A 56157-nucleotide genomic window follows, 5' to 3' on the forward strand; every position below is an offset into this window, starting at 1 on the left:
TAAAATTGATACCCCTATAATTTTATTAACAGCTAAAGGAGAAGCTGAAAATAGAGTTGAAGGTTTAGAGATAGGCGCTGATGACTATTTACCAAAACCTTTTGAGCCAAAAGAACTTATTTTAAGAATAAAAAATATTTTAAATAAAACAAAAAGAAATGATGAAAAAAGAATTATAACCTTTGATAATATTAAAATTGATCTTAACAAACTTTTAATCATAAAAAATGATATTGAATATAAAATAAATAGTACTGAAAAAATTATATTAGAAAAAATGATTAACAATCCTGGCAAAACCTTTTCAAGAGAGGATATTGGCAAACTAACTGATCTTGATAAAGAAAGGTCAATAGATGTGATAATTACAAGACTTAGAAAAAAAATTGAAATGGACCCAAAAAATCCAAAATACTTACAAACTTTAAGAGGTGCTGGCTATGTTTTATGGATTGAATAATTTTGTAAAAAATTTACTACCAAAAAGATTATTTTATAGAGCTTTATTAATCGTAGCAGTTCCAATAATTGTTCTTCAAGTAGTCATATCGATTGTTTTTTTTGATAGTCTTTGGATTAAAACAAATAAAGGTATGACAAGAGCATTAATCGGTGAGATGAAAACATTCATAACAGCTTACGATAATGGAAAATATAATAATAACGACCTTTCAGGCTTATTCTCAATTTATTTAGATCTTAATGTTCAGTTTAAAAAAGATGATTTATTTGAAAAAGCTCAAAAAGAAAGATGGTTTAGTCCAATAGATAGAACACTTAGAAGAGAACTGAAATCTAATATGGGCACTCAAAATTTCTGGTTCGATACAACAAGTTATAAAGAGCTTATTCATATAAATATTAAACATAACGAGGGTTACTTTGAATTTTTTATTCCAAAAGACAGGGTTGCAAGCTCATCTGCTAGAATATTTGCGTTATGGATCACTATACCAGCTCTACTAATGATAACCATAGCTATACTATTTCTAAAAAATCAAACTAGACCAATTATAAACCTGGCTAAAGCTGCAGAAAGATTTGGTAAAGGAGAAAACATTGATGAGTACAGGCCATCAGGTGCCTTAGAGATCAGACAAGCAGGTTTGGAATTTGATAAAATGAGAAAAAGAATAATAAGACACCTCAATCAAAGATCTGAAATGTTATCTGGCATAAGCCATGATTTAAGAACACCCTTAACAAGACTAAAACTTCAGCTATCTTTTATGAAAGATAAAGATTTATCAAAAAAAATGTCTTTAGATATAGATGAAATGGAAAAAATGCTTAATGAATATCTGCAGTTTACAAGTTCATCATATTTAGAAAAAGATGAAACCTTTGATATTTCAGAATTAATCGAAACTACAATAAAAAATTATAATAATGATAAAATAACCAAAAAAATAATTCCAAGAGTTTACATGAATGGAAGAAAGAATTTAATACAAAGATCTTTAAATAATTTAATTGATAATTCAATTAAATATGCTGAAAATATAAATTTTCATCTATCAAAAAAAGACAGCAACATAATAATTACTATTGATGATGATGGAGTCGGTATTCCTAAAGAAGAGTTCGAGAATGTTTTCAAACCATTTTATAAAGTAGATAAAAGTAGAGGGGATTCTAAATCTAGTGTTGGTCTTGGATTGTCAATTACATCTGACATAATCAAATCCCATGGAGGAAATATTTTATTAGATAAATCTCCTTTAAACGGCCTTAGAGTTAAGATTTTTTTACCTTTGTAGATTTTTTATTTGGACTTTTTTTTTCAAATTTGTTGATTTTTTTTTCTAAATTTTCAACTCTTTTAATTAATATATCCATTTCTTCTTTGCTAGTTAATTTCATTTTAAAAATGATCTCTTCTCTTTTAGATCTTAAAACATTTATTATTTCAGAACTTAAATCTTTATAAGAAATTAGCCCTTGTTCAAATAGCTTTGTTAATTTATCAATTACAAATTTTGATTTTGTCATATATTCGCTTATAAAATTAATATACTTTATACGTAGTTTTTTAAAAATGTTTATTAATAATTTTGACCCAGTTGCGTTTCAAATATTTTCATTAGAAATCAGATGGTATTCTTTGGCTTATATTGTGGGTATTGCACTTGGTTGGCTGTATTGTAAAAAAAAATTAATAAAAGATTCTCATATTCTTCAGCTATTTGATGACTTTATAACCTATCTCATTATAGGTATGATTTTGGGAGGTCGGCTTGGTTATACTTTATTTTATAATCTAAAATATTATTTAGATAACCCTATAGAAATATTGATGGTTTGGAATGGAGGAATGTCATTTCATGGTGCTTTAATTGGAATTATAATTGCATCAATATTGTTTTCAAAAAAACACAATACAAATTCGTTTATATTTTTAGACTTGGTTGCCCTATCTGCTCCAATTGGAATCTTTTTTGGTAGAATTGCCAATTTTATAAACTCAGAGCTTTATGGAAGAGCTACAGACCTTCCTTGGTCAGTTCAATTTGTTCTAATAGATAATATCAAAAGGCACCCTTCACAATTATATGAGGCTTTTTTTGAGGGAATAATTCTTTTCTTTGTACTTGGGTATTTTTTTAAAAAAGATTATTTAAAAGTACCTGGAAAAATCTCTGCTTTATTCCTGATCTTTTATTCTCTATTTAGATTTTTTATAGAGTTTTTCAGATCTCCAGATCCACAAATCGGTTACTTAGTTTTAAATCTAACATTAGGTCAATTGATAAGTGTTCTTTTTTTTCTGACTGGGGTTTACCTTTTATCTTTAAAAAATGAAAATTAAGAATAATCAGTCGTTTACCCTAGATAAGTTTATAGAGGAGTCTCTTTATAATGAAACATCAGGCTACTACATGAAAAAAAATCCCTTTGGCAAAAAGGGTGATTTCATAACTTCACCCAACATATCTGTATTATTTTCAGAAATGATTGCAATTTGGGTAGTGTCGTTTTGGCAAAATCTAGGTTGCCCTAAAAAATTTAATTTAATCGAATTAGGGGCCGGTAATGGTGAAATGATGAAAGTTTTAGTCAATACCTTTGAAAAATTTCAAATATTTAAAAATTCTTGTCACATTAAGATTTTAGAAAGAAGCAAATTGCTTCGAAAAAAACAAAAAATTAATATCAATAAAAAAAATATTCAATGGTTAAATGATTTAAGCGAATTAGATAATTCGCCATGTATTTTTTTGGCAAATGAATTTTTTGACGCTTTACCTATTAAGCAATTCATAAAGAAAGAAAGAAAATGGTTTGAAAGACATGTCAGATTTTTTAACAATAAATTTGAGTATTTTGATGTTCCTTTTGATATAGAAAAATTTGAAAATAAAATTAAATTTAAAATTACAAATCAGCAGAACTTTATCGAGTATTCACCACAATCAACCGAATACCTAAAAATTATCTTCAATAAGATTAAACGTAATAATGGTGGAATTTTAATAATAGACTATGCGTATACTGATAAAAAAATGAAAAATACCCTGCAAGCTGTATCCAAACATAAATATTGTGATGTACTAAAAGGGTTTGGTAATTCTGATATTACCTACAATTTAAGTTTTAGTTTATTAAATAGAATAGTTAAAGAATTAAGCTCACTTACCTCAATGAATACTACTCAAGGTGAATTTTTAACAAAACTTGGTATTCTTGAAAGAGCAGAAATATTGTCCAAGAAAATGTTATTTAGTGAAAAAGCTGATATTTATTTTAGAATAAAAAGACTTATAGATAAAAATCAAATGGGTGAATTGTTTAAAGTAATGCTAATAACAACAAATAAAAATAAATTTAAATTGGGGTTTTAAACTGATTAAGTCAAAGAAACTCAGTAAATTTAAAAACTTACAGCATGCTTTCTTTAATAGAAAGGGTGGAAAATCTCTAGGTATTTTTAAGAGCTTAAATTGTGGCCCTGGGTCCTCAGACAATAAAAAAAATGTTTTAAAAAATCTTCAAATCGTTCAAAGGAAAATTAAAACTAAGCTTAAAAAAATTATTTTACTAAAGCAAATTCACAGCAATAAATTTCATTTTATAGATAAAAATCTAAAACTTAAAAATTATAATTTTGAAGGAGATGCGCTAGTCACAAATAAAAAGGAATTTCCTATAGCTATATTAACTGCAGATTGTGCTCCAATACTTGTTTATGATGAGAAAGAAAAGATGATTGCTGCAATCCATGCTGGCTGGAAGGGTGCTTTCAAAGGGATAATTAAAAGAACCTTAAATTTTATGATCAAAAAAGGATGTGATCCTAAAAATGTTACTGCAGTTATTGGTCCATGTATTTCAGTAAAAAATTATGAGGTAAAAAAAGATTTTATTAAAAAACTCATTAAAAAGGATGGAAAAAATAAAAAATTTTTTAAAAAAATTCAAAATAAAGATTTCTTTGATTTAAAGAAATACGTCCTTTCTCAATTAAAAGCCTTAAATATAAAGAAAATTGATATAATTAATAAGAATACATTTAATCCTAAAAATAATTTTTTTAGTGCACGAAGATCTATTAGCCGCAATGAGAATGATTATGGTAGAAATATTTCTGTAATTATGATTAATTCATAATATCTCATGAAATTATTAACTGGAAACAGCAATAAACCTCTTAGTAAAAATATTGCAAAATATTTAAAAACTAAGCTTGTAAACTCAAGTATAAAAAAGTTTTCTGATGGAGAAATTTATATAGAAATTAATGAAAATATTAGAGGTAATAGTATCTTTATAATTCAGTCTATTTCATCACCTGCAAACGACAACCTAATGGAATTACTACTTTGCATTGATGCTTTAAAAAGATCTTCAGCAAAAAATATTACTGCCGTCATTCCTTATTTTGGATATGCACGACAAGACAGAAAAGTAGTGCCTAGAACTTCTATTTCTGCAAAACTGGTTTCTAATTTAATTACTAAAGCAGGTGCTGACAGAGTTGTTACTGTAGACCTTCATGCAGGACAAATTCAGGGCTTTTTTGACATTCCTGTAGATAATTTATTTGCTACACCAATTTTTGCAAGACATGCTAAAAAAAATATTAAAAGTAAAAATATTATTTGTGTTGCACCAGACGTTGGTGGAACTGAAAGAGCGAGAGCACTTGGTAAAATTTTAAATGTGGAACTTGCTATTGTGGATAAAAGAAGACCTAAACCAGGACAATCCAAAGTTATGAATGTTATAGGAAATGTTAAAGGGAAAACCTGTATTATAGTTGATGATATAATTGATTCAGGTGGAACTATAGTAAACGCTGCGAAAGCTTTAAAGGATAGAGGTGCTAAAGAGGTTTATGTTTATATTACTCACGGAGTTTTAAGTGGAGAAGCAGTAGATAAAATTAAAAAATCAGTTATTAGAAAATTAGTAATAACGGATACAATTGATAATCACGATAAAATTAAAAATGTTAAAAATATAGAAGTTTTGCCTATTTCAGCACTTATGGGTGAGGCAATTAAAAGGATCTCTAACTCAACATCTGTATCCGATTTATTTAAATAATTATCTTGAGTTATTAAGAAACTTGGGCTAAAAGCCATCTTTTTATGAATTCACTTGATGCAAATACTAGAAATACTAAGTCAAAAGGAGATGTCCGTTCTCTTAGATCAGCTGGAAATATCCCTGGCATAATCTATGGGGGACCAGATCAAAATCAAAAAGTTACTGTATTAAAAAAAACATTAAAATCTTTAATAGATAAAGGAAGTTTCTTATCAAACATAATAACTCTTAATTTAGATGGCAAACCTCAAAATGTTTTACCAAGAGAAATTACTTATAACGTAATATCTGACGAGCCAACTCATATTGATTTTCTAAGAGTTGTGCCAGGTGTAAAAATTAGAATAGAAGTGCCTGTGGTATTTATTAATCATGAAACTTCACCAGGCCTAAAAAGAGGTGGAGTACTAAACATTGTGAGAAGAAAAATAGAATTAAAATGTCCAAGTGAAAAAATTCCATCTGCAATAACTATTGATTTAGATGGGGTGGATATTGGGGAAAGTTTCAAAATATCTTCAGTAAAATTAGAAGAAGGTGTTACACCAACTATTATTGGAAGAGATTTTGTAATTGCAACTTTAGCAGCACCTACAGTGATGAAAGAGCCAGAAAAACCAGCTGAAGCTGAAGCAGAAGCAGCAGAAGATGGTAAAGAAGCAGCACCAGCAGCTGAGGGTGATAAAAAAGATGACGGCGAAAAAAAAGCCACTGAAGAAAAAAAATAATCAACTTATCATAGTGAAGACTCCTAGATACGATTTAAAAAAAATATGCTTTTATTTGTAGGCTTAGGAAATCCAACACCCGATAGCGAAAACAACAGACACAATATTGGTTTCAAATTAATTGATGCTCTTAATCAAAAGTTTGGTTTGTCTAAACAAAAACCAAAATTTAAAGGATTATTAACTACAGGTAATATTGAAGATAAAAAGGTTTATGCAATAAAACCATTAACCTTTATGAATAATTCTGGAATTTGTATAAGGGAATTAATTGAATACTTCAAAATTGATGCTGAAGATGTGATTGTCTTCCATGATGACCTTGACCTTGAATTTGGAAAAGTGAAAGCAAAATTTGCAGGATCAAGTGCAGGACATAATGGAATTGAATCTATAGATAAATTTATTGGTAAAGATTATTCAAGAGTTAGAATAGGAATTGGAAGACCCAAAACTAAGGCTGATGTTGCAGATCATGTATTAAAAGATTTTGATGAAGATGAAATGATACAACTAGAAAAAATTACTAAAAATATTATTGATTCAATGGCTATATTAATTGATAAAAAATTAGATTTATTCTCAAGCACTGTAAATAATAAATAATGAGTTTTAAGTGTGGAATTGTTGGCTTACCTAATGTTGGTAAATCTACACTATTTAATGCACTTACAAATTCTAGTAAGGCACAAGCAGCAAACTTCCCTTTTTGTACGATAGAGCCAAATGTTGGTGTGGTTCCTGTGCCAGATGAAAGACTAGACAAATTGGTAGAAATATCAAAATCAAAAAAAAAAATTAATACTACTATTGAGTTTGTGGATATAGCCGGACTAGTAGCGGGCGCCTCTAAAGGTGAAGGCTTAGGAAATAAATTCTTATCTCATATAAGAGAAGTCGATGCAGTCATTCATATGATCAGATGTTTTGACTCTGATGATATTCAAAATGTGAACCCAACTGTTGATCCAATTAGAGATTTGGAAATTATTGAAACAGAAATGATGTTGGCTGACCTTGAGTCAATACAAAAAAGATTAGAAAAAAATAATAAGAAAAATGTAGATGAGGAGCAATTAAAAATATTAGAAATTGCTTCTGACTGCATAAATAATTCCAAAGATATTCAAATACTTTATGAACAATTTGATAAAAAATTAATAAGCCAAAGTGGTTTATTATCTTTAAAGCCTAAAATTTTTGTATGTAATGTTGATGAGGCAAGTGTTCAAAATGGAAATAAATACACTCAAGCATTTATTGATAAATATGGTGAAAAAAATACCTTAATAGTTTCAGCTGATATTGAGAACCAAATAAATCAATTAGAAAATGAAGAAAAAGAGAATTATATGGAGATGATTGGATTAAAAAGAACTGGTTTAAATATGTTAATTCAAAAAGGTTACAATATTTTAGAGCTAGACACTTATTTTACATCTGGGCCTGAAGAAACTAGAGCTTGGACTATCCAAAAAAATTGTACTGCACCAAAAGCAGCTGGTGAAATACACACTGATTTTGAAAAAGGTTTTATAAGAGCTGAAACAATTGCTTATGAAGACTTCATAGCTAATGATGGTTGGGTCAATTCAAAGACAAATGGAAAAATGAGACTTGAAGGAAAAGATTATATTGTCAAAGATGGTGATATATTAAACTTCAGATTCAATACGTGACCAAATTTTCTTCATACTAAAGTAAACTAGAATAGTTAAAATAATTAAATACAAGATAGCCTTAAAGCCCATCTTGTGTCTGCTTTCTAAATGAGGTTCAGCTGCCCACATTAAAAATGTTGTAACATCTTTTGCCATTTGCTCTTTAGATGCTGTAGTTCCATCACTATATTCTACCAAACCATCTGATAATGGTTCTGCCATCTTAATATTATTTCCATACATAAACTTGTTATAGTAAACACCATCATCAAGCGTTACACCACTCGGTGGATCTTCGTAACCAAGTAGCAATGAGTAAATATAATCAACCCCACCAGTTCTAGCTTTTGCTAGCACAGACATATCAGGAGGATAAGCTCCTCCATTTGCTGCTTGAGCTGCTTTAACATTTTCATAAGGCATGACAAATTTATCAGATAACTTAGCAGGTCTTACAAACATTTCTCCATCATTATTGGGTCCATCTGTAATTTCAAAACTTGCAGCTATTGCTTTAGCCTGCTCTTCAGTAAACTCTGGTCCACCTGGCTCAAATAAGTTTCTATAACTTACATATTTCATTGAATGGCACGACGCACAAACCTCAGTATAAACTTGATATCCTCTTTGAAGTGAACCTCTGTCAAATTTTCCAAATAATCCCTTAAAACTCCAATCTGTTTTTAAAAGATCTACTTTTTCTGCAGCATTAACTGTAAGAGTTCCTACTAATAAAAAAATAATTGAATAACTAATTTTTAAAATATTTTTCACTTAATTAATCTAAACTTTCTTTTTTTTTAACAGCTGATGCCATTGGCATCCCTCCAAGTACTGGCTCTGTAATACTTAAGGGTAAAGGTATGGTTTTTTCTTTAAATCCTAATACCGGTAAGATTATTAAAAAGTGAATAAAGTAGTAAGCTGTGGCAACCCTGGCAATCAATAAGTAAAGCCCCTCAGCTGGCATCGCACCTACGTAACCTAGAACTAATACATCCACTACTAGTATCCAATAAAATTGTTTGTAAAGAGGTCTAAATACTGCTGATCTAATTTTTGAAGTATCTAACCAAGGCAGTGCAGCTAAAATTAAAATTGCTGATAACATTGCAACTACTCCCATTAATTTATCAGGAACTGATCTTAGGATTGCATAAAATGGTAATAGATACCACTCAGGAACGATATGGGCTGGTGTTACCATTGGGTTTGCTTCTATATAATTATCTGCATGCCCTAAAATATTTGGTGAATAAAAAACAAAAAATGCAAATACAATCATAAACATTAATAATGCAAAGCCATCCTTGATCACAATATATGGATGGAATGGTACTGTATCCTTAGAAGGTTTTTTAACATCAATCCCCACTGGGTTATTGTTTCCAGGAACATGCAACGCCCAAATATGAAGAACGACTAAGCCCAAGATTAAAAATGGTATTAAGTAATGTAATGTGAAAAACCTTGTTAAAGTTGGGTTATCTACAGAATAACCTCCCCACAACCAATTAACTATTCCCTCACCCACTAAAGGTATGGCGCTAAAAAGATTTGTAATAACTGTTGCTCCCCAAAAACTCATCTGACCCCATGGTAAAACATAACCCATAAATGCTGCTGCCATCATTAAAAGGTAAATTATTATTCCAATAATCCAAATAATTTCTCTTGGAGATTTATATGATCCATAAAACAAAGATCTAAATATGTGAATATAAACTGCTAAGAAAAACATTGAAGCACCGTTTGCATGAATATATCTTATTAACCAACCATAGTTAACGTCCCGCATGATATGTTCAACACTTTCAAAAGCCATGTCAGCATGAGCAATGTAGTGCATAGCCAAAGTTAAACCAGTAACGATTTGTGTAATTAAACAAAAAGTTAAAATTCCACCAAATGTCCACCAATAATTTAAATTCTTAGGTGTTGGATAATCAGTTAAATGACTAGCGAGTGATAAAAGTGGAAGCCTGTCATTAAACCATTTTCCAAATTTTGAACTAGGAACGTACTCGTGATCACTCATAATTATTTATTATCCAATTTTAATAGTGTTGCTGTTAACAAATTCATATTTTGGAACTTCCATGTTTGTTGGAGCAGGACCTTTTCTAATTCTTCCAGAGATATCATAATGTGAACCATGACAAGGACAAAACCAACCATTGTAGTCTCCTTTATCATTTAAAGGGACGCATCCTAAATGCGTACAGACACCTAACATAACTAACCATTCTGGATCTTTTGCTCTGTCCTCATCTTTTTGAGGGTCTTTTAAATCTTCCATTTTAACAGCTCTTGCTTCAGCTACTTCCTCGGGTGTTCTTCTTTTAATAAAAACTGGTTTTCCTCTCCAGAGTACAGTGATTGTTTTTCCAGGCTGCACTGAACTTACATCAACTTCTGTGCTAGCTAATGCTTTAACAGATGCATCTGGGTTCATTTGATCAACAAGTGGCCAAACAACAGCTCCTACCCCAACAGCACCTACCGCATATGAGGCTGTAAATAAAAATTCTCTTCTTTCAGGTTTTTTTTCAGACATCTTTAATTTTTTGTATATTGTTATCTAATATATGATTTCATATAAGAAAAAAGTTTTTTTTCCACTGAAACAATGACACATAAAACATGAATTTGAGACCTAAAATAGCCTTATATGAACCTGATATTCCTCAAAATACAGCTGCTATTATCAGAACATGTGCGTGTCTAGGGGCTGATTTAGAAATAATAGAACCATGTGGTTTTTTATTCAGCGATAAAAGATTTAAAAGAGTTGTGATGGATTATATGGATGAAAAAATGATAAGATTTTATCAAAGTTCAGATGAATTTTTTAAATCAAAAAAGAATGAGAGAGTAATATTATTAACAACTAAATCAGCAGATTCTTATACTGACTTCAAATTTGAGAGTAATGATACACTTTTATTTGGAAGAGAAAGTGCTGGCGTACCAGACCATGTTCATAATTTAATTAAGTATAGGTTAAAAATACCCATGATGGACAATAAAAGATCTTTAAATATAGCCTCTTCAGTTGCTATAATTCTTTCAGAAAATTTAAGGCAAACTAACTTTAATAAATAATGGACAAAGAAATTAAAAAAAAACTTGCTTCTAATTGGTTTAAGTTGCTGCAAAACACAATTTGTAATGACATTGAAAAACTAGAAGGTAAGAAATTAAAGTTTAAATCTAAAACTTGGAATAGAAGTGAAATTAAGGATGAAGGTGGTGGAGAGTTTAGAATTTTAAAAAATGGTAAGATTTTTGAAAAAGTTGGTGTAAATTTTTCAGAAGTGCATGGAAAGTTTTCAAAAGAAATGAGTAAAAAAATCCCAGGTGCTTCTAAAGATCGAAATTTTTGGGCATCAGGAATTTCTATTGTAATGCATATGAAAAATCCTCATGTTCCAGCAATTCATTTTAACACTAGATTTATCTACACAACACATGCATGGTTTGGTGGTGGTATGGACGTAACCCCTTGTATCCAAGACCTTAAAGAAAAAAGCTTTCTTCATACTGAATTAAAAAAAATGTGTGATCGACATGATAAAAAATTTTATAAAAAATATAAAAAGTGGTGTGATGAATATTTTTATTTACCTCATAGAAAAGAAACAAGGGGAATTGGTGGTATTTTTTTTGATTACAAAAAAAAAGATTGGGAGAAAGACTTTAAATTTGTAACAGATCTTGGAGTTACCTTTCAAATGTTATTTAACTCGATAATACAATTGAAACACAAAAAGAAATGGACTGTAAAACAAAAGGAGATACAATATATTAAAAGAGGTAGATATGCTGAGTTTAACTTACTATATGATAGAGGAACAAAATTTGGCTTACAAACAGGTGGTAATGTCGAGGCAATATTAATGTCTTTACCTCCAATAGCAAAATGGAATTAAAATGGATAAAGAACCAATAACAGCAGATGGTCTTGAAAGTTTAAAGGAAGAGTTAATTTTTTTAAAAGAAAAAAAAAGACCTCAAATAGTTGCTGCGATATCTGAAGCAAGATCTCATGGAGATCTGAAAGAGAATGCTGAATATCATGCTGCAAAAGAAGAACAATCTCATAACGAAGGAAGGATTACAGAAATAAATGATATTATTGCAAGAGCAAATGTTATTGATGTAACCAAAATGAGTAATGATGGCAAAGTCATCTTTGGCTCAACTGTAGATTTAGAAAATTTGGATACTGGAGAAAAAATTACCTATAAAATAGTTGGAAAAGATGAGGCTGACCTTCAAAAAAAACTGATATTTTTTCAATCACCTATAGGTAGAGGTTTAATTGGAAAAAACAAAAATGATTTAGTTGAAATTAAAACTCCTGCAGGTGTAAAAAACTTTGAAATTAAAGATGTAAAGTACGTTTAATTACTTACTATTTTTTGAAGTTCTTTATCTGAAATTTTAAAATTATTACTAGTCCAGACTTCTTCTATTGCTTTTAACTTCTGTCCCAGCTCCCTTCCCTCAGGAATTTGATATTTTTCCATCAAAGTACTAGCTTTAAATGGCATAACAGGCATTTCTTTTTTTTTAAAAATTTCAATCATTTTAATTAACTTATTGTCTACTTTTTTGGATTTAAAAATTTTAAAATAAAGAACATCTAATAATGCCTCCCTACCATTAAAATAAAAAATTTTATTTAGATTTTTTTCTGAAAAGGTTTGGTTCGTATTTTTTTCTAAATTAAACTTATTTAAAAATATAAGTCTTTTTTGATCTTTTTTGGATAAATTAAATTTATAAATAAAGTAATCTACATTATCAGTTCCATCAATAATCATTAAAGATAATAAGAAAATAAAGTCCATTTCAAGAAAGTTTTTTTTTGCAAAACTATTCATTTTATTGAATAGAGAAATATTTTTTATTTGTGGAAAAATAAGATTTATAATTTCTAAACAATCCTTATCCTTAGTTAACTTTAGAAAACCATTTGATTTTAATAATTTTTGAAATTCATCTATTAATCTTTCTGAGGAAATACTTGAAACACCACTTAGGTTTTTTTTAATTGCTTTAATAACTTGTGGGTCATGACTATGCTTAGAATAACCAAGAAAAAATCTGACATATCTTAATATCCTTAAATAATCTTCTTTAATTCTGGTTTCTACATCTCCAATAAAATTAATTTTTCCACTTTCTAAATCTTTTTTTCCATCAAATGGGTCAAATAAACTTCCTTCAATATCCGCGTAAATAGAATTGATAGTAAAATCTCTTCTAGAAGCATCTTCTTTCCAGCTATCAGAGAACTCTACTTTTGCATGTCGTCCATCTGTATCAATGTCTTTTCTCAATGATGTAATCTCAAACTTTATATCATTAATTAACGCTGTAATTGTTCCATGTTCTATTCCACTCTCGTAATATTTTATGTCCTTTTTAATAAGAGCCTCACATACCTTTTTTGGATTTAAATTAACTGCTAAATCTATGTCGTCATATGCTTCTTTATTAATAATCTTTCTTACACATCCACCTACATACCGGATTTCACTATTGCTAGAGTATGAATGAATTGCTTCAAATATTTTTGAAACTTCTGTTTCCTTTTTAATATTTTTGAAGCCTAAATTTATGTGATTAAGGTTTTGAGATCTAAAAAAAATTTTATCTAATAAATTATTCATATATGGCTGGCCCACAAGGATTCGAACCTCGGATCTCTGTACCAAAAACAGATGTGATACCACTTCACCATGGGCCAATATTAGTTGCATATATCACAAAAAAAAAAATTATATAGTTTTTGATTCAATACACCAGTGGTTATTAAATTTTCGTTTATATTGGCTGCATGCTTTTTTGCAGGCCTTTTTGGAATGAAAATAAGCCACTATTGAGGATCCTGATCCGGACATTCTAACAAATAGGGTGTTAGGTAAACCATTGAGGTAGGATTTAATTCTTTTAAGTTCTGGATATTTATTTAAGGCAACCTTTTCAAGATCATTGTCTAAATTTTTTAAATATTTTGCTTCAAATAGTTTCTGTTTAGGAGGGTTAAATTGAGGTTTAGAGAATGAATTAACTTTAGAATAAATATATTTTGTAGAACATCCAAAGTTAGGTTTCGTAACTAATATATGAAATTTAATTTTATTTTTGAATTTTTTAATATCTCCATTAGATAAAAGAATAGCAAGTGATGGCTTTATACCTAAAATCACATCTGATCCTATTTCATTACTTATTTTTTTTGAGTCATTTTTTTTTATTTTAATTAATTTTTTTTCAATAAAAAAATTTAATAGACTGGCAGCATTCATAGACCCACCTCCCATTCCAGCCTTTTGAGGTATATTTTTTATAACTTTAATTTCAAATTTTTTATTATTCAAAAGTTTTTTGTTATCTAAAATTTTTAACAATTTTGAAATAGTATTAATTTTACTGATGTTTTTAGAAAATCTTCCAATAAAATTGATTTTATGCTGTTTTGTATTGCTTTCTGTTATTGTAATTGAATCATGTAAATCGATAAAAGAAATTAAACTTTCGATATTATGAAGCTTTGATTTCTTTCCTGTAACGTTTAGAGCTAAATTTATCTTTGCATAAGACTTTATCTTAAAACTATTCATAATTTAGGAATTTTTTAATCCCTCTGATAATTTATTTTTAATAATTTTTTTCATGGCATCTTCAGTCTCATCTAAATTTAAAACAGCTTGCCAAAAATATCTTGCTTGAATTTTTCTATCAAGCTGCCAAAGAATATCACCGTAATGATCATTAACTACTGGATCCTGAGGCATTAATTCAACTGCTCTTTTAAGAAAATTTTCTGCCTTTTCATATTCGTCAACTAAGTAATATGCCCAACCGATTGAATCAATAATGTATGGATCGTTACTTCTGGCTTCATAAGCTTTTTCAAGCATTTTAAGAGCAGTATCAATTTTATGCTCTCTTTCCAGCCATGAGTAAGCTAAATAATTTAAAACATAAGCATCATCTGGGTTGGCTTCTAGAGACTTTAATAAATCTTTATCTGCTTTTACATAATCTCCAGATCTCTCGTAACTTCCTCCACGCCGATATAATATTTCAGCGTATAAGTCAGAATTAGCGTTCATTTTTAAAAGTATTTGGTCATAAAAATTTATTGCTTCAATATATTTTTTTGCATTTTTATGCATATTTGCAATATCAAATATAATTTTTTTATTTGGGTTTTTAATTTCTTTAAATTTTTCATTGATAAATTTTAGAGATGCTTCTTTATTATTTTTTTTTAAAATAATTTGAGACTCTTTTTTTAACTTAAACCAATAATAAAATTCATGCTTTTTATCAAATGCTTCAAGAGTTTTTAATGTATTGGAATAATCATCACTCAAATAATAATTTTCAGCTAATAAAGACAAATTGAAAATAAATTTAGGATTTAAATAGTTAGCTATATTTAAATAAAAATTTGATTTCTCATAATCATTCTGAGAGGAATAGAGATTTGCTATTAGAAAAAATAGTTCACTAACAATGTCATTCGAATTTGTACATGAAAAAATTTCTTGAAAATTATCTAAGTTTTTATCTTCTATCCATTTTTTACCTTGAGAAATTAATACTGATGAATTTAAATAATCAAAATTATTAGTAACTTTTTTTGCCTTATCGTAATTATCTTTCTTGATTAAATAACTGATCAAAAAAAATACATACCTTGAATAATCAGCATCGTTTTGTGAATTAATTAATGTATTAAAATATCTCTCTGTATCTTTATCATTTAAATAACATCTTTGAAAAACTTCGTTAATAAATGAAAAATTTCCAAACGTATTAGTTTGTTTCACTAATTTTTTTTCTTCAAAAACTGATAAATATTGCTTGAAGGTTTCTGCAATGATTAATGAAAGTCTATCATTGTTAATAAATTCATATGATCTATCAATATAAACTTTACTTTTTTTAAAGTTTTTTTTCTTTAAACTATCAACTGCCAGCAACAGATTAGCCTGAAAAAAGTCAGAGTTGTTTTTTGTTGAGTTCTGTTTAACTTGATTAATTGCTTTCTTAACTTTGCCATCAAGTACTAAGGAAAATACATACCTCTCAAGATAGGCATCATGCTGTTTTATTAATATTTTTGATGAATTAAAAAATTTTAAAGCTTCTGTATTATCTAGATTTTCATAAGCTGCAATTCCTGAAAAATAATTAGACAAATACCTTGCATTAAAATCATTTAAACTGGTATTTTTTGAGTATAATGGACTCTGATAAAGTATTAATATTAAAAAGAATTTAAAAAACTTTACCAACATTTGGCCATTCTATGTCTAAAAAAGTAATAAATCAAAAAACGAATTTTGACTCTGAGTTCTTAAACTCTACTGGATCTGACTTTATTTTTGATGAAAAACCAATCAATAGACTAAAAAATACTAGTAATGATTTAAAAAAAGATCTGAGTATTCAAAAAATAGATAAAGTTAAAGAGCTTGAGAATCTTAAAGAACAAATAAACTCAATTAGTGATTGTAACTTAAAGAATAATTCAAAAAAAATAATTTTAGGAGATGGGAATATTAATAGCTCAATAATGATAATTGGTGAAGCCCCAGGCATTGAAGAAGATAACGCCGGATTAACTTTTATGGGTGAAGTAGGAGATCTTTTAAAAAAAATGCTGATTGCAATAAACATTAAAAAACAAAATATTTACGCAACTTATGCTGTAAACTTTAGACCTCCTGAGGATCGAAAACCAAATTCTACAGAAATTAAGAGATATTCCCAATTTTTACAAAAACATATTTCAATAATAAATCCTAAAATAATAATTCTTATGGGTAGTACTGCTATGGAGTCTTTAACAGGTTTAAATAGTAAAATTTCTATTGAGCGAGGAAAATGGAAGGAAGTAATTATCAAAAATACAAGTTACAATGTTATCATAACTTTTAATCCCTCTTATCTTTTAAGAGCTCCTGAAAATAAAAAACATTCATGGGATGACTTAAAAAAGATTAAACAAAAAATCTTAGATCTAAAACTATCCATTTAATGAAAATTTTAGCAGGTGTTGATGAAGTTGGCAGAGGAAGTTTAATCGGGCCTGTTTATGCAGCAGCTATCATATTAAATAATTCTATTGATAAGAAATTATTGAAAGATTCAAAAACTCTAACAAAGGATAAAAGAGAAGAGCTTGAAAAATATATTAAAAAAAATTCTATATGGGCTATAGGCCAGGCATCGACTAAAGAAATTGAAAAAATTAATATATTGCAGGCAAGTTTACTTGCAATGAAGAGAGCTATTCTTAAATTGAAAACAAAACCTTCACTTGTTTTAATTGATGGCAACAAACTGCCTGATCTTAAAAACTATAAATTAAAATATGTAATTAAAGGAGATCAAAAAATTCCAAGCATTTCTGCTGCATCAATTATTGCAAAGGTTAGTAGAGATAAATTTATTACAAAACTTTCAAAAGAGTTTAATAATTATGGATGGGATACAAACTCTGGTTATGGAACCAAAGAACATTTAAACGCAATTAAGCAATTTGGTATTACCAAATATCACCGTAAAACATTTTCACCTATTAGTGATCTTCTATAAATCCTAGTGATAACAACACAAGATCTGGTTGTTTAAGAAATAATAAACACAAATTGAATCTATTTAATTCAATCACAGGTTGACCGTAGAATCTGTTTGGAGTCTAATTGTTTTATACAAAATGGAAAACAATTTTAAAAATAAGATTATTAATGGTGACAGTCTTGAGGAATTAAAAAAAATTCCAAGTGAAACTTTTGATCTTGTTTTCGCTGATCCGCCATACAATTTACAATTAAAAAATTCACTTACTAGACCAGACAGAAGTAAAGTCAGTGCTGTTAATGACAAATGGGATCAGTTTGAAAGCTTTAAAAAATATGATGACTTTACGGTTGCTTGGCTTTCTGAATGTAGAAGAATATTAAAAAAAGATGGGGCCATCTGGGTCATAGGAAGTTATCATAATATTTTTAGAGTAGGCACTGCAATACAAAATTTAGGTTTTTGGATTTTAAATGATGTTATCTGGAATAAGAATAACCCAATGCCTAATTTCAGAGGAACAAGGTTTACAAACGCTCATGAAACTTTAATTTGGGCTTCTAAAAGTGAGAAGTCAAAATATACTTTTAACTATCAATCTTTGAAATGTTTAAATGACGATCTTCAAATGAGATCTAATTGGAATTTACCTATTTGTAATGGTGCAGAAAGACTTAAAAAAAATGGTAAAAAAGTTCACTCTACTCAAAAACCAGAATCTTTATTACATAGAGTTTTATTGGCATCATCAAACAAGGACGATTTAATTCTAGACCCATTCTTAGGATCTGGAACAACTGCAACGGTTGCAAAAAAATTAGGTAGAAAATATTATGGTATAGAGAAAGAGAAGACTTATTTTAAAGCAGCAGAAGAAAGGTTAAAAAATACAAAACCTTTAGAGGATAATTTCTTAGACACTTTAAAAAATAATCGATCTAAGCCTAGAATACCTTTTGGATCACTAGTAGAGCTTGGAATAATAAAGCCTGGAACAAGTATTTTTGATCAAAAGAAAAAAATAGTTGCTAAGATTATGGCAGATGGAAGTATCAAGCATAATCAAGCTGAAGGATCAATTCATAAAGTTGCAGCAACAATACTTGGTTCTGAAAGCTGTAATGGATGGACTTACTGGCATTGTACAGTGAATGGCGTTTCTGTGCCAATTGATAATTTAAGACAAAGATTAATTTCTAAAAATTAGTCTTTATAAATTTTACCAAGATAACTGTTAATAAATTTTTCATTTTTAACTAATTTTTTTATTACTAAGTTTCTAATCCAAATTATTAATGGATTAGATAAATGAAAAGCAAAATAATTAAGTTTTGATTTCATATCAATCATCCTTACTCTTTTAACTCTTTCAGAGTTAAATTGAGTGTTTTCATTTTCTAAATTTTTATAAAGTTCATTGGCAACCTCTATTGATTGAGAGGCGCCTTGAGCAAAGGTTGGGGGTAAAGCAAAAAAGGCATCTCCAATGATAAAAGTATCTTTATTTTTTGGTTCATTGACATCAGAACTCACAAATATTGGAAAACATTTAATACTTTTTAGATTGTTCATTGTTTCGGTGGGTACTTGCTTTGATATTTCAGATATAATAGATGCAACAAAATCTTTGTTCTCAAATAAAGAATAATCAGATAACTCTTTAGTGCTAAGTTTTTTTCTAAAAATGGTAATAAAATTAAACTGTCCTTTGCTATTAACTGGATAAAGAACTGAGTGTAAATTAGACCCTAAAAACAAAGATATATTCTCTGGGTTAATGCCCTTAAGGGCATCCTGGTCAATTGTTGCTCTTAAGGCAATAGAGTTAAAATACTTTGGCTTAGTTTCTTTATTGGCAATTAATGATTTTGTTTTTGAAAAAGTTCCATCGGAGATAATTAAGTAATCACATTTAACAGATAAACCATCCTCAAAAGAAACTTCTTTACTTTCTGCTTCTTCATTAATTTTTATAACTTTTTTATTATAATGAATAATATTTTCATGAAGTCCATCTTTTAAGAATTTAATTAAAGTAGAGCGCTGTAAGGTAGTATATTTTGTATCAGTGCTGTTAAACATGGATATATCTAAATCACATATTTTTTTATTATTTTTTAAAGAATAAAAATCTAGTTTATTGGGGTGAAATTTATCTTCTATCCTGATTTTTTGAAAATTTATTTGATTTAACAGTTTGATGCTATTAACTGAAAGTTGAATTCCATATCCTTTTTCCAAATTAACAGAAGCATTTTTCTCATAAATTGTCACTTGATAATTAGAGTTTTGACTTAAAAGATTTGCAATATACAGGCCTGAAATACCGGCTCCTATTATTGCTATATTTTTCATTAAATCTTTTTTAAATAATTAAAAATTTTTTTAGTAAATGTGGGCAAAGTATAATCTTCAAGCTTAGAGCTATCAATCCAAGAAGAGTTAGAAATTTCACCTTTTAACTTGGAAAACTTGATTATTACATTCATATTCATATTGGATATCTTGAAGTTTAAAGCTTTTGCTAAATTATCAGGTTTGGATATTTGCTTCATGGGAAATATTTGCAAATTCTTTAAAAAATTAAATTTAGTATTTTTGATTAACAAAAATTTATTATTTTTTTTATAAACTTCTAATAAATAAAATTTATCAATCTTCTTTTTTCTTTCTTTTATTATTTCAAAATCTTTTTTTTTAAAAGACTTACAATTTTTAATTAAAGGGCATTGGTGACATAAGGGATTTTTAGGTCGACAAATCAATGCGCCTAGCTCCATTAGTGCTTGAGCATAATCGCTTGCTCTAGTTGAATTACCTAATATCTTTTTATTCTTAACAAGATTATCTTTTGTAATTTCTTTGGGTAATTTTAAATTTAATAATCTTTTAATTACTCTTTCAATATTTCCATCTAAGGGAATAAATGGCTTGTTAAAGGCAATTGCCATTATTGCATTAGAGGTATAGTCACCTATTCCAGGTAATAATTTTAATTCATCAATCGTGTTTGGTAACCTTCTATTAAAATTTTTTTCTAATATTTGTGCAGTCTTTTTTAAGTTTTTTACTCTTGAATAATAACCAAGGCCCTCCCAATATTTTAAAAGCTTATGTTCCTTAATTTTTGATAGAGATTTAATATCTGGAATATCTTTTATAAAATTATTAAAGTATGGAATCACAGTTGCAACCTGCGTTTGCTGTAACATAAATTCACTTACTAACGTGTAATATTCTCGCTTAACTTGTGATAACTCTTTTCTCCATGGGAGTGATCTTTTATTATTATCGTACCAATAAAGAATTTTTTTTGTTAGTATGGATTTGGTCATATGCAATTTAAAAATAATACTAAGCAGAGGTTTAAAACTATTCAAGGCTTAAGGTCTTTTAAAGACACTTTGCCAAAAAACATTAAAAAAATAATCAAAAAAAAGGGTCATATATTTTCTGAAACACTTAATAACTGGAAGTACATAGTTGGAGATGATCTTTTTCAAATATGCTATCCCAAATCCTTTAAAAATTCGAATAAATTTGGAGTAAGCACTCTTCAAATAATGGTAAAGAGAGGACATGAGATTGATTTAGAGTATTCTAAAAAAGTAATAATGGATAAAATGAATAGTTTTTTTGGCTATGCCGTTGTTGAGAAATTGAAATTGATAAGCTTTGATGACGCCCAAACAAAGTTCAAAAAATTAGACACTAATGAAAATCATGTGACAAATATTAAATATGCAGATAGGATAAATAGTATTAAGAATGATAAAATTAAAAAATCATTACTTGAATTAACAAAACTATTTAAACAACGATGAAAAAATTCACCTCAACATTATTTATAATATTTTTAATCTTCTCCGCTAAAGCGCTTGCTGCAGATAATGATATGGTCAAAAGAATTTCTGAAGGAGAAGAAAGTGCTAAAATAACAATAATTGCATACGAGTCATTGACTTGTGGCCACTGTGCAAATTTTCATAAAGATGTATTACCTGAACTTAAAAAAGACTTCATTGATAAAGGATTAGTAAAAATAGAATTTAGACATTTTCCATTAGATTTAGCAGCTTTTAATGCATCAAAAATTGCTCAGTGTAATAACGATGGTAATTCAAATATTTTGCATATTTTATACTCTGGGCAAAAAAAATGGGCTAGAGGAAAAACTCCAGAAGAAGCAACGGGTTATTTAAAAAAATTCTTAGAAAGTGAAAGTGTAAACTTAGATTTTGAAAAATGCTTAAGTGATAAAGCTATAGAAGATTTTGTTTTAAATGATCGAATCGATGGGGTAAAAAAATTTGAAGTTAATGCTACTCCTACGATAATAATTAATGATAAAAAGTTTGATAAAGCCCTAAATTATAAGAATTTAAAAAAATATCTGGAAAAACTGATATAAGTTAGTCCATGGAGTTTAAAAAAATCCAATTAAACGGATTTAAATCATTTGCTGAAAAAACAAATTTTCTTATAGAGCACGGCTTAACCGGCATCGTTGGTCCAAACGGTTGTGGGAAATCTAATATTGTGGAATCCTTAAGATGGGTTATGGGTGAAACCTCAGCTAAGAGTATGCGTGGTTCAGGTATGGAAGATGTTATCTTTAATGGCACATCTAATAAATCTTCTAAAAATATAGCAGAGGTTTCTATTAGTGTAGATAATGCAAGTCATGATGGTCCAATGCAATATAAAGATTTAGATCATATTGAAGTTAGAAGAAAGATTGAAAAAGATAAGGGTTCAAAATTTTATATAAATGACAAAGAAGTTAGAGCTAGAGACGCTCAAATGTTTTTTGCAGATTTATCTACGGGTGCTCATTCACCATCAATGATTAGTCAGGGACGAATTGGAGCTTTAGTAACTGCTAAGCCTACTGACAGGCGTGCAATCTTGGAGGAAGCAGCTAATATTTCAGGGTTACATGTGAGAAGACATGAAGCTGAACTTAGATTAAATGCTGCAGAGACAAACTTAAAAAGAGCTGATGAATTAAGAAGACAACAAGAAAAACAATTAGCAAACCTTCAGAAACAAGCTGAAGAAGCAACGAAATATAAACTTATATCTGAAGAAATAAAAAAAATTGAAGCAGGGCTATATTATTTAAAATTATTAGACATTGATAATGAGATTAGAATAGAAAATGAAATTAACAATGAAGCTGAAGGAGAGGTAAGTAACTTCAATCAACAGATTGCTCAATTTGAAAATTTAATTAAAACTGAAACAGATAAAGTTTCTCCCTTAAGAGAAAAAAATATAGAAAATCTATCCAAAATTCAAAGATTGAATTTAGAGCTACAAAATTTAGATGAAGAAAATGTTAGAACTCAAGATGAAATTGAAAATATTAAAAAATCCCTAAAAACTATCGAGGAAGATATAGACAGAGAAAAAGGGATTGTAATTGATGCTAACTCAAATGAAAGACGCCTAAAAGAAGAGAAAGCTGATTTAATAGAAATAGATTCTAAATATTTTGAAACAGAAAAATTATCAAACGAAGATCTTGAGAAGGCAAAAAACCTGTTAAAAGATGAACAAAAATCTGTTGATGAAATTATTAATATTTTTGCTGATGGAAATATAAATATTGCTATTGGGCCAATTAAAAATGTTAAAAATACAATCACCAGAGCTAAAGAATTGATTAATAACAATGAAATTAGTCAAGCACTTACTTTACTTGATAGATGTCAGATTGAAATAGACGGTTTTTTAGATAATCTTGAAGATGAGGAGAGTAAGAAAAAGCTTTCTAATATTAATGAAAAAAATGAAAATATAAAATTATTGCAAGAAAAATATGCTGATAGTTTTAGTAAAAATCAATCAATAAAAAAAGAGTCTGTAAAAAGAAATGAAAGAATTAAAGCTATAGAATCAGAAGTTGAAAGTTGGAAAAACTTACTCTCTAATTCTGAAAAAATGGTTTCTGAGCTAACTGAAAGAAAAAATAAATTACTATCACAGTTAAATGAGCGTGATCAACAACCCAAAGCCCAAGCAGAAAGAAAAGGACAAATTACTGAGGGTCTAAGAATTTCACAAAATGAAAAAATTGAAAATGAAAAAATAATTGAAGAAACAGATAAAAAGATAAACTCTTTAAGACTTGAGTTAAATGACGTTCAAGAAAGATCTATTCAAATAAGAGAAAGAAAAGCAAGCTCAGGAGCAACTGTCGAAGGTTTAAAAAAAAGGAAAGAAGATCTGTTAGAAAGAGTTAGTTCTGAACTTAATCTTGAAGAAAATGATATTCTAGAAAATTCTAATTTAAATGGTGTTGAAGAGCTACCTGACTCTGTTGCACAAGAAGATGCTTTAGATAAAAAAAAAAATGAAAGAGAAAAATTAGGATCTGTTAACCTTAGAGCCGATGAAGAAACCAGTAAATATGAAATAGAAATTAAAAAGATGGAACAAGATAGAGAAGATCTTGTATCTGCTATTATAAAATTAAAAGAAAGTATTAATGAATTAAATCAAAAAGGAAGAGAAAGACTATTAGAAGCTTTTGAAAAAGTTAATAGAAAATTTAATGAAGTTTATACAAAACTATTTAACGGTGGAAATGCAAAACTAGAGTTAGTAGATTCTGATGACCCACTTGAAGCTGGTTTAGAAATGCTGGTAAGTCCTCCTGGTAAAAGACTTCAGTCTATAACTTTATTATCTGGTGGTGAACAAGCTTTAACAGCCTTGTCTCTTATTTTTGCAGTGTTCCTTACTAACCCATCTCCAATCTGTGTTTTAGATGAGGTTGATGCTCCACTAGATGATGCTAACGTAACAAGATTTTGTGGACTTCTTGATGATTTAACTAAAATAACTGACACTAAATTTATTATCGTAACTCACCATGCTCTAACTATGTCAAAAATGAATAGACTTTATGGAGTTACAATGCCTGAAAAAGGTATTAGCCAACTTGTTGCTGTTGATTTACAAAAAGCAGAGAGCATGGTTGCTTAATAATTTGAATGCCAAAAGATAGCCTTAAAACTCGCTTGGAGATTGCAAAAAATAAGCTTTCTAAGAAAAATCTGTATAAAAATGAAGAGGCACCCTCTTCTATTGGAACTGCCTTTAAATTAAGTACAGAATTAGTGTCTGCAGTGGCAGTTGGGACAATTATAGGGTTTATTTTAGACAAGACCTTTGGTACTAAGCCCTGGTTAATATTAATATTTTTTTTTGTAGGTGTTGTTGCTGGAATTATAAACGTATTCAGATCTGCAAAAAATATGCAAAAATAGATTTAAAAAATTATGGCTACAAACCCGATGAACCAATTCGAAGTTTATAGAATTGGACCAGAAATTAAATTAGGCGCAATAGATATTTCTTTCACAAATGCAAGCTTGTTTATGGTGATTAGTTCTCTTGCAATCTTACTAATTTTTAATTTAGGGTCAAAAAAAAATTCTTTACTACCAAGCAAGATGCAACTTCTTTCTGAATTAAGTTATACTTTTGTTTCCAAAATGATTAGTGATACCGCAGGATCAAAAGCAAAACCCTACTTTGCGTTTATCTTCTCAATATTTATGTTTGTGCTATTTTGTAATATGTTTGGGATGATCCCTTATGCCTTTACAGTAACTAGCCATATCATTGTTACTTTTATCTTGGCTTCATTTATTTTTGTGGGTGTAACAATTATTGGATTTATGAAACATGGATTAGGATATTTAAAACTATTTGTACCTAGCGGAGTACCTGCTGTACTATTACCACTAATAGTTGTTATAGAAATAATTTCTTACTTAAGTAGACCAGTTAGTCTTTCAGTTCGTTTATTTGCAAACATGATGGCTGGTCATACAATGATGAAAGTTTTCGGAGGCTTTGTAATAAGCCTTGGAATAGTTGGTGGATGGCTTCCACTGAGTTTTTCGGTTGCATTAACTGGCTTGGAAATACTAGTTGCTTTTCTTCAAGCATATGTTTTCGCAATCTTAACCTGCATCTACTTGAATGATGCATTAAATTTACACCATTAACTAACATAAGGAGGATATAATGGAATTAGAAGCAGCAAAAATGATCGGAGCAGGACTAGCAGCAATAGCTCTAGCGGGTGCCGGTGTTGGGATCGGAATTATCTTTGGTAATTACCTTTCTGGCGCGATGAGAAACCCATCTGCAGCTCAAAAACAATTTCCTAATCTTTTATTAGGTTTTGCTTTAGCTGAAGCAACTGGCCTATTTGGATTAGTTGTAGCGTTAATTATTTTATTTGCATTTTAAATTTAATGATTAAAAAAATATTTTTTCAGTCGATATTTTTAAGCTTCCTGTTTTTTATGGAAGCTTTTGCAGCTGAAAGCGGTGGAATGCCTCAATTAAATCCAGAGTTTTGGGTTTCTCAAATTTTTTGGTTAATTATTACTTTTGGGATTTTATATGTTGTTTTATCTAAACTTATACTTCCAAAAATAAGTGCCAATCTAGAAACTAGAAAATCTCAAATTTTAGAAAATATTGAGGCTGCGGAAAAGCAAAGAGAAGAAAGTGAACAAAAAATTGAAGAATACGAAAAGATAGTACAATCTAGCAAGAATGAAGCAAAAAACTATTTTAAACAAGCTAGAGAAAAAGTACTGAAAGATATTGGTGTAAAGAGGGAAATACTGGAAAAAGAGCTTGATGAAGAAGTTAATAAAGCTGAGATTGAGATAAAAACTTTTAGAGATAATGCACCAGAAAAAATCAAAAAAATTGCTGTAGAGACCTCTTCGGACTTACTGCAGGAACTAATAGGGGCTGAAGTTAACAGTAGTAGTATTTCTGCAATAGTAGAAGATCTTTCAAGAAAAAAAATGGATGAATATTATGGTAATTGATGCAACTTTTTGGGTAGCTATATCCTTTTTAATATTTATTGGAGCTTTAGTTTATTTAAAAATACCTCAAAAGATTAATGAACTTTTAAATAAGCTTATCCTTGATATTAAAAATGAAATAGATGAAAGTGAAAAACTAAGACAAGAGGCAAAGGTTTTATTAGATAATGCTCAAAATAAACTTGATACCGCACAAACTGTGAGCAATGATATTTTACAACAAGCCAAAAAAGATAGCGATCATCTTATAATCGAAATGAATGATAAATTTCATAAATCTTCAGAAATTAAAAAAAGCTTAGCAGAAAATAAAATTTCACAAATGAAAGAAGCTGCACTTAAAGAAATAAAAGATGTTTCAATTAAAATTGCTGTTGATTCTGTTAAAAAAATTATTAACACATCTGTTGATAAATCAAAACTTGATGGTCTTTTTGAAAAAAACCTTGAAGAAACAAAAATAGCTTTAAAAAAAATAAGCTCATAATTACCTTACAATTTTTTAAAAAAACTATAAATTAACCCAATGAAATCTATTGTCATTGGTTCTGGATTTGGTGGTATAGCTGCAGCATTAAGATTAAGAGCTAAAAATCATAAAGTAACTCTAATTGAAAAACATCCTGATTTAGGGGGAAGAGCCAGGGTATTTAAAAAAAATGGTTTTACTTTTGATGCTGGTCCAACAGTTATTACTGCACCCTATCTAATTGAAGAGCTTTTCACTTTATTTAATAAGAAGTCTCAGGATTATATAAAACTCACTCCCTTAAAAACTTGGTATAGATTTATTTATGAGGATGGAGGTGTATTTGATTATTCTGGAAATGAAGATCAAATGAAAAAACAAATTGAAAAAATAAATAAAGAAGATGTTAAAGGCTATGAACAACTTGTAAAATTTACAAAAAAAATATTTGATAAAGGCTTCACAGAACTGGCTGATGTGCCATTTGATAAACCCCTTGTGATGATGAAGCAATTACCTTCTTTACTAAAGCTTAAAAGCTATAAATCAGTTTATTCATTAGTTTCATCATATATAAAAAATGAAAAATTAAGACGTATGCTAAGTATGCATCCTCTTTTAGTTGGTGGAAACCCTTTTACAACAACTTCTATATATGGATTAATTCTATATCTAGAAAAAAAATGGGGTATTCATTACTCAATGGGTGGAACTGGTAACATAATTAATGGCTTAGAAAAATTAATGATTGAACAAGAAATTGAAGTGATCAAAGGACATGAGGTTACTAAGATAATTTCTGATAATGGGAAAATTAGTGGAGTAAAATTGGATAATCAGAAAGAAATGCTTTCGAATAATGTGATATGTAATGCTGATCCTCCTGCCGTATATGAAAAACTTCTAAGTCTAAATAAAACAAGCCCTCTATTTAAATGGAAACAAAATCGAATGCAGTATTCTATGGGTCTATTTGTTTACTATTTTGGAACAAAAAAAACATACCCAGATGTTGAACATCACACAATCAAATTTGGTGATAAATATAAAGAACACCTGAGTGATATTTTTGATAATAAAAAATTAAATGATGACATAAGCTATTACCTTCATAGACCATCAGCTACAGATAAATCAATGGCGCCTGAAGGAAATGATTGCTTTTATGTTCTTGTACCCGTCCCAAACAATCAATCCAAAATTGATTGGAAAATTGAAGGTGAAAAAATGAAGAATTTAGTAATAGATAAAATGGAAAAAGCATTACTACCAAATCTTAGAGAAAATATTATTGAAGATTTTTACTTAACGCCAGATTATTTTGAAAATGAATTGAATACCAAATTTGGATCAGGTTTTTCGATCCAGCCAAAATTTACTCAATCTGCATATTTTAGATTTCATAATAAATCAGAAATTTATGATGGATTATACTTTGTTGGAGCAGGAACGCACCCAGGTGCAGGAGTTCCAGGTGTGCTCTCTTCAGCAAAAGTTTTAGATAAAATATTATAATGTCAAAAAATAATTATTTATCTATTTATGCCAAATCTTTTAACTGGGCAGGTTTTTTTTTACCAAAAAATATTTATGAAAAATGCTCATCTCTTTATGATTTTTGCCGAACAATAGATGATATTGCTGATGATAAGAATGAACTAAATATTAAAAAGAAAAATTTATTAATTTTTAAGAATAATTTTATAAATAAAAATTTTGATAATTTGATAATAAAAAATATATGGATCCTTATGGAAGAAAATAAAATTTCAATCAAGATTGTTGAAGATTTATTTGATGGTATTGAGTCTGATTTAAATGAAGTAGTTAAATTTAACAAAAAAAAAGAATTGTTAATATACTCTTATAGAGTTGCTGGTACTGTAGGCTTAATGATGGCAAAAATTTTAGGGGTACAAAATAAAAACTCCATGAAATCAGCAATAGATCTTGGTATTGCAATGCAATTAACAAATATTTCAAGAGATGTAATTGAGGATATGAATAATAATAGATTTTATATTAATCATGACTTCGAGACTATAAAGAATACATTAAGTATGGCTGATTTGTTCTACGAAAGCTCCTTTGCCTCTATAAAAGAAATTCCTTTTAGGTTTAGGTTTGCAATACTTGTTGCTAGAAGAATTTATAGAAAAATTGGTGCTAAAATTTTACAAAAAGAAAATATATACAATTACAATAGAAGCAGAAAAATCTATGTAGCTAATTTAGGTAAGTTGTACCAAACATTTCTATCTATATTAGACTTGATAAAACTCATATTTATAAATGAAAAAAACCACCTTAGAAATAAAGAGCATCTTTTAATCAATGAAGAAATAGATTTAAATGAAAGAATTTGATTATATCATAATTGGAGGTGGATGTGCAGGATTGTCACTTGCGTATGAGCTAGACCTTCATAACAAACTAAAAGATGCAACTTTAGCAATCATAGAGCCACGATTAGAATACAAAAGAGATAAGACTTGGTCTTATTGGAAGACCATAGATCATAACTTTCAAGATTGTGTTCAGAAAAGTTGGAATAATTTTTCAATAAATATACCTGGAAAAACAAAATTTTTAGAGTGCAACGGATTACCTTATGAAGCTATAGATAGTGGTTTATTTTATGAAAAAATAAATACACGATTAAAAAAAAATAAAAATATTAGCTTTTACAAAAATACTAATGAAATAGACCTAAATAGTGCTTTTATCTTTAATAGCGTTCCCCTACTGGATTCTAAAGAGGATAAGCTCTGGCAACATTTTAAAGGTATTGAGATTGAAACTAAAAAAAATGTATTTGATGATGAAATTTTTAATTTGATGGATTTTGATTGTGATCAACGTGATAGTGTTCATTTTTTTTACACATTGCCTTATACAAAAAATAAAGCTTTAATTGAAACTACATGGTTATCTAAGATAAAAAATGATTCTTTAAAAGATTATGATGAACAATTAAAAAATTATATAAGAAATTATCTTAATATTAGAGATTATAAGGTTACCTATAGCGAAGTAGGTGCAATCCCATTATTTCATCCCACAATTTCTAATGAAAGAAATAAAATGAACATTGGTACTGCTGGGGGAATGACTCGATTGAGTACTGGTTATACCTTTTTAAATATACAAGAGCACAGCAAATACATAAGAAAAAATATTCACACTATCAAAGAGAGTAAAAGATATGAAATTAATAAAAAATATAAATTTTTGGACAAAATATTTTTAAAAGTTCTTAATTACCATCCTGAAAAAATGGCAAATATATTTTTTGATATGTTTAACAATTCGCCTGAGACAATTATTAAATTTTTGTCTAATAAAAGTACTTTATTACAAGATTTATTTATAATACTTAAAATGCCTAAATGGCTTTTTATCAAAATATTTTTTAAAAATGATAAATAATCAAATTAAAAAAATTAATTTCTTTCATTCTATTATTTTTTTATTTTTTTCTACTTCACTTGCTCTTATTTTTGATCAATTTAAAAGTCTGTCTATATCTCCAATTATTTGTCTATTACTAATCCTATCAATTGGAATCTCACATGGTGCATTGGATAATCAAAAAGGTAAAAGGCTGATAAAATTATATAATATTAATAATATTTATTATTTTTACTTAATTTATTTAATAATTGCTGCTACTATAATTATTATTTGGCTGCTTGCGCCAACTTTATCACTGATTATTTTTTTAGTTGTTGCTGCCTATCATTTTGGTAAAGAAGATACAGAATTTCTAATAACTAAAAAATCTAACATAGATATAATTCTTTATTTTCTGAAAGGAATATTAATTATTATTGCACCCTTAATGTTTCATTTTGTTGAAACAATCAATATTTTTAAATTATTATTAATACAAAATGAAAGTTTTTATTTATTTTTAAATTTTATAGAAAATAATTATATAATTTCTTTTATTTTTTTAATCTCCTTACTCGCAAATATTTATTTTTTTTTAAAAGATTTTAAACTAGTTAACTTATTAATATTTTTTGACTTCACTTCAATTTTAATTTTAAATTACTTCTTTACACCTTTGGTCGCCTTCACATTATATTTTTGCTTTTTGCATTCTTTTAGGCACTCTCTCTCATTAATTACTGAATTAGATAAATATAATTTTAAAAATGGGCTATTAATTTTTATCAAAAAAGCTGCGCCCTTGACGATTTTGACTGCTATTTTCTATTTGTTAAGCTTATATTATCTTTCAAATCACTACCTAGTAAACGAGGCAATATATAAAGTTATATTTATTGGTTTGGCGTCCTTAACCTTTCCACATATATTGCTTGAATACTTTCTAGAAAAAAATGAAAAATAAAGAAATTAAAATATTATTATCAGCACCACGTGGCTTTTGCGCTGGTGTTGAGCGAGCTATAGAAATTGTCAAAAAAAGTATTACAAAATATGGAGCTCCAGTTTATGTGCGTCATGAAATAGTCCATAACAAACATGTTGTGGATAGTCTTAAGGCAATTGGTGCAATATTTGTAGAAAAACTTGATGAGATTAAAGATAAAAGTAGGCCTGTAATATTTTCCGCTCATGGTGTTCCAAAGTCAGTACCACAACAAGCAAATGGCTATAAAATGGAATATATAGATGCTACTTGTCCACTTGTATCCAAAGTACATAGAGAAGCAGAAAATCTTTATAAAGCTGGATACCATATTGTCCTTATAGGACATATTAATCATCCCGAAGTTATAGGAACTATGGGGCAATTGCCTGAAGGCTCAATTGATTTAATTCAGGATGAGCATGATGTTGAGACTTATGAACTAGATGATAATAAAAAAATTGCTTATGTTACCCAGACAACACTCTCAGTTGATGACACAAAAAATATAATTAAAGCTTTAAAAAAAAAGTTTCCTAAAATTAAAGAACCATTTAAAGAGGATATTTGTTACGCAACTACTAATCGTCAATCTGCTGTAAAAAATATAGCTAAAAAATGTGACATGTTTTTTGTTTTAGGAAGCAGAAATTCTTCAAATTCTGTGCGCCTAGTTGAGGTAGCTGAACAATCAGGGTGTCCTCATTCTGAATTGATACACTCCGATAGTGAAATTCCATTTGAAAAATTAGAAAATTGTAAAGTTATTGGTATTTCCTCTGGAGCTTCTGCACCAGAAATTTTAGTTGAAAACTTTATTAACGAAATTAAAAGTAAATTTAAAGTAAAAATTGAAATAGTTGAGATCATAAAAGAAAACATTGTATTTAAAGTTCCAGGAAAATTGAATTAAATGGCTGTATACACGAAGTTAATTAAAAAAGATATTTCATCATTAATTAACAATTATCAAATTAATAAAATAGAAAAATTCCAAGGTATAAAAAAAGGAATTGAAAATACAAATTATTTATTAAAAACAAAACAGAATAAATTTATTTTAACAATTTTTGAAAAGCGGGTTAAAAAAAAGGATCTACCTTTTTTTATGAATTTAATGGAGAAGTTAAATCATAAAAAAATTATTTGTCCTAAACCTTTAAGAACTAAAAAAGGAACACATATAACCAATATTAAAACAAAATCAGCCTGTATTGTAACTTTTTTAGAAGGCAAAGATAAAACAATCCTTAACAATAAAAACTGTTTTGATGTGGGAAAAAATATTGCAAAATTTCATAAAGTTACTACAAAATTAAAATTATATAGGCAAAATTCTATGTCAATACATAGACTTAATGGTTTGTTGAAAACTATAAAATTTAAATCTAATCAAATTACACCTAATCTTAAAAACACGCTCAACCTGTGTCTAAAAGATATCAAAAATAAATGGCCCAAAAATCTACCTCAAGGAATTATTCATGGTGATCTTTTTATAGATAATATTTTTTTTAATAAAAATAAATTTTCAGGTTTTATTGATTTTTATTTTTCATCTAATGACTATTTGATATATGAAATTGCAATCTGCATTAATGCTTTATGTTTCGATAAAAAAAAAATAAGTTTGTAATGAATAGTAGTAAGATTAAAAACTTAATTAATGGATATGAAAATATAAGAACTTTATCTAAAAAAGAAAAAGATGCACTAAATGTAATGTGTAGAGGCGCTGCGTTACGATATCTTTTAACAAGGATATATGATTATTTTAACACTCCAAAAACTGCTTTGATTAAAATAAAAGACCCTATGGAATATCTACAAAAATTAATTATTCACAATAATCTTGGTCACTATAAAGATTATTATAAGTAATGATTAAAATTTATACAGATGGATCATGTTTAAATAACCCCGGTAATGGTGGTTGGGCTGCAATTATAAACCAAAATGGTGAAGTCAAAGAAATTAGTGGGAGCGTAAAAGACACTACTAATAATAAAATGGAATTGATGGCTCCTATTATGGCTCTAAAACAAATTAAACAAAATGATCAAATTGAAATCTATACCGACTCACAATATGTAAGATTAGGAATTACTGAATGGGTGCATAAATGGATAAAAAATAATTGGCAAACTTCAAAGAAAGAACCTGTTAAGAATAAAGAACTTTGGATACAACTATACGAGCTAACAAATCAATTTGAAATAAAATGGATTTGGGTTAAAGCACATGCAGGTAATGCCCTAAATGAAGAAGTAGATTTACTCGCAAAAAAAGCTGCTGAATTAAACTAATGATAGAAAATTTTGTGCTGCTGAAATTTCACAAGCACCAGCGTCTTCCTCTTCTTGTAATTTAATAACTTTAAGATTATCAATTAACATTGTGTATCTATTAGATCTAATTCCCAATCCTCTGGCACTTTTATCTACATCTGCACCTATTGCTTTTGTAAATTCTAAGAAAGGATCTGCCATCATTATAATTTTATTTTCTACATTTTGGCTTTTCCCCCAAGAGTCCATTACAAACGGATCATTTACAGAAATACAGACGATGTGATCTATGCCTTTTTCTTTATATTTTTCATAGTTATTTACGTATCCAGGCAAGTGTTTAGCTGAACAAACGGATGTATATGCTCCTGGTAAACCAAAAAGAACAATTTTTTTATCCTTATAAAATTCATGCGTATTTTTTTTAGTAGGATTACCATCTTCCATAATAAAAAATTCTGAATTTGGTATGTTATCGTTCTCTTTTAATTTCATTGTAATTTTTCCTTAATATATTTTTGAGTTTCATTTATATTATTTGAAATTATATCATAATTTTCTTTTTCATTCATTATATATTGTAATTCATTTGGAAGACTTGACTTGATACCAATTGATTTATCAATTGCGTCTGGAAACTTACAGGGGTGTGCTGTTGCTAAAACAATATTGTTACCTTCTATGTTAATTTTTTTTAATGCACCAAAGCCTATTGCACTGTGGGGGTCTAATATAACATTATATCTATTATGAACATCTTTAATAATATTTAAAACTTCAGTTTCACTCATATTTTCTGAAAGAAAATCTTTACTAATTTTTTGTAATTTATCTTTTGGAATAATATATTTTCCCTCTTCTTTAATTTTTTTCATAACATTGCCAGTTTCAACATCATTAAAATCATTTAAATCATAAATTAATCTTTCAAAATTACTTGCAATTTGAATATCCATACTTGGCGAATTTGTTTCAATCACTGTTTCAGCTTCATATTTTCCATTTGTGATTGCTCTATGCAAAATATCATTTTGATTTGTTGCTACTATAAGTTTATTTATTGGTAGACCCATTTTTTTAGAAAGATAACCAGCATAAACATCGCCAAAATTACCAGTTGGAACTGAAAAATTAACAAGCCTGTCATCCCGTATTTGAAAATATGTATAAAAATAATAAACAGCTTGTGCAATAATTCTTGCCCAATTTATTGAATTTACACCAGACATGTTTATTGAATTAGAGAATTCTTTATCTGCAAACATTGCCTTAACTAAATTTTGACAATCATCAAAATTACCATTTATAGCAATATTAAATACATTTTTTTCTTTAACTGTAGACATTATTTTTCTCTGAACCTGTGAAACTTTATTGTGTGGGTGTAGAACAAATATATTTATATTCTCTTTACCCTTAATTGCATCTATAGCAGCAGCACCAGTATCTCCTGATGTTGCAACTATAATATTAATTTGTTTACTATTTTTACTTAGATAATATTCATAAAAATTACCAAGTAACTGCATTGCTATATCCTTAAAAGCAAGTGTTGGACCATGAAATAATTCTAAAATCTTAGCATCACCAATTTTTATCAAATCTACGACGTTATCTTTTCGAAATGAAGAATATGACTTGTCTACAATTAATGACAGCTCTGCTTCTGTCATGAAATCACCAATAAATGGGAAAATTATTTTTTTTGCTAAGTCTTGATAGCTTAAATTACTTAAAGAGTTTAATTCTTCAGTAGTGTATTTTTTTATTTTTTTTGGGATAAATAGACCACCATCATCTGCTAGTCCTTTGATAAATACCTCCTCAAAACTGTACTCTTTTGAGTTATCTCTAGTGCTTATATATTTCATCTAATAATTTTTTTTTCTCAAATATAAATATATTAAAAGAATTGAAATCGCTAACGAAAACCAAGTTAATGCATATTTTTTATGATTATTTGAAATATTTGCTGTAATTGATTTTGGTTTAGGAAATTCATTATTTCCAGAAAGATAAATTACATAAGGAGAAAAATTTTTACCTGTGAATTTAAAAATATCATCTCTATCTAATGTAAACCAGTAATTTTCAGATAGATCGTTTTCAGGCTTAAATATATTGGGTTTGATTTGTTTTCTCAAAACTCCATTAATATAGTTTTCATCTATTACGTTTATAGTTTCATCTTCTTTTTTATTAAATGGTATCCAGCCTCTATTTAATAAATAGTTATTATTGCCAACTTTTAATGGGTTAATAACTTCAAAGCCCGGTTTCCCTTTTTCATTTAAGTTATAAAGATAAATTTGTTTTTCAAAATCAATTGATCCTCTAGTTTTAACTCTAAGATAATTTTTATGTTTACTGTTTGATAAATTGACAGGTATGTCTTTCAGAGATGTCTCTATTTGATTAATTAATTCTAATTTCCAATTAAGTCTAATAATTTGCCAACTCCCTAATGCTAGAAAGACAGAAATGAAGAAAAATACAAAAATAGAAAATAAAAATTTATATCTCAAGAGCTAAAAATTAACTTCCCCAAATATAAATGGCAGCAAATAAAAATAGCCACACAACATCTACAAAGTGCCAATACCAAGCAGCTGCTTCAAATCCAAAGTGATGCTTTTCAGTAAAGTGACCTTTTCTTGCTCTCATTAAACATACCGCTAAAAATATAGTACCAATGATAACGTGAAAACCATGAAAGCCTGTTGCCATATAAAATACTGAGCCATATATATTTCCTGCAAAATCAAAAGTTGCATGCTGATATTCATAAACTTGCAGTAGTGAAAAAGAAAAACCAAGTATCACTGTTAGAACTAGTCCTTGAATAAAGCTTTTTCTATCACCTTCTAACAATGCGTGGTGTGACCATGTTACTGTCGTTCCTGATAATAATAAAATTAATGTATTGATTAGTGGGATATCCCATGGATCAAAAGTTACAATATCTTTGGGTGGCCATATTCCTCCTATTGCTAAAGATGGAAATAAACTTGCATCAAAATAAGCCCAAAACCATGCAACAAAGAACATAACTTCTGAAGCAATGAACAATGTCATTCCATATCTGTGGTGAATTTGTACTACTGGTGTGTGATGACCTTGGTGCTCTGCTTCGATAACAACATCTCTAAACCACATGTATGTTCCATATAATAGTAGTGCTAATCCCAAATACATTCCCCAAGAAACTTCGCTATGTAGATAATAAACTGAACCTATTGCTAAAATTAAGCATGAAAATGAAACGTAGATAGGCCATGGACTTGGGTCTACTAAATGATAGTCATGTTTTTTTTCTGCGGACATTTTTATAATTTTGATTGGTTATAGTAATCTGATGAAAAAAAAGTATAGGACATAGTTACATCTTTAATATTTTTAGTATTGGGATCATTTACCATTTCTGGATCCAAATAAAAAGTCATAATATAAGTGGCCTTTTCGCCTGCTTTTAAGGCCTGTTTTTCAAAACAAAAACATCCCAATTTGCTATAATATTTACCAAATGATGATGGGGAAACATTGAAAGATGCAACTCCATAAGTCGTTTCATTGCCATAGTTTTCAACTTCAAATTCGATTCGGTTCACTTGACCAATTTTAACATCCATAACATTTGTTTTTGCTTTAAAATTCCAAGGAAGTTTATTTACATTTGTATCAAAACGAACGCTAACTTTTTGGTTTAAAATTATATCTGGCGCTTCTCTTGATATTTGTGTTGTTCCACCAAACCCAGTTACTCTACAAAATAAATCATACAAGGGTACTGCAGCAAATGAGAGTCCTAACATTAAAAAAAATATTCCAGCTAAAAGAATTGGAGTTAAGGTTTTATTTTTCACTATATTGATCTATCAAAAACACCCGTATTATAAAGTGTAAAAAAAAACAGAAATATCATAAATCCTATTATTGCTACTGCTGTTAAAATATTTTTTCGCTTAGTTTTTTTGTCTGGTATCATCATAATATCTTATCTATCAAAAAAATAACGAATATCAAAAACAAATATAAAATTGAATATCCAAATATTGTTTTTGCTTTCTTGGGGTTAAATTTATTTTTTTTAAACTTATAAAGCTCAAAACATAAAATGTTATAATACAATGTAAGCATTAGGGCTGGTACTAGAAATACTAATCCAACAAAATCTATTGCGTAGGGTAAAATAACCATTGGCAACATTAATAATGAATAAACTAAAATATTTATTTTAGTGCTCTCTATCCCATTAGTTAATGGAAGCATTGGAATTTTTGCCTTTTTATAATCATCTGATTTATAAAGACTTAACGCCCAAAAATGCGATGGTGTCCAAAAAAATATAATCAGAAAAAAGGTTATTGGCTCAAGAGATAATGAGTTAGTTGCTATAGTCCATCCAATTACTGGCGGTAATGCTCCTGCAGCACCTCCAATGACAATGTTTTGTGGAGTTTTTCTCTTTAACCAGATTGTATAAACAAAAACATAAAATAAAATTGTAAACAGCAGTAATACTGCTGAAATTGTATTAGCAAAATAATCTAATGCGATTACTGAAAAAAATGAAAGTGATGTTCCAAAAATTAAGGCTTGGTTTTTATTAACCTTTCCCATTGGAATTGGTCTCAAGCAAGTTCTTGTCATTAATGCATCAAGATCAGATTCGTACCACATATTTAGAGCACCAGCGGCTCCTGCACCAATTGATACTAAAAGAATTGCAATCATTGCATCTTTTGTAGAAACTGTAGAAGGCGCCATTAACAAACCCACAGCACACGTGAAGATTACCAAAGACATTACCCTTGGTTTCATTAGCTTGAATAATTCAGAAAAATTAAACACATTCACTTGGTTTAAATTTCTATTTTTTAATTTAGAGTTAATCATCAATATTTAATATAGAAAAAGCTGTAACTTTATTAACTAGATACTTTTTCAGCACCATCTGGATCTTCAAATTTTGGTAATTCCTCAAAAGTATGAAAATTTGGTGGTGATGGTACAGTCCATTCTAGAGTTGTAGCTCCTTCTCCCCAAGGGTTCTGAGCTGCAGCTTTTTTCTTAGAAAAAGAATAAATTAAGTTAGCAAAAAATACTAGTAAGCCAGCAACCGCTATGTATGAGCCGATTGACGAAACATAATTCCATCCAGCAAATGCATCAGGGTAATCAGCATATCTTCTTGGCATTCCAGCTAAACCTAAAAAATGTTGAGGGAAAAATACTAAGTTCACTCCAATAAATGTTAACCAAAAATGTAATTGTCCCATCCATTCTGAATACTCATACCCAGACATTTTACCAAACCAATAATAAAATCCTGCAAAGATTGCAAATACTGCACCTAAAGATAATACATAATGAAAATGAGCAACTACATAATAAGTATCATGCATTGCAGTATCAACACCTGCATTTGCAAGAACAACACCTGTTACACCACCTACTGTAAATAAAAATATAAAACCTAATGCCCACATCATGGGAGTTTTAAATGAAATTGATCCACCCCACATTGTTGCAATCCATGAAAATATTTTAATCCCTGTTGGGACCGCAATAATCATTGTTGCAGCTAAAAAATATGCTTTAGTGTCTGTACTTAAACCTACCGTATACATGTGGTGAGCCCAAACAACAAACCCAACAACCCCAATTGAAACCATCGCATAAGCCATTCCTAAATATCCAAATACAGGTTTCTTAGAAAATGTTGAAACGATATGACTGATCATTCCAAAGCCAGGTAAAATTAAAATATAAACTTCAGGGTGACCAAAGAACCAAAATAAGTGTTGGTATAAAACTGGATCTCCTCCAGTTTGAGCATCAAAAAATGCTGTTCCAAAATTTCTATCTGTTAAAAGCATTGTGATAGCACCAGCTAAAACAGGTAGTGATAGTAATAATAAAAATGCTGTAACTAAAACAGACCAAGCAAATAAAGGCATTTTATGCAAAGTCATGCCTGGCGTTCTCATATTTAAAATTGTTGTAATAAAGTTAACTGCTCCTAAAATTGAAGAAGCTCCAGCTAAGTGTAAGCTTAAAATAGCAAAATCCATAGCAGGTCCTGGTTGTCCAGCTTTTGACGATAAAGGTGGATATAAAGTCCATCCTCCACCAACACCTTGCTGACCTGGAGGGCCATCTACAAATATTGAAAGTAATAGTAAAATAAATGAAGCTGGTAATAACCAAAATGAAATATTATTCATTCTTGGAAAAGCCATATCAGGTGCACCGATCATAATTGGGACAAACCAATTACCAAATCCACCAATCATTGCAGGCATTACCATAAAGAAAATCATTATTAATCCATGGCCTGTAACCAACACATTATATAAGTGATAGTTGCCACCTAAAATTCCATCACCAGGATGCATCAATTCAATTCTCATTAATACTGAAAAAGCTGTACCAATAATTCCTGCAACAATTGCAAAAATTAAATACATTGTACCAATGTCTTTGTGGTTAGTTGAGTAAGCCCAACGTTTCCAACCTGTTGGTGTGTGATGATCGTCGTGTGATGCTGTTTTTGTGTACATTTTTATTTACTCGCTAGTTTTTTATATTCATTTACTGCAATTGGCTCTTTTGCAAATTTCATTTTAGCCTCTGCTAACCATATTGCATATTCTTCATCTGTCACAACTTTTACTGTGATAGGCATAAAAGCATGCTCAATTCCACAAAGTTCAGAACATTGACCATAGTACGTTCCAACTTTTTCAGCTTTAAACCAAGTTTCGTTTATTCTTCCAGGAACTGCGTCTCTCTTAACTCCAAATGATGGTAATGCCCAAGCATGCAAAACATCGTTGGCTGTAATTAAAACTTTAACCACTTTATTAACTGGAACAATAACTTCATTATCAACAGTTAATAATCTAGGTTGGTTTTCTTTTAATTCAGCTTCTTTAATCATATACGATTCAAAAATAATATTTTCATCAGGATACTCGTAGCCCCAGTACCACTGGTAACCAACAGCTTTAATTGTTAGGTCAGCTTTTGGAATAGTATCTTGTTTATACAAAATTTTAAAAGATGGAACTGCCATCACTATCAAAATTAAACATGGAATCAGTGTCCACAAAACCTCTACAGCAACATTGTGAGTAGTTTTTGATGGGTTAGGATTTTTTGACGCTCTAAATCTTATACAAACATAAATCATAAGAAATAAAACAAAAACACTAATAGCAATAATTACAGGAAGGAGAATGTTGTTATGAAAACTAACAATCTCAGTCATACTTTGAGAGGCAGAATCTTGAAAGCCTAGCTGCCAGTTTTTAGGCTGATCCGCCCAGGCGCTAGTTATTAACATTGTAGTTATAATTGTTATTAAAAATTTTTTCATTTGTTACACACTATATAAAGTGTCTTTTAAAAAATTACACTTTAGTTTTCGCGACAAAATATCAATTAATTAGGTAATTAACAATTGATAAGGCTGAAATTACAGCAGTTTCTGATCTAAGTATATTTTCGTTTATTTTAATTGGCTGAACCCCTTTAAAGGCAAGAATCTCCCCCCTTTCTTCTTCAGAAAAATCTCCCTCTGGACCAATAATTACACAAGTTGGATTATGAGCTAATTTATTAAAATCTAATTTTTTATTTTCAGAATTTAAATCTGTGAATATTAAGTCCATCTTTTCATGATTTAAAAAACTTTTTAATGATTGGGGATCTTCAATAAGCGGAACATTAATACGATTAGATTGCTCGGCAGCTTCTATGATTACTTTTTCTAATCTTTCTTTATTTATTTTTCTAACAATTGTTCTATCAAATATTATTGGTAAAAATTTTGTAACACCAAGCTCTGTTGCTTTTTGAATCATAAAATTAAAATAATTTGATTTAAGGGGTGAAAAAGCTAACCACAAATCTTTTACATTTTCTTTTTGTCTTAATTGTTTTGTAATATTAAATTCAACTATACTTTTTGAAATAGTTAAAATTTTTGCTTCCCACTCTCCACTGTTATTAAATAAAGAAAAAACCTCGCCCACTTTGATTCTCATTACTTTATTCACATAGTGAGATTGAGATTTATCAAGCTTAGCAGTTAAATTAAGTGATAAACTTTCTTTAAAAAATAATCTAATATTACTCATTAATGTTAAGTTAATTTATGAAAAATATTAAAGCAATAATTTTTGATGCATATGGCACTTTATTTGATGTCAATTCAGCAGCAGAAAAATGTAAAGATAAAATTGGTGATAAATGGGAAGGCTTTGCTAATTATTGGCGAACTACTCAATTAGAATACACTTGGCTTAGAAGTCTAATGAATAGACATAAAGACTTTTGGCAGGTGACAGAAGATAGTTTGGATAAATCTATGAAGGCTTACGAAATAGATTTATCAATGAAAAATGAATTATTAAATCTTTATAAGGTGCTCTCACCTTTTCCTGAAGTACCTGAAATTTTAAAAAGATTAAAAGAAAAAAATTATAAATTAGGTATTCTTTCAAATGGAACACCCTCTCTTCTTAACGAATTAGTTAAGAGTAATAATTTAGATAATATATTTGATGATATTTTTTCAATTGAAGAAGTTGGAATTTATAAACCAGACTCAAAAGTTTATGACATGCCAATTAAAAAATACAAAATACAAAAAGAAGAAGTCGCATTTTTAAGTGCTAATACTTGGGATGTTTCTGGTGGTGGAAATTATGGTTACAGTTCTATTTGGGTAAACAGAAATAATAATATTTTTGATAATCTTGATTATAAACCTAAAGATGAGGTTAAAAACTTAAAACAATTGCTTGATATTATCTAATTCTATTTTCTTCAAAATTCTTATTTAGTTTTACTGAAATAGTTCGAGTATTTCTTTTATTCCACTCTGAAAAGGATCTTAAGATAGGCATAACCGAAAGCCCAAATTCTGTAAGTGAATACTCAACTTTTGGGGGCATTATTCGAATTACTTTTCTATTAATTATTCCATCTCCTTCTAGTTCCTTAAGCTGCTTGGATAACATTTGTTGTGTAATGGTTTTTAATCCTTTTTTGAGCTCACCAAATCTAATTTTTTTACTTTGCAGTAAACTAAACAAAATTCTAATTTTCCATTTACCTCCAAGAAAGTAAACGGCTCTTTCAGCTGGACAATCTATTAAATTTTTCATGGTATGTTTTTGTATACTAGTATGTTTACTTTGCGTTATTGCTTTATTAATACCAAAGCACTAAATAGAAGTCAAATAAATTGAAAGGATCAATATGACTAAAGGACAAAACGCAGGTAACGGACCAATTGCAGTAGATGTAGAGAAAGATAAATCTTACTACTGGTGTTCATGTGGAAAGAGTTCAAAGCAACCATTTTGCGATGGATCTCATCAAGGTTCAGAATTCACTCCTCTAGCTTACAAAGCAGAAGAAACAAAAAAAGTATTTTTTTGTGCTTGTAAACAAACTAACAACCAGCCTCTTTGCGATGGTTCACACAGTAAGTAATGATTAAAGCAAGTAAAAGAACTAAAAATATGAACAATATCTTAGATCTGACTGGTAGAATACTTATCTCTCTAATTTTTTTGTTAAGTGGAATTAATAAAATTGGAAACTATGAAGGAACGGTTGGTTGGATGGAGTCTTTAGGTGTGCCAGGCATTTTTTTAATACCAGCTATCATACTTGAGATAGGTGCACCGATATTAATTATGATTGGATATAAAGTAAAAGTTTCAGCAGCTTTATTAAGTATATTTTGTATCGCCACAGCGGTTATTTTTCATAATAATCTTTCTGATCAAATGCAGTTTATATCTTTTATGAAAAATATTGCTCTTGCAGGAGGTTTTTTATTCTTAGTTGTTAATGAAACAAAAGATTTTAGCCTAAATAAAAAATTAAATAATCGTTAATTAACTAAATATATAAGTGTCTTGATGCTTTAAATTAAGACACTTATAAAAATTACATATTATTTTAAGATTTAATTTATTAGAGTAAGGGTATTAATGGACAAGCCAACTATAGCAGATAACAAACCTAAAAAAGTAGAACTAGTACAAAATGAAGAATACATGTTTTGTACTTGTGGAAAATCTAAAAACCAACCATTTTGTGATTGGTCTCATGCTGGTACTTCATTTGAGCCTATAAATTTTAAAGCTGAAGAAACTGGTGATGCTTATCTTTGTATGTGTAAACATAGTAGTACCAAACCTTATTGTGACGGTACGCATAAAAATTTTACCTCTGATCAAATTAATAAATCAGAAGAAGTTTCAGGCACTAATGAGACAAAGAGTACAGAAGAAGAGCCACATCTTGCATACATTCATGAGCTTGCAAAAAATGGCTTAACAAAACTTGGTCATCATGGAGAAATGGGAGCAATGGGTGTTCCCTCAAAAGACTTGCCAAAGTGGGAAGATATTCAAATACTTACAGCCCAACTAGCAAAAAAACCTCTTCTAGATAATGATAAAGTTGAGACAGATATAATTATAGGTAAAAACTCAAATAAACCTCTAACGTTAAAGATTCCAATTTTTGTATCTGACATGAGTTTTGGTGCGCTATCAGAGGAGGCAAAAATTGCCCTAGCAAAAGGTGCTGAGGGAGCTGGTACAGGAATTTGCTCCGGAGAAGGTGGAATGCTTTTAGAAGAGCAAAAAAATAATTCAAAGTATTTTTATGAACTTGCTTCTGCTAAATTTGGTTATTCAGAAGATAAGTTAAAAAATATTCAAGCTTTTCATTTTAAAGGTGGTCAAGCTGCAAAAACTGGAACAGGTGGACATTTACCAGGGAACAAAGTTAAAGGTAAAATATCTGAGGTAAGACAAATTCCAGAAGGTGAAGATGCTATCTCCCCTTCTACTTTCAAAGACCTGACAACAGTTGATGATTTTTTAAAATTCTCAAACAGAGTTAGAGAGTTAACTGGTGGTATTCCAATAGGATTTAAATTATCTGCTCAACATATAGAAGATGACATTGAATTTGCCGTAAGTGCTAGTGCTGATTATATTATTCTTGATGGGCGTGGTGGTGGAACTGGGGCTGCTCCTTTAATATTTAGAGATAATATTTCTGTTCCCACAATTCCAGCCTTAGCAAGAGCTAGAAATTATTTAGATAAAAAAGGTTATGACCATGTATCATTAATTGTAACAGGTGGATTAAGAACTTCTGCAGATTTTGTAAAAGCACTTGCTCTTGGAGCAGATGGTATTGCAATCTCTAACTCAGCCATGCAAGCAATAGGATGCGTTGGTGCTAGAATGTGTAATACAAATAATTGCCCCGCTGGTATTGCCACTCAAAGACCAGAACTTAGAAAAAAATTAAATATTGACGAATCTTCTGCAAGATTAACTAGATTTTTTAATGCATCTGTAGATCTAATGAAGATATTAGCAAGAGCATGCGGACATGATCATCTTAATAAACTTTCTATAAATGATTTAACAACTTGGAAGAAGGAAATGAGCGAGCTATCTGGTGTGTCATTTGGTGGAGTTATAAATAATAAGCAAAACAATAAATAGAGGATAGAAATGAATAATATTGAAGTAGAAAAAATAATAGAGCCAGTTGCGGCATCAGATGGTGCTGGTGTTAAATTAAAGAGAAGTATTGGCACTCACCTTATTGATTACCATGATCCCTTTTTAATGTTAGATGAATTTGGTTCTGAAAATAAAGATGATTATATTGGAGGCTTTCCTCCTCACCCTCATAGAGGAATTGAAACAGTAACGTATATGCTTGCTGGCGACTTTGAACATAAAGACAGTACAGGTGGCGAAGGAATAATGACTGCTGGAGATGTTCAGTGGATGAAAACTGGAAGTGGTATCATTCATTCAGAAATGCCTGCAATGAAAGAAGGTAAGCTTCATGGATTTCAATTATGGGTAAACATGCCTGCTAAATTGAAAATGACTAAACCTGAATATATTTATATTGATGCAGATAAAATGAGCACTCATAAAGATGATGATAAAACTGTCAAAGTGATTGCTGGAAAATTTCAAGATGCAGAAGGACCTGTTAAAGGTCACAATGTTGAACCTGTTTATTTTGATGTAGAGCTTGAAAAAGGAAAAGAATTTAATTTTGATCTTCCCTCAACTCACAATTCATTAATATATTTAGTTGAAGGTGAAATTAAGGTAGGAGATCAAAACCATGACCAAGCTAAAAACTCTACTTTAATTATTCTAACTAGAGGTGAAAAATTAAAAGTCTCTAGCTTAACTAAAGCCAAGTTTTTATTGATATCTGGAAAGCCAATTGGTGAGCCTATTGCTAGAGGAGGTCCATTTGTAATGAATACTAAAGCAGAGATCTTGCAAGCAGTTCAAGATTATCATAATGATACATTTGTAAAATAATGAAAACTATTAAAATAGAAAAATTTGGTGGTCCTGAAGTATTAGAGGTTAAAGATATTGAAATCGGTAAACCAGGTCCAAAAGAAGTTCTTATAAAAAATCTATCAATTGGTCTTAACTATATTGATGTTTATCATCGAACAGGCTTGTACCCTATTCCTCTACCAAGTGGAATTGGCCTAGAGGCATGTGGAATAATAGAAGAAGTTGGTTCTGAAGTTGATCTGTTTAAAGTTGGAGATAGAGTGGCTCACTCTTCAATGCCAATTGGAAGTTATTCAGAAAAACAATTGTTTCCTCAAGAAAAATTAGTTTTAGTTCCAGAGGGTATCTCTGATGAAATAGCATCTTGTATTATGCTTAAAGGGATTACTGCTGAATATTTATTACACAGAGCTTATCCAATTAAAAAAGGGGATAAAGTATTATACCACGCAGCAGCTGGTGGTGTTGGCCAAATATTATGCCAGTGGGCTAATGCATTAGGAGCTGAAGTCATTGGAACAGTTGGCTCTAAAGAAAAAGAGGCTATTGCTAAAAAAAATGGTTGTCATCATGTAATAAATTATACTGATACAAACTTTGTTGAAGAGGTGGAAAAAATTGCAGGTAAAAATGGAGTTGATGTTGTCTATGATGGTGTTGGTATTAAAACATTTGATGGATCGATTGAAACCTTAAAGGTTAGAGGTATGATGGTCGCTTTTGGTAACGCATCAGGTTACGTTGATACGATAGATGTTAAAAAACATATTAATGCAAAAGGATTATTTTTTACTCGTCCTTCTATTGCACATTATACAATGACAAGGGAAGAATTAGTTGAATCAGCTAAAAAAGTTTTTGATGCAATTTTGTCTGAAAAATTTAAAGTTGAAATTTCAAAAAAATACTCACTTGATGATGCTAAAAAAGCTCATGAAGAATTAGAAGCAAGACTATTAACCGGTCCTGCAGTTATTATTCCTAATTAATCTAAATTAACATCCATATCAGACATATGCAATTTTAATGCATTTGTTGATACTTGAATTTCTCTCATAAAAACAACGATTGAAATCATCATCGATAAACAACAAGATCCAAAAATTAATCTTGCAGCAAAAATTTCATTCAAATAAAGGGCAAACACAGTCAACATATTAAATAAGAAACCAAATGCAGCAAACATAATAGTCCATTTTAAAAGAACAATTCTTCCACTTAAATTTATAAACTGTTTTTTCCACTCAGGAGGAATATGATTTTCATACACATGTTCATCATGAAGCTGCCTAATAAGCTTGCTCAAAGAATGAAATCTGTTGCTATATACACTCATCAATAAAGGAATGGCCGGAAACATCAATGCTGTAACTGTGTAATCTATATTCATACGAATCAATTTGATTATGAAACTAGCCTTTGTTATTTACAAGTAAATTATTATGAAACAATTAAATCTCTTTATTGAACTAACAAGATTGAAAAGGCCTATTGGCTATATGTTATTATTTTGGCCCTGTGCATGGGGACTAACTCTTGCTTATGATTTCTCAAAAAACTTAAATGATTATTTTTTTTACTTATTATTATTTTTTTTAGGATCAGTTCTAATGCGTTCTGCAGGATGCATTGTAAATGATATTTCTGACAAAGAATTTGATAAAAAAGTTTCAAGAACAAAAAATAGACCTATTGCATCTAATCAAGTTTCCATAAAATTAGGAATATTTTATACTTTTATTTTATGTCTACTTGCACTTTTGGTTTTAATTAACTTTAATAACTTAACAATCTTACTTGCTCTTGGGTCTATGCCTCTAGCCTTCACTTACCCTTTAATGAAAAGATTTACTTATTGGCCTCAATTATTTTTAGGAATAACATTTAATTATGGTCTAATTTTAGGATGGACTGCAATTCAGGGTGAAATAAATACTGTTGCTATTATCTTTTACTTTGGAGCCATATTTTGGACACTAGGATACGACACAATTTATGGGTTTCAAGATATTAAAGATGACGAAATTATAGGTGTAAAATCAACTTCAATAAAATTCAAAAATAAACCAAAAAATTTTGTATCCACATGTTATGTTTTTCTAATTTTTTCTATTTTAATTGTGGGCTATATGATGAATTATAATTACTTTTTTTATGCAAGCTTGTTAATAACAATTGCCCACTTATTTTTTTACCAAATTAAATCTTTTAACCCAAAAAGCCCATCTATGTGCTTAAAAGTTTTTAAAAGTAATAATTTAGTTGGTCTTCTCATTTTTTGTAATATTTTAATCGGGAAATTTTAATGAATAATTCAGAGATTTATAAAAGACTTTATAAAGATTACTCAAAAAAATATATTAATAAAATATTAATATCAGTTTTTTTTGGAGTTCTTGTTGCAGCAAGCACTTCTGCTATAGCTTGGCTTTTAGATCCCGCTATTAAAAAAATATTTGTTGAGAAAGATCAGTCACTAATATTCATAATTCCTTTATTAATAATTATAGCTTTTACTATCAAAGGGTTTGCTCTTTATTTTGCAAAAGCAATCATGATTAAAGTTGCTGAAGAAATTAAAAAAATTCTTCAATCTCAAATGGTAAAATCTCTAATTAATGCAGATACACAGCTAATAGATAAAAAACATTCTGGAAAATTTATTTCAAATCTTACTTTTGATGTAAACCATATTACCAATATGCTCAGTACAGCCATTTTAAGCTTATTCAAAGATAGCTTAACTTTGTTTGGGTTGCTATTTGTAATGTTTTATCAGAATTGGAAATTATCATTAATTGCAATAATAATGATTCCTATTGCTGGTATGGCTTCAAAAACTCTCGGTAAAAGAATTGGAAAAGTTGTGACAGAAGCACAAGAAAAATCTGGTTTTTTAAATACTCATTTAATCGAATTATTTAAAAACCATAAATTAATTAAAATATTTCAAAGAGAAGACTATGAAAGTAAAAGAACAGATGGTCATTTAAATCAACTAAAAGAAAAAAATATTAAAATCAATACTGTGTTTGTAAGATTGTCACCAATCATGGAAACCTTGACTGGAATAATGATTGCAATTTTAATATTTTATTCTGGAAAATTAGCTCTTAATGACGAGATTGAGATAGGAAATTTTTTCTCTTTTCTTGCAGCAATGATGCTCGCATATCAACCTGTAAGAGCTCTATCTACAATGAATATGATATTAAAACAGGGGTTATCTGCAGCCAATAGAATTCTACCTATTATTGACAATCAAAATAAAATTGCTGATCATGAAGACGCTCAGGATATTAATATTACTCATTCTAATATTAAGTTTCATAACATTAACTTTCAATATAATGCTGATGAAAAAGATGTTTTAACAAACATAAATCTAAATATTGCTGGGGGGAAAATGACCTCATTAGTTGGGCATAGCGGTTCTGGAAAATCAACAATTTTAAATTTAATACCTAGATTTTATGACGTTCAATCTGGAGATATCTTGATTGATAATCAATCTATATACAAAGTGAAAATTAAATCTCTAAGAGATAAAATATCCCTTGTAAGTCAAGATACGACTTTGTTTGATGATACGATAAAAAATAATATCAAATATGCTAAAAATGATGTCACAGATGAAGAGGTAATTTCAGCAGCAAAATTCTCTTATGCACATGAGTTTATAGAAAAATTACCAAAAAAATATGAAACAATAATAGGCGAAAATGGAATTAGATTATCAGGTGGAGAGAAGCAAAGACTGTCTATAGCTCGAGCTATGATCAAGAAAAGTCCAATAATTCTTTTAGATGAAGCAACTTCATCATTAGATTCTGAAACTGAAAGTAAAATTCAAGATGCTTTACAAATATTAACTAAAGATAAGACAACCATTGTAATAGCCCATAGACTGTCAACAATTTTAAGCTCTGATCAAATTTATATTATTGATTCTGGAAATGTTGTTGCGAACGGTAAACATGATGAATTGTTAAATAATTCAGAACTTTATAAAAATTTCTATGAGAAGCAAATTCGTAAAGAATAATGTTTTTTTTATATCAAATAATAATAACCATTACTCTAATATTCTCTCCATTAATTATATTTTTTAGAATTTTGAAAAAAAAAGAAGATAAAAAAAGATATAAAGAAAAATTTTGTTTTCCATCAAAAAAACGTATTAGTGGTAATTTAATTTGGTTTCATGGATCAAGTGTGGGTGAACTTTTAAGTATTTTGCCTCTAGTTCAAGAGCTTGAAAAAAATAAGTCTGTAAACCAAATTTTAATAACTACTTCAACTTTGAGTTCTGCTCAAATATTTAAAAAATTTAATTTTAAAAAAACTGTTCATCAATTTTTTCCAATAGACTCGATATTTTTTTCTTATAAATTTTTGAATTACTGGAAGCCAACTATTGCAATATTTATTGAGTCTGAGATTTGGCCTAGCATCTTTAAGATTATTAATAAAAAAAAAATTCCATTAACACTTCTTAATGCAAGAATTACAAAAAAAACTTTTGATAAATGGAGACATGTAAAAAAATTTTCAAACTCAGTGTTTCAGAATATTTCAATTGCCTACCCTCAAAATGAAGAAACATATAATTATCTTAAAAAATTAAACATCTCAAAAGTAAAAAAAATAGGAAATCTTAAGTTTTTCAATAATCAACAATCTAAATTTACTAAACTAGACAAAATTTTTTTAAAAAATATAAATCTTAAAAAAGTTTGGTGTGCTTCAAGCACACACCCAGGTGAAGAAATCATTTGTGCAAATACTCACGTAAAACTAAAGAAAAAATATAAAAATTTATTAACAATAATAATACCAAGACATATTCATCGTGTTAGTAAAATAGTTGATGAAATTAAAGGTTTAGATTTGAATATAGTTTTACACAGTTCAAAACCAAAAAAATTAAATAATACAGACATTTATTTGGTGGACACATATGGTGAGACAAAGAAATTTTATCAATCTTCTAATATAGTTTTTATGGGTAAATCAATATCGGGAAATGGTGGTCAAAACCCTCTTGAACCTGCCAACTTAGGTTCTACTGTTTTGCACGGACCAAACGTAGATAACTTTAAAGATACCTACAAATTACTCAATAAACTAAAGATTGCTTATAAAGTTAATGGAGTAAAAAGCTTAACTCAATCAATAGACAAATTAATTACTAATCCCAATAACAAAAAAAACTATTTAAAAATTGCAAAAATAGGAAAAAAAATACTTAATGAAACTAAAGATGAGATAAATAGTTTATTTAATAATGAAATTAAAAAAACCTAAATTCTGGGATCAGAAAAAACCATCCTTTTTTTCATATCTACTATTACCTTTTTCAATAATTTTAGGCTTAATCACTAAAATAAAATCAAAACCTAAATTTTCTAATTCAAAAATTAAAACAATCTGTGTTGGAAACATCTATATTGGAGGAACAGGCAAAACATCACTAGCCATCAAGATAAAAGAAATTTTAGATAAAAATAATATCAAAGCTTGTTTTATTAAAAAATTTTATTCTAATCAAACTGATGAGCAAAAACTACTTAGTAAAAATGGAACCTTATTTAGTAATTTAAAAAGAATTAATGCACTTAATGAAGCCATCGCAGAAGGTTTTGAAGTTGCTATCTTTGATGATGGACTACAAGATAGCTCTATCAAATATGACTTAGAAATTGTTTGTTTTAATAATCTTAATTGGATTGGAAATGGACTTACACTACCATCAGGACCTTTAAGAGAAAATATTAATAATCTAAAATCTTATGAAAATGTTTTTTTAAATGGAAATGAAGAAAGTCTAATTGCCATCAAAGAACAGATTAAAAGAATTAACCCAAATATTGATATTAATTCTGGAAAATATACACCGTTAAACATAGGTGAATTTGATAAAGATCAAAATTACTTGGTTTTTTCTGGTATTGGTAATCACAAAACTTTTGTAGAGATGTTAAAAAATAATAAATTAAAAATTGTAAGTGATTTAGAATATCCAGATCATTACCAGTATTCAAAAAAAGATTTTGATGAAATAATAATCAATGCAAAAAAATTCAACGCACATATTATAACTACTGAAAAAGATTATTTAAGGCTAGAAAACTTAAATAGAAATGAAATTTTGTATGTTAAATCAAGTCTTGATGTATCAGACGAGAAAAATCTCACAAACAAACTAATTAGATTAAATGAAAAAAATTAAATATTTTTTTGAATTTTTAATTATATCTTCTCTTTTTATTATTTATAAATTTTTAGGATTAAAAATTTCATCTCACTTCAGTGGAAAATTATTTGAAACATTTGGTCCAATTTTCAGATCAAAAAATCTCATTAAAACTAATATTCAAAGAGCTATTCCTAAAATTAATTCATCAAAAATTAAGAGTATTACAAAAAATATGTGGAATAATTATGGAAGGACATTGTCTGAATATATGTTTCTTAAAGGTTTTAGAAATGATCAATTTAGATCAAATATTAATATTGCAGGTAAAGAAATTCTTCAAAAAATAAAGCTTGAAAAAACCCCAGTAATTTTTGTTTCTGGTCATTTTAGTAATTTTGAATTAATGGCGATGGAAATTGAAAAATCTGGTGTAAATCTATCAGCAATATATCGACCATTAAACAATATTTTCTTAAATATATTAATGGAAAGAATTAGAAAAAAATATATTTGCAAAAATCAAATTAAAAAAGGAACTAGTGGAGTTAGAGAATTATTAAAATTATATAAAAAAGGCTACTCTATAGCCTTAATGATTGATCAGAGAGTCTCTCAAGGAATAAAATCTAAATTCTTTAATCAAGAAGCATTCACCACAACAATTCCTGCACAATTTATAAAAAAATTTAATTGTAAAGTGGTACCAATTTCTATTAAGAGGCATAATGGTGTAAATTTTAATATTAAAGTTGAAAAACCTATTGAGTTTTCAAAAAACTCCTCTACTGAAAAAATTACTAGAGAGCTAAACATTTGGCTGGAGAAAACAATTTTAAAAAATCCAGGGGAATGGATATGGTCTCATGATAGATGGAAGTAAGAATTTAGTGTGTCTCTTTTTTTTTATGAGCTTCTACATATGAAAAATATGGTTCTTGGAGCTCAACATTCCAGTAATTAAGATTTTCTAAACTAATTAATTTTCCTGATACAGCACAAACGACATGATCACCATTTTCAATAATTTCAAAGTTATTTGGTAAATATTTTAATTTTGCTAATTTTTTATTCATTTTTAGTTTATATACATCTATATGAAAGTTGGAATAATTGGAAGTGGTGGAAGAGAGCACGCTCTATGTCTGTCCATCAAAAAATCGCCTAGAGTTAACAAGATATACTGCTTTCCTGGTAATGCAGGAACTTCTGATATAGCTGAGAATATTGAAATTGATTTATCAGACTTTAACAAGATTAAAGAATTTTCAATCAAAAATGAAATTAGTTTATTAATTGTTGGACCAGAAAAACCATTAGTTGATGGAATAGTGGATTTCTTTAAAGATACTGAAATAAATATTTTTGGTCCTGATAAAATTTCTTCTCAGTTAGAAGGATCAAAAATATTTACAAAAAAAATATGTGAAAAGCACAATATACCAACTGCTAAATTTGGTATTTTTGAAAATGCCAATGATGCAATATCTTTTTTAGATAAAACTCAGTTTCCACTTGTTGTCAAAGCTGATGGTCTTGCATCTGGAAAAGGTGTTTATATTTGTGAAAATAAAGATGATGCAAATTTAGCAATAAAAGAAGTTTTTGATGGAAAGTTTGGATTAGCAAAAAATATTTTAATTGAGGAATTTCTTGTTGGTGAAGAAATGAGCTATTTTATTATAAGTGATGGTAAAGAAATCAAGGGCTTTGAAACTGCACAAGATCATAAAAGAGTTCTAGAAGGTGATAAAGGAGCGAATACAGGTGGAATGGGTGCTTATTCACCTTCAAGACTACTCAATCAGCCTTTGGAAGAAAAAATATTAAATAAAATAATCAAACCTACCATTAACGCTCTAGAAGAAATGGGATCTAATTATAAAGGATTCTTATACGCTGGCTTAATGATAGTTAAAGATGAACCTTATTTGATTGAATACAATGTACGAATGGGAGATCCAGAGTGTCAGACTATTTTACCAAAATTAAAAACAGATTTATTTGAAATTATCAATGCGTGCTGCAATGAAAACCTAAAAGATATAAATATAGAGTGGCATGATAAAAAAAGTCTATGTATTGTTTTATGTTCAAAGGGCTACCCAGATAAATATAATAATCAAATTTTAATAGATAATATTGGAAATCTAAAGCTTGATGAGGATGATTATTTTTTTCATGCTGGTACAAAAAAAATAAACGATCAGGTTTATTCAAATGGTGGAAGAGTAATTAATTTTGTTAGTCTGTCATCAAATTTTAAAAATAGTAGAGATAAAGCTATAAGTTTAATTAAAAAACTTAATTGGAAAGATGGTTTCTATAGAAAAGATATTGGTCATAAGGTGATTGATGAATGAGAATTATTTCAGGAAATTTTAAAGGCAAAAAAATTCTTCTACCTAAAGATAAACTAACAAGACCTCTCAAAGATTTAACAAAAGAGTCAATTTTTAATATATTAAAACATTCTAAATTATTAAATGTAGAGTTAGAAAATTCTAATATTTTAGATTTATTTTCAGGTGTTGGATCATTTGGTCTCGAATGTTTATCAAGAGGTGCTAAAAACATTACCTTCTTAGAGAGTTACACAGAAGTATTAAATATTTTAAAAAAAAATATAGATAATTTAAATCAACAAAATCAAACAAAAATAATTGAAAAAGATATTTTTTCTGAAAATACACTTAAACTATTAAATGACAAATTTGATATTATTTTTATGGACCCTCCCTATAAGGAAAAAAAATTACCTTTTCTGCTGAATGCGATAACTAAATTAGAATTGCTTAACACAGATGGCATCATAATTATTCATAGGCATAAAAAAGAAGATGACGACCTACCAAAGGAATTCAACCTAATTCTAGAAAAAAATTATGGTATTTCAAAAATTATATTTGGAAATATTTTAACTTAATATTTTTTTTGTTTCTATTTTTATCAACTCAACAGAAGGTTGATCAAATGGATTAACATTTAAAGCTCGACCAAGTAAAATAGTCTCTAAAATAAAGAAACAAAACAATTCACCCAGAGACTGTTCATTTCTTTTTAAAATTCTAAAGCTTCTAAAAGGTATTTTTTTTGAGATAAAAACTTTCTCTGTAGCAATCATTTGAGATTGTTTTATTTTTTCGATTGATAAGTTTTTTAAAAACTTATGAGTATTTAAAACACTATCATTCTTAATTTTTATATTTCTATTTTCTAGAACATTAAAAAATGTATAAAAATACTTATTTGGGCCGTCTAAATAAAGCTGCATTAAACTATGATTATCTTTTGGCATTGAAGAAACAACGGGTAATAATCCAAGTGATTTTTTTCCTAAACTTTCAGCTATTAGTTGCTGATACCATTTAAATAAATTTTCAGATTGCTCATCATAATTTAAAATTATTGAGGTTTGTTTTTCACTCTTAATTAAGTTTAACGTAGTTGACACGTTGCTTACTAAATTATTAATAAAATTTTTATTTTTAATAAGATTATTAAATTGTTTAAATTTTTTTTCATTTAAATTCATTAATTCTGCAGGTAACATTCCAACTTCTGACAACACAGAATACCTGCCTCCTACGTAATTTTTATGCTCAAATATTTCTGCCTTTAGTTTTGCTGCTAAGTTAGTTAGATAGCTATTTTTTGACTCAGTAATAATAATATTTTTTTCTTTTTTGGTAATTAATGCATTGGCATTCGCTATTGTCTCCAATGTATTTCCTGATTTAGAAATAATTAAATTTAAATTTATATTTTTATTATTAAAATAATCTGCATTGCTGTTTAAATTATTTACAAAAGTAATTTTTTTTTTTATTTTAGGTTTTAAAAAATCATAAATAGCTTCAGAGCCAAGAACAGATCCACCCATACCAATTATTCTTAAATTTGATAATTTTTTATATTTTTTAATTATTTTTTTTGAATAGCTATATTTATATGTGGGTTTTAAAGTTTCAAACAATGCTGGCTGATTTTTTAGTAGTTTTAAAAAATCTTTTTTTATTATT

64 protein-coding genes, 1 tRNA gene and 1 pseudogene (2 of these 66 running past the window's edge) are annotated in these 56157 nt (G+C 28.6%); 43 read left to right on the forward strand and 23 right to left on the reverse strand.

Annotated features, from left to right (window positions below):
• Both AC5SL9_RS05440 and AC5SL9_RS05445 read left to right on the forward strand, forming a co-directional pair.
• Positions 1 to 460: the 3' portion of a response regulator gene (locus tag AC5SL9_RS05440; protein ID WP_006997820.1), read on the forward strand. 218 nt of this gene lie to the left of the window's left edge; 460 of the gene's 678 nt are visible here — the last part of the coding sequence; its start codon lies beyond the left edge, outside the window; its stop codon occupies positions 458 to 460.
• Positions 441 to 1760, forward strand: a complete 1320-nt coding sequence (locus tag AC5SL9_RS05445) for an ATP-binding protein (protein ID WP_494573934.1) — start codon at positions 441 to 443, stop codon at positions 1758 to 1760. The genes AC5SL9_RS05440 and AC5SL9_RS05445 overlap by 20 nt, the downstream gene beginning before the upstream one ends.
• On the opposite strand, the gene AC5SL9_RS05450 is transcribed toward AC5SL9_RS05445, so the two are convergent.
• Positions 1738 to 1992, reverse strand: a complete 255-nt coding sequence (locus AC5SL9_RS05450; protein ID WP_006997818.1) for a hypothetical protein — start codon at positions 1990 to 1992, stop codon at positions 1738 to 1740. The two genes, AC5SL9_RS05445 and AC5SL9_RS05450, sit on opposite strands and share 23 nt — an antisense overlap.
• 46 nt (positions 1993 to 2038) lie before the next feature.
• Here AC5SL9_RS05450 and lgt point away from each other — a divergent pair, with 46 nt between their 5' ends.
• Genes lgt through ychF form a run of 7 tightly spaced genes read left to right on the forward strand, consistent with a single transcriptional unit; the run spans position 2039 to position 7957 of the window.
• Positions 2039 to 2809, forward strand: coding sequence for a prolipoprotein diacylglyceryl transferase (lgt, locus tag AC5SL9_RS05455; RefSeq protein ID WP_006997817.1), 771 nt, complete (start codon positions 2039 to 2041; stop codon positions 2807 to 2809).
• Positions 2799 to 3842, forward strand: coding sequence for an SAM-dependent methyltransferase (locus tag AC5SL9_RS05460; protein WP_494573935.1), 1044 nt, complete (start codon positions 2799 to 2801; stop codon positions 3840 to 3842). Before lgt ends, AC5SL9_RS05460 begins: the two co-directional genes overlap by 11 nt.
• A 4-nt stretch (positions 3843 to 3846) precedes the next feature.
• On the forward strand, positions 3847 to 4608 hold the full coding sequence (pgeF, locus tag AC5SL9_RS05465) for a peptidoglycan editing factor PgeF (protein WP_267878655.1): 762 nt from the start codon (positions 3847 to 3849) through the stop codon (positions 4606 to 4608).
• A 6-nt stretch (positions 4609 to 4614) separates the two neighbouring features.
• Positions 4615 to 5547: a ribose-phosphate pyrophosphokinase gene (locus AC5SL9_RS05470; protein WP_006997814.1), complete on the forward strand. Its 933-nt coding sequence runs from the start codon at positions 4615 to 4617 to the stop codon at positions 5545 to 5547.
• A 44-nt stretch (positions 5548 to 5591) separates the two neighbouring features.
• Complete coding sequence (locus AC5SL9_RS05475) at positions 5592 to 6278, forward strand: 50S ribosomal protein L25/general stress protein Ctc (RefSeq protein ID WP_011281467.1); 687 nt, start codon at positions 5592 to 5594, stop codon at positions 6276 to 6278.
• A gap of 45 nt (positions 6279 to 6323) precedes the next feature.
• Positions 6324 to 6884: an aminoacyl-tRNA hydrolase gene (gene pth, locus AC5SL9_RS05480; RefSeq protein ID WP_271486918.1), complete on the forward strand. Its 561-nt coding sequence runs from the start codon at positions 6324 to 6326 to the stop codon at positions 6882 to 6884.
• The gene (gene ychF, locus AC5SL9_RS05485; protein WP_006997811.1) at positions 6884 to 7957 is read left to right on the forward strand and encodes a redox-regulated ATPase YchF; all 1074 of its coding nucleotides are present in this window, start codon (positions 6884 to 6886) and stop codon (positions 7955 to 7957) included. The genes pth and ychF overlap by 1 nt, the downstream gene beginning before the upstream one ends.
• Here the strand turns inward: ychF and AC5SL9_RS05490 are convergent.
• From AC5SL9_RS05490 to petA, 3 genes are read right to left on the reverse strand one after another with little or no spacing between them, the layout of a single operon-like run.
• Positions 7934 to 8713 carry a cytochrome c1 gene (locus AC5SL9_RS05490; protein ID WP_006997810.1) on the reverse strand — a complete coding sequence of 260 codons (780 nt, stop codon included), beginning with the start codon at positions 8711 to 8713 and terminating at the stop codon, positions 7934 to 7936. The genes ychF and AC5SL9_RS05490 overlap by 24 nt on opposite strands.
• Positions 8714 to 8717: 4 nt before the next feature.
• Entirely contained in the window at positions 8718 to 9977 is a 1260-nt protein-coding gene (locus AC5SL9_RS05495; protein WP_006997809.1) for a cytochrome b, read from the reverse strand.
• A 9-nt stretch (positions 9978 to 9986) separates the two neighbouring features.
• Positions 9987 to 10496, reverse strand: coding sequence for a ubiquinol-cytochrome c reductase iron-sulfur subunit (gene petA / locus AC5SL9_RS05500; RefSeq protein ID WP_011281471.1), 510 nt, complete (start codon positions 10494 to 10496; stop codon positions 9987 to 9989).
• A gap of 86 nt (positions 10497 to 10582) precedes the next feature.
• Here petA and AC5SL9_RS05505 point away from each other — a divergent pair, with 86 nt between their 5' ends.
• The 3 genes from AC5SL9_RS05505 to greA are packed head-to-tail and all read left to right on the forward strand — an operon-like array spanning position 10583 to position 12349.
• Entirely contained in the window at positions 10583 to 11044 is a 462-nt protein-coding gene (locus tag AC5SL9_RS05505) for a tRNA (cytidine(34)-2'-O)-methyltransferase (RefSeq protein ID WP_006997807.1), read from the forward strand.
• On the forward strand, positions 11044 to 11871 hold the full coding sequence (gene hemF / locus AC5SL9_RS05510) for an oxygen-dependent coproporphyrinogen oxidase (protein WP_494573936.1): 828 nt from the start codon (positions 11044 to 11046) through the stop codon (positions 11869 to 11871). The genes AC5SL9_RS05505 and hemF overlap by 1 nt, the downstream gene beginning before the upstream one ends.
• A 1-nt stretch (position 11872) precedes the next feature.
• Entirely contained in the window at positions 11873 to 12349 is a 477-nt protein-coding gene (greA, locus tag AC5SL9_RS05515) for a transcription elongation factor GreA (protein ID WP_006997805.1), read from the forward strand.
• On the opposite strand, the gene AC5SL9_RS05520 is transcribed toward greA, so the two are convergent.
• From AC5SL9_RS05520 to AC5SL9_RS05535, 4 genes are all read right to left on the reverse strand, one after another.
• Positions 12346 to 13620 carry a CCA tRNA nucleotidyltransferase gene (locus AC5SL9_RS05520; RefSeq protein ID WP_494573937.1) on the reverse strand — a complete coding sequence of 425 codons (1275 nt, stop codon included), beginning with the start codon at positions 13618 to 13620 and terminating at the stop codon, positions 12346 to 12348. The two genes, greA and AC5SL9_RS05520, sit on opposite strands and share 4 nt — an antisense overlap.
• Before the next feature lie 3 nt (positions 13621 to 13623).
• A tRNA-Gln gene (locus AC5SL9_RS05525) sits at positions 13624 to 13697 on the reverse strand.
• 31 nt (positions 13698 to 13728) lie between these two features.
• Entirely contained in the window at positions 13729 to 14574 is an 846-nt protein-coding gene (locus AC5SL9_RS05530) for a 4-(cytidine 5'-diphospho)-2-C-methyl-D-erythritol kinase (RefSeq protein ID WP_278386801.1), read from the reverse strand.
• 3 nt (positions 14575 to 14577) lie between these two features.
• Positions 14578 to 16263 (reverse strand): tetratricopeptide repeat protein, encoded by a 1686-nt coding sequence (locus tag AC5SL9_RS05535; protein ID WP_494573938.1) that lies wholly within the window; start codon positions 16261 to 16263, stop codon positions 14578 to 14580.
• An 11-nt stretch (positions 16264 to 16274) separates the two neighbouring features.
• Here AC5SL9_RS05535 and AC5SL9_RS05540 point away from each other — a divergent pair, with 11 nt between their 5' ends.
• The 3 genes from AC5SL9_RS05540 (at position 16275) to AC5SL9_RS05550 (ending at position 18758) form a co-directional block, all read left to right on the forward strand.
• Positions 16275 to 17006 (forward strand): uracil-DNA glycosylase, encoded by a 732-nt coding sequence (locus AC5SL9_RS05540; RefSeq protein WP_271487158.1) that lies wholly within the window; start codon positions 16275 to 16277, stop codon positions 17004 to 17006.
• Complete coding sequence (gene rnhB / locus AC5SL9_RS05545) at positions 17006 to 17566, forward strand: ribonuclease HII (protein ID WP_020169716.1); 561 nt, start codon at positions 17006 to 17008, stop codon at positions 17564 to 17566. The genes AC5SL9_RS05540 and rnhB overlap by 1 nt, the downstream gene beginning before the upstream one ends.
• A 121-nt stretch (positions 17567 to 17687) precedes the next feature.
• Positions 17688 to 18758 carry a site-specific DNA-methyltransferase gene (locus tag AC5SL9_RS05550; protein WP_006997799.1) on the forward strand — a complete coding sequence of 357 codons (1071 nt, stop codon included), beginning with the start codon at positions 17688 to 17690 and terminating at the stop codon, positions 18756 to 18758.
• Here the strand turns inward: AC5SL9_RS05550 and AC5SL9_RS05555 are convergent.
• Positions 18755 to 19906 (reverse strand): FAD-dependent monooxygenase, encoded by a 1152-nt coding sequence (locus tag AC5SL9_RS05555; protein ID WP_494573939.1) that lies wholly within the window; start codon positions 19904 to 19906, stop codon positions 18755 to 18757. The two genes, AC5SL9_RS05550 and AC5SL9_RS05555, sit on opposite strands and share 4 nt — an antisense overlap.
• Positions 19906 to 20886 carry an A/G-specific adenine glycosylase gene (locus tag AC5SL9_RS05560; protein ID WP_018413538.1) on the reverse strand — a complete coding sequence of 327 codons (981 nt, stop codon included), beginning with the start codon at positions 20884 to 20886 and terminating at the stop codon, positions 19906 to 19908. Before AC5SL9_RS05560 ends, AC5SL9_RS05555 begins: the two co-directional genes overlap by 1 nt.
• Here AC5SL9_RS05560 and AC5SL9_RS05565 point away from each other — a divergent pair, their 5' ends adjacent.
• The 15 genes and pseudogenes from AC5SL9_RS05565 to rnhA all read left to right on the forward strand — a co-directional run bounded on the left by AC5SL9_RS05565 (position 20887) and on the right by rnhA (position 33571).
• On the forward strand, positions 20887 to 21375 hold the full coding sequence (locus AC5SL9_RS05565; protein ID WP_494573940.1) for a DciA family protein: 489 nt from the start codon (positions 20887 to 20889) through the stop codon (positions 21373 to 21375).
• A complete protein-coding gene (locus AC5SL9_RS05570) occupies positions 21372 to 21962 on the forward strand; it encodes a thioredoxin domain-containing protein (protein WP_018413540.1) in 591 nt (196 codons plus the stop codon). Before AC5SL9_RS05565 ends, AC5SL9_RS05570 begins: the two co-directional genes overlap by 4 nt.
• A gap of 8 nt (positions 21963 to 21970) precedes the next feature.
• Positions 21971 to 24544 (forward strand): chromosome segregation SMC family protein, encoded by a 2574-nt coding sequence (locus tag AC5SL9_RS05575; protein ID WP_020169719.1) that lies wholly within the window; start codon positions 21971 to 21973, stop codon positions 24542 to 24544.
• 8 nt (positions 24545 to 24552) lie between these two features.
• Entirely contained in the window at positions 24553 to 24828 is a 276-nt protein-coding gene (locus AC5SL9_RS05580; protein ID WP_006997793.1) for an AtpZ/AtpI family protein, read from the forward strand.
• 12 nt (positions 24829 to 24840) lie between these two features.
• Positions 24841 to 25575 (forward strand): F0F1 ATP synthase subunit A, encoded by a 735-nt coding sequence (locus AC5SL9_RS05585; RefSeq protein ID WP_006997792.1) that lies wholly within the window; start codon positions 24841 to 24843, stop codon positions 25573 to 25575.
• A 19-nt stretch (positions 25576 to 25594) separates the two neighbouring features.
• On the forward strand, positions 25595 to 25822 hold the full coding sequence (locus tag AC5SL9_RS05590) for a F0F1 ATP synthase subunit C (RefSeq protein WP_006997791.1): 228 nt from the start codon (positions 25595 to 25597) through the stop codon (positions 25820 to 25822).
• A 5-nt stretch (positions 25823 to 25827) separates the two neighbouring features.
• The gene (locus AC5SL9_RS05595; RefSeq protein WP_494573941.1) at positions 25828 to 26418 is read left to right on the forward strand and encodes a F0F1 ATP synthase subunit B family protein; all 591 of its coding nucleotides are present in this window, start codon (positions 25828 to 25830) and stop codon (positions 26416 to 26418) included.
• On the forward strand, positions 26399 to 26905 hold the full coding sequence (locus tag AC5SL9_RS05600; protein WP_006997789.1) for a F0F1 ATP synthase subunit B family protein: 507 nt from the start codon (positions 26399 to 26401) through the stop codon (positions 26903 to 26905). The genes AC5SL9_RS05595 and AC5SL9_RS05600 overlap by 20 nt, the downstream gene beginning before the upstream one ends.
• Positions 26906 to 26944: 39 nt before the next feature.
• Positions 26945 to 28402 carry a phytoene desaturase family protein gene (crtI, locus tag AC5SL9_RS05605; RefSeq protein WP_011281485.1) on the forward strand — a complete coding sequence of 486 codons (1458 nt, stop codon included), beginning with the start codon at positions 26945 to 26947 and terminating at the stop codon, positions 28400 to 28402.
• Complete coding sequence (locus AC5SL9_RS05610; RefSeq protein ID WP_494573942.1) at positions 28402 to 29253, forward strand: phytoene/squalene synthase family protein; 852 nt, start codon at positions 28402 to 28404, stop codon at positions 29251 to 29253. The genes crtI and AC5SL9_RS05610 overlap by 1 nt, the downstream gene beginning before the upstream one ends.
• Positions 29240 to 30316, forward strand: a complete 1077-nt coding sequence (locus tag AC5SL9_RS05615; protein WP_494573943.1) for a lycopene cyclase family protein — start codon at positions 29240 to 29242, stop codon at positions 30314 to 30316. Before AC5SL9_RS05610 ends, AC5SL9_RS05615 begins: the two co-directional genes overlap by 14 nt.
• Complete coding sequence (locus AC5SL9_RS05620) at positions 30306 to 31244, forward strand: Brp/Blh family beta-carotene 15,15'-dioxygenase (protein WP_494573944.1); 939 nt, start codon at positions 30306 to 30308, stop codon at positions 31242 to 31244. The genes AC5SL9_RS05615 and AC5SL9_RS05620 overlap by 11 nt, the downstream gene beginning before the upstream one ends.
• Positions 31234 to 32178, forward strand: a complete 945-nt coding sequence (ispH, locus tag AC5SL9_RS05625; RefSeq protein WP_271741499.1) for a 4-hydroxy-3-methylbut-2-enyl diphosphate reductase — start codon at positions 31234 to 31236, stop codon at positions 32176 to 32178. The genes AC5SL9_RS05620 and ispH overlap by 11 nt, the downstream gene beginning before the upstream one ends.
• Positions 32179 to 33146, forward strand: a pseudogene (locus AC5SL9_RS05630) (homoserine kinase). It begins immediately after the preceding gene.
• A complete protein-coding gene (gene rnhA, locus AC5SL9_RS05635; RefSeq protein WP_011281491.1) occupies positions 33146 to 33571 on the forward strand; it encodes a ribonuclease HI in 426 nt (141 codons plus the stop codon). The pseudogene AC5SL9_RS05630 and the gene rnhA overlap by 1 nt, the downstream one beginning before the upstream one ends.
• Here the strand turns inward: rnhA and AC5SL9_RS05640 are convergent.
• The 9 genes from AC5SL9_RS05640 to AC5SL9_RS05680 form a co-directional block, all read right to left on the reverse strand.
• Positions 33563 to 34048 (reverse strand): peroxiredoxin, encoded by a 486-nt coding sequence (locus tag AC5SL9_RS05640; protein ID WP_006997781.1) that lies wholly within the window; start codon positions 34046 to 34048, stop codon positions 33563 to 33565. The two genes, rnhA and AC5SL9_RS05640, sit on opposite strands and share 9 nt — an antisense overlap.
• The gene (gene thrC, locus AC5SL9_RS05645; RefSeq protein WP_006997780.1) at positions 34045 to 35424 is read right to left on the reverse strand and encodes a threonine synthase; all 1380 of its coding nucleotides are present in this window, start codon (positions 35422 to 35424) and stop codon (positions 34045 to 34047) included. Before thrC ends, AC5SL9_RS05640 begins: the two co-directional genes overlap by 4 nt.
• Complete coding sequence (locus tag AC5SL9_RS05650; RefSeq protein ID WP_011281492.1) at positions 35425 to 36078, reverse strand: SURF1 family protein; 654 nt, start codon at positions 36076 to 36078, stop codon at positions 35425 to 35427. It abuts the gene before it with no gap.
• A gap of 10 nt (positions 36079 to 36088) precedes the next feature.
• A complete protein-coding gene (locus AC5SL9_RS05655) occupies positions 36089 to 36877 on the reverse strand; it encodes a cytochrome c oxidase subunit 3 (protein ID WP_011281493.1) in 789 nt (262 codons plus the stop codon).
• 2 nt (positions 36878 to 36879) lie between these two features.
• Positions 36880 to 37416 (reverse strand): cytochrome c oxidase assembly protein, encoded by a 537-nt coding sequence (locus tag AC5SL9_RS05660; protein ID WP_011281494.1) that lies wholly within the window; start codon positions 37414 to 37416, stop codon positions 36880 to 36882.
• 121 nt (positions 37417 to 37537) lie between these two features.
• Positions 37538 to 38449, reverse strand: coding sequence for a heme o synthase (gene cyoE, locus AC5SL9_RS05665; RefSeq protein ID WP_006997775.1), 912 nt, complete (start codon positions 38447 to 38449; stop codon positions 37538 to 37540).
• 32 nt (positions 38450 to 38481) lie between these two features.
• Entirely contained in the window at positions 38482 to 40116 is a 1635-nt protein-coding gene (ctaD, locus tag AC5SL9_RS05670) for a cytochrome c oxidase subunit I (RefSeq protein WP_011281496.1), read from the reverse strand.
• A gap of 2 nt (positions 40117 to 40118) precedes the next feature.
• A complete protein-coding gene (coxB, locus tag AC5SL9_RS05675; protein ID WP_271623272.1) occupies positions 40119 to 40934 on the reverse strand; it encodes a cytochrome c oxidase subunit II in 816 nt (271 codons plus the stop codon).
• Between the two features lie 61 nt (positions 40935 to 40995).
• Positions 40996 to 41697, reverse strand: a complete 702-nt coding sequence (locus AC5SL9_RS05680; RefSeq protein WP_494573945.1) for an RsmE family RNA methyltransferase — start codon at positions 41695 to 41697, stop codon at positions 40996 to 40998.
• Between the two features lie 17 nt (positions 41698 to 41714).
• On the opposite strand from AC5SL9_RS05680, the gene AC5SL9_RS05685 reads away from it, so the two are divergent.
• Positions 41715 to 42377: a haloacid dehalogenase type II gene (locus AC5SL9_RS05685; RefSeq protein WP_006997771.1), complete on the forward strand. Its 663-nt coding sequence runs from the start codon at positions 41715 to 41717 to the stop codon at positions 42375 to 42377.
• On the opposite strand, the gene AC5SL9_RS05690 is transcribed toward AC5SL9_RS05685, so the two are convergent.
• Positions 42370 to 42729, reverse strand: a complete 360-nt coding sequence (locus AC5SL9_RS05690) for a winged helix-turn-helix transcriptional regulator (RefSeq protein WP_006997770.1) — start codon at positions 42727 to 42729, stop codon at positions 42370 to 42372. The genes AC5SL9_RS05685 and AC5SL9_RS05690 overlap by 8 nt on opposite strands.
• A gap of 94 nt (positions 42730 to 42823) precedes the next feature.
• Between AC5SL9_RS05690 and AC5SL9_RS05695 the strand changes: the two genes are divergently transcribed.
• The 5 genes from AC5SL9_RS05695 to AC5SL9_RS05715 all read left to right on the forward strand — a co-directional run bounded on the left by AC5SL9_RS05695 (position 42824) and on the right by AC5SL9_RS05715 (position 46928).
• On the forward strand, positions 42824 to 43060 hold the full coding sequence (locus AC5SL9_RS05695) for a CDGSH iron-sulfur domain-containing protein (protein ID WP_006997769.1): 237 nt from the start codon (positions 42824 to 42826) through the stop codon (positions 43058 to 43060).
• A complete protein-coding gene (locus AC5SL9_RS05700) occupies positions 43060 to 43470 on the forward strand; it encodes a DoxX family protein (protein ID WP_494573946.1) in 411 nt (136 codons plus the stop codon). The genes AC5SL9_RS05695 and AC5SL9_RS05700 overlap by 1 nt, the downstream gene beginning before the upstream one ends.
• 96 nt (positions 43471 to 43566) lie before the next feature.
• Positions 43567 to 45105, forward strand: a complete 1539-nt coding sequence (locus AC5SL9_RS05705; protein WP_494573947.1) for a glutamate synthase-related protein — start codon at positions 43567 to 43569, stop codon at positions 45103 to 45105.
• 9 nt (positions 45106 to 45114) lie between these two features.
• Positions 45115 to 45954: a pirin family protein gene (locus AC5SL9_RS05710; RefSeq protein ID WP_018413558.1), complete on the forward strand. Its 840-nt coding sequence runs from the start codon at positions 45115 to 45117 to the stop codon at positions 45952 to 45954.
• Positions 45954 to 46928, forward strand: coding sequence for a quinone oxidoreductase family protein (locus tag AC5SL9_RS05715; protein ID WP_018413559.1), 975 nt, complete (start codon positions 45954 to 45956; stop codon positions 46926 to 46928). Before AC5SL9_RS05710 ends, AC5SL9_RS05715 begins: the two co-directional genes overlap by 1 nt.
• Here AC5SL9_RS05715 and AC5SL9_RS05720 read toward each other — a convergent pair.
• Positions 46925 to 47329 carry a DUF2721 domain-containing protein gene (locus AC5SL9_RS05720; RefSeq protein WP_011281502.1) on the reverse strand — a complete coding sequence of 135 codons (405 nt, stop codon included), beginning with the start codon at positions 47327 to 47329 and terminating at the stop codon, positions 46925 to 46927. The two genes, AC5SL9_RS05715 and AC5SL9_RS05720, sit on opposite strands and share 4 nt — an antisense overlap.
• Before the next feature lie 52 nt (positions 47330 to 47381).
• Between AC5SL9_RS05720 and ubiA the strand changes: the two genes are divergently transcribed.
• The 5 genes from ubiA to AC5SL9_RS05745 all read left to right on the forward strand — a co-directional run bounded on the left by ubiA (position 47382) and on the right by AC5SL9_RS05745 (position 53018).
• Positions 47382 to 48245, forward strand: coding sequence for a 4-hydroxybenzoate octaprenyltransferase (gene ubiA, locus AC5SL9_RS05725; protein WP_018413560.1), 864 nt, complete (start codon positions 47382 to 47384; stop codon positions 48243 to 48245).
• Complete coding sequence (locus AC5SL9_RS05730; RefSeq protein WP_018413561.1) at positions 48245 to 49984, forward strand: ABC transporter ATP-binding protein; 1740 nt, start codon at positions 48245 to 48247, stop codon at positions 49982 to 49984. The genes ubiA and AC5SL9_RS05730 overlap by 1 nt, the downstream gene beginning before the upstream one ends.
• Positions 49985 to 50055: 71 nt before the next feature.
• Complete coding sequence (locus tag AC5SL9_RS05735; protein ID WP_233788053.1) at positions 50056 to 51246, forward strand: 3-deoxy-D-manno-octulosonic acid transferase; 1191 nt, start codon at positions 50056 to 50058, stop codon at positions 51244 to 51246.
• Entirely contained in the window at positions 51227 to 52171 is a 945-nt protein-coding gene (gene lpxK / locus AC5SL9_RS05740; RefSeq protein WP_018413563.1) for a tetraacyldisaccharide 4'-kinase, read from the forward strand. The genes AC5SL9_RS05735 and lpxK overlap by 20 nt, the downstream gene beginning before the upstream one ends.
• On the forward strand, positions 52158 to 53018 hold the full coding sequence (locus AC5SL9_RS05745) for a lysophospholipid acyltransferase family protein (RefSeq protein WP_018413564.1): 861 nt from the start codon (positions 52158 to 52160) through the stop codon (positions 53016 to 53018). The genes lpxK and AC5SL9_RS05745 overlap by 14 nt, the downstream gene beginning before the upstream one ends.
• A gap of 4 nt (positions 53019 to 53022) precedes the next feature.
• Here the strand turns inward: AC5SL9_RS05745 and AC5SL9_RS05750 are convergent, their stop codons facing one another.
• Positions 53023 to 53211: a DUF2093 domain-containing protein gene (locus AC5SL9_RS05750; RefSeq protein ID WP_018413565.1), complete on the reverse strand. Its 189-nt coding sequence runs from the start codon at positions 53209 to 53211 to the stop codon at positions 53023 to 53025.
• Between the two features lie 21 nt (positions 53212 to 53232).
• On the opposite strand from AC5SL9_RS05750, the gene purD reads away from it, so the two are divergent.
• Together purD and rsmD are read left to right on the forward strand one after the other, a co-directional pair.
• Positions 53233 to 54498, forward strand: coding sequence for a phosphoribosylamine--glycine ligase (gene purD / locus AC5SL9_RS05755; RefSeq protein ID WP_018413566.1), 1266 nt, complete (start codon positions 53233 to 53235; stop codon positions 54496 to 54498).
• On the forward strand, positions 54495 to 55061 hold the full coding sequence (gene rsmD / locus AC5SL9_RS05760; protein ID WP_018413567.1) for a 16S rRNA (guanine(966)-N(2))-methyltransferase RsmD: 567 nt from the start codon (positions 54495 to 54497) through the stop codon (positions 55059 to 55061). The genes purD and rsmD overlap by 4 nt, the downstream gene beginning before the upstream one ends.
• Here the strand turns inward: rsmD and AC5SL9_RS05765 are convergent.
• Positions 55053 to 56157, reverse strand: the 3' portion of a protein-coding gene (locus AC5SL9_RS05765) for a phosphoglucose isomerase-related protein (RefSeq protein ID WP_018413568.1). 38 nt of this gene lie beyond the right edge of the window; the window shows 1105 of its 1143 coding nt (coding positions 39–1143); its start codon lies beyond the right edge, outside the window; its stop codon occupies positions 55053 to 55055. The genes rsmD and AC5SL9_RS05765 overlap by 9 nt on opposite strands.

It is taken from the genome of Candidatus Pelagibacter sp. PS_37, from assembly GCF_059417825.1.

Excerpts from the sequence above, each read along its gene's own strand:
- AC5SL9_RS05535 (WP_494573938.1), bottom strand. The coding sequence starts at position 16,263 with ATGTTGGTAAAGTTTTTTAAATTCTTTTTAATATTAATACTTTATCAG.
- AC5SL9_RS05540 (WP_271487158.1), top strand. The coding sequence starts at position 16,275 with ATGTCTAAAAAAGTAATAAATCAAAAAACGAATTTTGACTCTGAGTTC.
- AC5SL9_RS05505 (WP_006997807.1), top strand. The coding sequence starts at position 10,583 with ATGAATTTGAGACCTAAAATAGCCTTATATGAACCTGATATTCCTCAA.
- AC5SL9_RS05690 (WP_006997770.1), bottom strand. The coding sequence starts at position 42,729 with ATGAAAAATTTAATAGATTGTCCAGCTGAAAGAGCCGTTTACTTTCTT.
- AC5SL9_RS05750 (WP_018413565.1), bottom strand. The coding sequence starts at position 53,211 with ATGAATAAAAAATTAGCAAAATTAAAATATTTACCAAATAACTTTGAA.
- ctaD (WP_011281496.1), bottom strand. The coding sequence starts at position 40,116 with ATGTACACAAAAACAGCATCACACGACGATCATCACACACCAACAGGT.
- AC5SL9_RS05590 (WP_006997791.1), top strand. The coding sequence starts at position 25,595 with ATGGAATTAGAAGCAGCAAAAATGATCGGAGCAGGACTAGCAGCAATA.
- AC5SL9_RS05530 (WP_278386801.1), bottom strand. The coding sequence starts at position 14,574 with ATGAATAGTTTTAAGATAAAGTCTTATGCAAAGATAAATTTAGCTCTA.
- ychF (WP_006997811.1), top strand. The coding sequence starts at position 6,884 with ATGAGTTTTAAGTGTGGAATTGTTGGCTTACCTAATGTTGGTAAATCT.
- hemF (WP_494573936.1), top strand. The coding sequence starts at position 11,044 with ATGGACAAAGAAATTAAAAAAAAACTTGCTTCTAATTGGTTTAAGTTG.
- ispH (WP_271741499.1), top strand. The coding sequence starts at position 31,234 with ATGAAAAATAAAGAAATTAAAATATTATTATCAGCACCACGTGGCTTT.
- AC5SL9_RS05555 (WP_494573939.1), bottom strand. The coding sequence starts at position 19,906 with ATGAAAAATATAGCAATAATAGGAGCCGGTATTTCAGGCCTGTATATT.
- AC5SL9_RS05615 (WP_494573943.1), top strand. The coding sequence starts at position 29,240 with ATGAAAGAATTTGATTATATCATAATTGGAGGTGGATGTGCAGGATTG.
- AC5SL9_RS05595 (WP_494573941.1), top strand. The coding sequence starts at position 25,828 with ATGATTAAAAAAATATTTTTTCAGTCGATATTTTTAAGCTTCCTGTTT.
- AC5SL9_RS05585 (WP_006997792.1), top strand. The coding sequence starts at position 24,841 with ATGGCTACAAACCCGATGAACCAATTCGAAGTTTATAGAATTGGACCA.
- AC5SL9_RS05445 (WP_494573934.1), top strand. The coding sequence starts at position 441 with ATGTTTTATGGATTGAATAATTTTGTAAAAAATTTACTACCAAAAAGA.
- AC5SL9_RS05700 (WP_494573946.1), top strand. The coding sequence starts at position 43,060 with ATGATTAAAGCAAGTAAAAGAACTAAAAATATGAACAATATCTTAGAT.
- AC5SL9_RS05640 (WP_006997781.1), bottom strand. The coding sequence starts at position 34,048 with ATGAAATTAAAAGAGAACGATAACATACCAAATTCAGAATTTTTTATT.
- AC5SL9_RS05715 (WP_018413559.1), top strand. The coding sequence starts at position 45,954 with ATGAAAACTATTAAAATAGAAAAATTTGGTGGTCCTGAAGTATTAGAG.
- AC5SL9_RS05460 (WP_494573935.1), top strand. The coding sequence starts at position 2,799 with ATGAAAATTAAGAATAATCAGTCGTTTACCCTAGATAAGTTTATAGAG.
- thrC (WP_006997780.1), bottom strand. The coding sequence starts at position 35,424 with ATGAAATATATAAGCACTAGAGATAACTCAAAAGAGTACAGTTTTGAG.
- AC5SL9_RS05580 (WP_006997793.1), top strand. The coding sequence starts at position 24,553 with ATGCCAAAAGATAGCCTTAAAACTCGCTTGGAGATTGCAAAAAATAAG.
- AC5SL9_RS05610 (WP_494573942.1), top strand. The coding sequence starts at position 28,402 with ATGTCAAAAAATAATTATTTATCTATTTATGCCAAATCTTTTAACTGG.
- petA (WP_011281471.1), bottom strand. The coding sequence starts at position 10,496 with ATGTCTGAAAAAAAACCTGAAAGAAGAGAATTTTTATTTACAGCCTCA.
- AC5SL9_RS05565 (WP_494573940.1), top strand. The coding sequence starts at position 20,887 with ATGCAATTTAAAAATAATACTAAGCAGAGGTTTAAAACTATTCAAGGC.
- rnhB (WP_020169716.1), top strand. The coding sequence starts at position 17,006 with ATGAAAATTTTAGCAGGTGTTGATGAAGTTGGCAGAGGAAGTTTAATC.
- ubiA (WP_018413560.1), top strand. The coding sequence starts at position 47,382 with ATGAAACAATTAAATCTCTTTATTGAACTAACAAGATTGAAAAGGCCT.
- AC5SL9_RS05705 (WP_494573947.1), top strand. The coding sequence starts at position 43,567 with ATGGACAAGCCAACTATAGCAGATAACAAACCTAAAAAAGTAGAACTA.
- AC5SL9_RS05575 (WP_020169719.1), top strand. The coding sequence starts at position 21,971 with ATGGAGTTTAAAAAAATCCAATTAAACGGATTTAAATCATTTGCTGAA.
- AC5SL9_RS05475 (WP_011281467.1), top strand. The coding sequence starts at position 5,592 with ATGAATTCACTTGATGCAAATACTAGAAATACTAAGTCAAAAGGAGAT.
- AC5SL9_RS05495 (WP_006997809.1), bottom strand. The coding sequence starts at position 9,977 with ATGAGTGATCACGAGTACGTTCCTAGTTCAAAATTTGGAAAATGGTTT.
- rsmD (WP_018413567.1), top strand. The coding sequence starts at position 54,495 with ATGAGAATTATTTCAGGAAATTTTAAAGGCAAAAAAATTCTTCTACCT.
- pth (WP_271486918.1), top strand. The coding sequence starts at position 6,324 with ATGCTTTTATTTGTAGGCTTAGGAAATCCAACACCCGATAGCGAAAAC.
- AC5SL9_RS05655 (WP_011281493.1), bottom strand. The coding sequence starts at position 36,877 with ATGTCCGCAGAAAAAAAACATGACTATCATTTAGTAGACCCAAGTCCA.
- AC5SL9_RS05570 (WP_018413540.1), top strand. The coding sequence starts at position 21,372 with ATGAAAAAATTCACCTCAACATTATTTATAATATTTTTAATCTTCTCC.
- AC5SL9_RS05560 (WP_018413538.1), bottom strand. The coding sequence starts at position 20,886 with ATGACCAAATCCATACTAACAAAAAAAATTCTTTATTGGTACGATAAT.
- crtI (WP_011281485.1), top strand. The coding sequence starts at position 26,945 with ATGAAATCTATTGTCATTGGTTCTGGATTTGGTGGTATAGCTGCAGCA.
- AC5SL9_RS05720 (WP_011281502.1), bottom strand. The coding sequence starts at position 47,329 with ATGAATATAGATTACACAGTTACAGCATTGATGTTTCCGGCCATTCCT.
- AC5SL9_RS05710 (WP_018413558.1), top strand. The coding sequence starts at position 45,115 with ATGAATAATATTGAAGTAGAAAAAATAATAGAGCCAGTTGCGGCATCA.
- AC5SL9_RS05620 (WP_494573944.1), top strand. The coding sequence starts at position 30,306 with ATGATAAATAATCAAATTAAAAAAATTAATTTCTTTCATTCTATTATT.
- AC5SL9_RS05450 (WP_006997818.1), bottom strand. The coding sequence starts at position 1,992 with ATGACAAAATCAAAATTTGTAATTGATAAATTAACAAAGCTATTTGAA.
- rnhA (WP_011281491.1), top strand. The coding sequence starts at position 33,146 with ATGATTAAAATTTATACAGATGGATCATGTTTAAATAACCCCGGTAAT.
- coxB (WP_271623272.1), bottom strand. The coding sequence starts at position 40,934 with ATGAAAAAATTTTTAATAACAATTATAACTACAATGTTAATAACTAGC.
- lgt (WP_006997817.1), top strand. The coding sequence starts at position 2,039 with ATGTTTATTAATAATTTTGACCCAGTTGCGTTTCAAATATTTTCATTA.
- AC5SL9_RS05680 (WP_494573945.1), bottom strand. The coding sequence starts at position 41,697 with ATGAGTAATATTAGATTATTTTTTAAAGAAAGTTTATCACTTAATTTA.
- AC5SL9_RS05685 (WP_006997771.1), top strand. The coding sequence starts at position 41,715 with ATGAAAAATATTAAAGCAATAATTTTTGATGCATATGGCACTTTATTT.
- AC5SL9_RS05600 (WP_006997789.1), top strand. The coding sequence starts at position 26,399 with ATGAATATTATGGTAATTGATGCAACTTTTTGGGTAGCTATATCCTTT.
- greA (WP_006997805.1), top strand. The coding sequence starts at position 11,873 with ATGGATAAAGAACCAATAACAGCAGATGGTCTTGAAAGTTTAAAGGAA.
- AC5SL9_RS05695 (WP_006997769.1), top strand. The coding sequence starts at position 42,824 with ATGACTAAAGGACAAAACGCAGGTAACGGACCAATTGCAGTAGATGTA.
- AC5SL9_RS05730 (WP_018413561.1), top strand. The coding sequence starts at position 48,245 with ATGAATAATTCAGAGATTTATAAAAGACTTTATAAAGATTACTCAAAA.
- AC5SL9_RS05470 (WP_006997814.1), top strand. The coding sequence starts at position 4,615 with ATGAAATTATTAACTGGAAACAGCAATAAACCTCTTAGTAAAAATATT.
- AC5SL9_RS05550 (WP_006997799.1), top strand. The coding sequence starts at position 17,688 with ATGGAAAACAATTTTAAAAATAAGATTATTAATGGTGACAGTCTTGAG.
- AC5SL9_RS05745 (WP_018413564.1), top strand. The coding sequence starts at position 52,158 with ATGAAAAAAATTAAATATTTTTTTGAATTTTTAATTATATCTTCTCTT.
- lpxK (WP_018413563.1), top strand. The coding sequence starts at position 51,227 with ATGAAATTAAAAAAACCTAAATTCTGGGATCAGAAAAAACCATCCTTT.
- purD (WP_018413566.1), top strand. The coding sequence starts at position 53,233 with ATGAAAGTTGGAATAATTGGAAGTGGTGGAAGAGAGCACGCTCTATGT.
- cyoE (WP_006997775.1), bottom strand. The coding sequence starts at position 38,449 with ATGATTAACTCTAAATTAAAAAATAGAAATTTAAACCAAGTGAATGTG.
- AC5SL9_RS05520 (WP_494573937.1), bottom strand. The coding sequence starts at position 13,620 with ATGAATAATTTATTAGATAAAATTTTTTTTAGATCTCAAAACCTTAAT.